The 45647-nt window shown below is 60.3% G+C and carries 43 protein-coding genes and 1 pseudogene; 23 read left to right on the forward strand and 21 right to left on the reverse strand.

What is annotated here, in order from left to right:
- The 7 genes from ACIP66_RS19970 to ACIP66_RS20000 form a co-directional block, all read left to right on the forward strand.
- On the forward strand, window positions 1-132 hold a 132-nt coding region (locus ACIP66_RS19970), incomplete at its 5' end, for a c-type cytochrome (protein ID WP_400650306.1).
- 43 nt (window positions 133-175) lie between these two features.
- A complete protein-coding gene (locus ACIP66_RS19975; RefSeq protein WP_008081240.1) occupies window positions 176-787 on the forward strand; it encodes a cytochrome c in 612 nt (203 codons plus the stop codon).
- Window positions 788-1053: 266 nt separating this feature from the next.
- Entirely contained in the window at window positions 1054-1695 is a 642-nt protein-coding gene (dsbA, locus tag ACIP66_RS19980) for a thiol:disulfide interchange protein DsbA (RefSeq protein ID WP_159813385.1), read from the forward strand.
- Window positions 1696-1709: 14 nt separating this feature from the next.
- Window positions 1710-2588 (forward strand): endonuclease/exonuclease/phosphatase family protein, encoded by an 879-nt coding sequence (locus tag ACIP66_RS19985; RefSeq protein WP_159813387.1) that lies wholly within the window; start codon window positions 1710-1712, stop codon window positions 2586-2588.
- Entirely contained in the window at window positions 2585-4609 is a 2025-nt protein-coding gene (locus ACIP66_RS19990) for a diguanylate cyclase (RefSeq protein WP_400650239.1), read from the forward strand. The genes ACIP66_RS19985 and ACIP66_RS19990 overlap by 4 nt, the downstream gene beginning before the upstream one ends.
- 101 nt (window positions 4610-4710) lie before the next feature.
- Window positions 4711-5493 carry an N-acetylmuramoyl-L-alanine amidase gene (locus ACIP66_RS19995; RefSeq protein ID WP_400650241.1) on the forward strand — a complete coding sequence of 261 codons (783 nt, stop codon included), beginning with the start codon at window positions 4711-4713 and terminating at the stop codon, window positions 5491-5493.
- Window positions 5494-5568: 75 nt separating this feature from the next.
- Window positions 5569-7182 carry an EAL domain-containing protein gene (locus ACIP66_RS20000; protein WP_400650244.1) on the forward strand — a complete coding sequence of 538 codons (1614 nt, stop codon included), beginning with the start codon at window positions 5569-5571 and terminating at the stop codon, window positions 7180-7182.
- On the opposite strand, the gene ACIP66_RS20005 is transcribed toward ACIP66_RS20000, so the two are convergent.
- A complete protein-coding gene (locus ACIP66_RS20005; RefSeq protein WP_053125389.1) occupies window positions 7179-8969 on the reverse strand; it encodes a KinB sensor domain-containing domain in 1791 nt (596 codons plus the stop codon). The two genes, ACIP66_RS20000 and ACIP66_RS20005, sit on opposite strands and share 4 nt — an antisense overlap.
- A 10-nt stretch (window positions 8970-8979) precedes the next feature.
- Window positions 8980-10326 carry a sigma-54-dependent response regulator transcription factor AlgB gene (gene algB, locus ACIP66_RS20010; protein ID WP_053125387.1) on the reverse strand — a complete coding sequence of 449 codons (1347 nt, stop codon included), beginning with the start codon at window positions 10324-10326 and terminating at the stop codon, window positions 8980-8982.
- A 430-nt stretch (window positions 10327-10756) separates the two neighbouring features.
- Between algB and ACIP66_RS20015 the strand changes: the two genes are divergently transcribed.
- The 5 genes from ACIP66_RS20015 to ACIP66_RS20035 all read left to right on the forward strand — a co-directional run bounded on the left by ACIP66_RS20015 (window position 10757) and on the right by ACIP66_RS20035 (window position 15244).
- A complete protein-coding gene (locus ACIP66_RS20015; protein ID WP_053125385.1) occupies window positions 10757-11044 on the forward strand; it encodes a hypothetical protein in 288 nt (95 codons plus the stop codon).
- Window positions 11045-11122: 78 nt separating this feature from the next.
- Window positions 11123-11287: a DUF1328 domain-containing protein gene (locus ACIP66_RS20020; protein WP_003177151.1), complete on the forward strand. Its 165-nt coding sequence runs from the start codon at window positions 11123-11125 to the stop codon at window positions 11285-11287.
- A gap of 2 nt (window positions 11288-11289) precedes the next feature.
- Window positions 11290-11754, forward strand: coding sequence for an inhibitor of vertebrate lysozyme family protein (locus ACIP66_RS20025; RefSeq protein ID WP_053125383.1), 465 nt, complete (start codon window positions 11290-11292; stop codon window positions 11752-11754).
- Window positions 11755-12466: 712 nt separating this feature from the next.
- Complete coding sequence (gene gltP / locus ACIP66_RS20030; RefSeq protein WP_053125381.1) at window positions 12467-13798, forward strand: glutamate/aspartate:proton symporter GltP; 1332 nt, start codon at window positions 12467-12469, stop codon at window positions 13796-13798.
- 216 nt (window positions 13799-14014) lie between these two features.
- Window positions 14015-15244: a nucleoside recognition domain-containing protein gene (locus ACIP66_RS20035; RefSeq protein ID WP_159813394.1), complete on the forward strand. Its 1230-nt coding sequence runs from the start codon at window positions 14015-14017 to the stop codon at window positions 15242-15244.
- A gap of 120 nt (window positions 15245-15364) precedes the next feature.
- On the opposite strand, the gene ACIP66_RS20040 is transcribed toward ACIP66_RS20035, so the two are convergent.
- The 9 genes from ACIP66_RS20040 to ACIP66_RS20080 all read right to left on the reverse strand — a co-directional run bounded on the left by ACIP66_RS20040 (window position 15365) and on the right by ACIP66_RS20080 (window position 25929).
- Entirely contained in the window at window positions 15365-15988 is a 624-nt protein-coding gene (locus ACIP66_RS20040; RefSeq protein WP_400650251.1) for an ABC-type transport auxiliary lipoprotein family protein, read from the reverse strand.
- Complete coding sequence (locus ACIP66_RS20045; protein WP_400650254.1) at window positions 15985-16923, reverse strand: MlaD family protein; 939 nt, start codon at window positions 16921-16923, stop codon at window positions 15985-15987. Before ACIP66_RS20045 ends, ACIP66_RS20040 begins: the two co-directional genes overlap by 4 nt.
- A gap of 1 nt (window position 16924) precedes the next feature.
- Window positions 16925-17728 (reverse strand): ABC transporter ATP-binding protein, encoded by an 804-nt coding sequence (locus ACIP66_RS20050; RefSeq protein ID WP_400650256.1) that lies wholly within the window; start codon window positions 17726-17728, stop codon window positions 16925-16927.
- Window positions 17725-18873 carry an ABC transporter permease gene (locus ACIP66_RS20055; protein ID WP_053125372.1) on the reverse strand — a complete coding sequence of 383 codons (1149 nt, stop codon included), beginning with the start codon at window positions 18871-18873 and terminating at the stop codon, window positions 17725-17727. Before ACIP66_RS20055 ends, ACIP66_RS20050 begins: the two co-directional genes overlap by 4 nt.
- A 54-nt stretch (window positions 18874-18927) precedes the next feature.
- Window positions 18928-19956, reverse strand: coding sequence for a DUF5924 family protein (locus ACIP66_RS20060; protein ID WP_053125370.1), 1029 nt, complete (start codon window positions 19954-19956; stop codon window positions 18928-18930).
- A 190-nt stretch (window positions 19957-20146) separates the two neighbouring features.
- On the reverse strand, window positions 20147-21538 hold the full coding sequence (locus ACIP66_RS20065) for a M16 family metallopeptidase (protein WP_400650260.1): 1392 nt from the start codon (window positions 21536-21538) through the stop codon (window positions 20147-20149).
- A 169-nt stretch (window positions 21539-21707) separates the two neighbouring features.
- Window positions 21708-23366, reverse strand: coding sequence for a Na/Pi cotransporter family protein (locus tag ACIP66_RS20070; protein WP_053125366.1), 1659 nt, complete (start codon window positions 23364-23366; stop codon window positions 21708-21710).
- A 417-nt stretch (window positions 23367-23783) separates the two neighbouring features.
- On the reverse strand, window positions 23784-24551 hold the full coding sequence (locus tag ACIP66_RS20075) for a TerC family protein (RefSeq protein WP_400650262.1): 768 nt from the start codon (window positions 24549-24551) through the stop codon (window positions 23784-23786).
- 70 nt (window positions 24552-24621) lie between these two features.
- On the reverse strand, window positions 24622-25929 hold the full coding sequence (locus ACIP66_RS20080; RefSeq protein ID WP_400650265.1) for a CitMHS family transporter: 1308 nt from the start codon (window positions 25927-25929) through the stop codon (window positions 24622-24624).
- A 323-nt stretch (window positions 25930-26252) separates the two neighbouring features.
- Between ACIP66_RS20080 and ACIP66_RS20085 the strand changes: the two genes are divergently transcribed.
- Window positions 26253-26654 (forward strand): GFA family protein, encoded by a 402-nt coding sequence (locus tag ACIP66_RS20085; RefSeq protein ID WP_400650268.1) that lies wholly within the window; start codon window positions 26253-26255, stop codon window positions 26652-26654.
- Here the strand turns inward: ACIP66_RS20085 and ACIP66_RS20090 are convergent, their stop codons facing one another.
- A complete protein-coding gene (locus ACIP66_RS20090) occupies window positions 26655-26981 on the reverse strand; it encodes a DOPA 4,5-dioxygenase family protein (protein ID WP_400650270.1) in 327 nt (108 codons plus the stop codon).
- A gap of 82 nt (window positions 26982-27063) precedes the next feature.
- Here ACIP66_RS20090 and ACIP66_RS20095 point away from each other — a divergent pair, with 82 nt between their 5' ends.
- Entirely contained in the window at window positions 27064-27729 is a 666-nt protein-coding gene (locus tag ACIP66_RS20095) for an NAD(P)-dependent oxidoreductase (protein ID WP_400650273.1), read from the forward strand.
- A gap of 76 nt (window positions 27730-27805) precedes the next feature.
- Here the strand turns inward: ACIP66_RS20095 and ACIP66_RS20100 are convergent, their stop codons facing one another.
- Complete coding sequence (locus tag ACIP66_RS20100; protein WP_400650276.1) at window positions 27806-28756, reverse strand: choline sulfate utilization transcriptional regulator; 951 nt, start codon at window positions 28754-28756, stop codon at window positions 27806-27808.
- Between the two features lie 114 nt (window positions 28757-28870).
- Between ACIP66_RS20100 and betC the strand changes: the two genes are divergently transcribed.
- From betC to ACIP66_RS20115, 3 genes are all read left to right on the forward strand, one after another.
- Entirely contained in the window at window positions 28871-30385 is a 1515-nt protein-coding gene (betC, locus tag ACIP66_RS20105; RefSeq protein WP_400650277.1) for a choline-sulfatase, read from the forward strand.
- A 16-nt stretch (window positions 30386-30401) separates the two neighbouring features.
- Window positions 30402-31322, forward strand: coding sequence for a choline ABC transporter substrate-binding protein (choX, locus tag ACIP66_RS20110; RefSeq protein WP_400650279.1), 921 nt, complete (start codon window positions 30402-30404; stop codon window positions 31320-31322).
- Between the two features lie 172 nt (window positions 31323-31494).
- A complete protein-coding gene (locus ACIP66_RS20115; RefSeq protein WP_400650281.1) occupies window positions 31495-33063 on the forward strand; it encodes a SulP family inorganic anion transporter in 1569 nt (522 codons plus the stop codon).
- A gap of 114 nt (window positions 33064-33177) precedes the next feature.
- On the opposite strand, the gene aroE is transcribed toward ACIP66_RS20115, so the two are convergent.
- Both aroE and hemF read right to left on the reverse strand, forming a co-directional pair.
- Window positions 33178-33999 carry a shikimate dehydrogenase gene (gene aroE / locus ACIP66_RS20120; RefSeq protein WP_400650284.1) on the reverse strand — a complete coding sequence of 274 codons (822 nt, stop codon included), beginning with the start codon at window positions 33997-33999 and terminating at the stop codon, window positions 33178-33180.
- 9 nt (window positions 34000-34008) lie between these two features.
- Window positions 34009-34923 (reverse strand): oxygen-dependent coproporphyrinogen oxidase, encoded by a 915-nt coding sequence (gene hemF, locus ACIP66_RS20125; protein WP_400650286.1) that lies wholly within the window; start codon window positions 34921-34923, stop codon window positions 34009-34011.
- 149 nt (window positions 34924-35072) lie between these two features.
- Here hemF and ACIP66_RS20130 point away from each other — a divergent pair, with 149 nt between their 5' ends.
- Window positions 35073-36050 carry an NADPH:quinone reductase gene (locus tag ACIP66_RS20130; RefSeq protein ID WP_400650289.1) on the forward strand — a complete coding sequence of 326 codons (978 nt, stop codon included), beginning with the start codon at window positions 35073-35075 and terminating at the stop codon, window positions 36048-36050.
- Between the two features lie 88 nt (window positions 36051-36138).
- Here ACIP66_RS20130 and ACIP66_RS20135 read toward each other — a convergent pair whose 3' ends face one another.
- The 3 genes from ACIP66_RS20135 to ACIP66_RS20145 all read right to left on the reverse strand — a co-directional run bounded on the left by ACIP66_RS20135 (window position 36139) and on the right by ACIP66_RS20145 (window position 38958).
- Window positions 36139-36696 carry an L-threonylcarbamoyladenylate synthase gene (locus ACIP66_RS20135; RefSeq protein WP_053125335.1) on the reverse strand — a complete coding sequence of 186 codons (558 nt, stop codon included), beginning with the start codon at window positions 36694-36696 and terminating at the stop codon, window positions 36139-36141.
- Window positions 36697-36751: 55 nt separating this feature from the next.
- Window positions 36752-37852, reverse strand: coding sequence for a DNA-processing protein DprA (dprA, locus tag ACIP66_RS20140; RefSeq protein ID WP_400650292.1), 1101 nt, complete (start codon window positions 37850-37852; stop codon window positions 36752-36754).
- A gap of 80 nt (window positions 37853-37932) precedes the next feature.
- Window positions 37933-38958 carry a LysM peptidoglycan-binding domain-containing protein gene (locus tag ACIP66_RS20145; RefSeq protein ID WP_400650295.1) on the reverse strand — a complete coding sequence of 342 codons (1026 nt, stop codon included), beginning with the start codon at window positions 38956-38958 and terminating at the stop codon, window positions 37933-37935.
- Window positions 38959-39120: 162 nt separating this feature from the next.
- On the opposite strand from ACIP66_RS20145, the gene def reads away from it, so the two are divergent.
- The 5 genes from def to ACIP66_RS20170 all read left to right on the forward strand — a co-directional run bounded on the left by def (window position 39121) and on the right by ACIP66_RS20170 (window position 43795).
- Window positions 39121-39627: a peptide deformylase gene (def, locus tag ACIP66_RS20150; RefSeq protein WP_053125329.1), complete on the forward strand. Its 507-nt coding sequence runs from the start codon at window positions 39121-39123 to the stop codon at window positions 39625-39627.
- Window positions 39628-39685: 58 nt separating this feature from the next.
- On the forward strand, window positions 39686-40645 hold the full coding sequence (gene fmt / locus ACIP66_RS20155; RefSeq protein ID WP_400650297.1) for a methionyl-tRNA formyltransferase: 960 nt from the start codon (window positions 39686-39688) through the stop codon (window positions 40643-40645).
- The gene (gene rsmB, locus ACIP66_RS20160) at window positions 40642-41952 is read left to right on the forward strand and encodes a 16S rRNA (cytosine(967)-C(5))-methyltransferase RsmB (RefSeq protein ID WP_212545436.1); all 1311 of its coding nucleotides are present in this window, start codon (window positions 40642-40644) and stop codon (window positions 41950-41952) included. The genes fmt and rsmB overlap by 4 nt, the downstream gene beginning before the upstream one ends.
- Before the next feature lie 22 nt (window positions 41953-41974).
- Window positions 41975-43351: a Trk system potassium transporter TrkA gene (trkA, locus tag ACIP66_RS20165; protein WP_400650300.1), complete on the forward strand. Its 1377-nt coding sequence runs from the start codon at window positions 41975-41977 to the stop codon at window positions 43349-43351.
- A gap of 129 nt (window positions 43352-43480) precedes the next feature.
- The gene (locus ACIP66_RS20170; protein ID WP_053125320.1) at window positions 43481-43795 is read left to right on the forward strand and encodes a tetratricopeptide repeat protein; all 315 of its coding nucleotides are present in this window, start codon (window positions 43481-43483) and stop codon (window positions 43793-43795) included.
- A 4-nt stretch (window positions 43796-43799) separates the two neighbouring features.
- Here the strand turns inward: ACIP66_RS20170 and ACIP66_RS20175 are convergent, their stop codons facing one another.
- The 3 genes and pseudogenes from ACIP66_RS20175 to tag form a co-directional block, all read right to left on the reverse strand.
- Window positions 43800-44039, reverse strand: a complete 240-nt coding sequence (locus ACIP66_RS20175) for a PilZ domain-containing protein (RefSeq protein ID WP_053125318.1) — start codon at window positions 44037-44039, stop codon at window positions 43800-43802.
- Between the two features lie 107 nt (window positions 44040-44146).
- Window positions 44147-45034, reverse strand: coding sequence for a lysophospholipid acyltransferase (locus ACIP66_RS20180; protein ID WP_400650304.1), 888 nt, complete (start codon window positions 45032-45034; stop codon window positions 44147-44149).
- A gap of 40 nt (window positions 45035-45074) precedes the next feature.
- Window positions 45075-45584, reverse strand: a pseudogene (tag, locus tag ACIP66_RS20185) (DNA-3-methyladenine glycosylase I); the annotation flags it as partial.
- Window positions 45585-45647: the final 63 nt, after the last annotated feature.

A 45647-nucleotide genomic window follows, 5' to 3' on the forward strand; every position in this document is an offset into this window, starting at 1 on the left:
AGGTTGGCGAAAGGTATGGAGACGCTGGTGCAACACGTGACCCAGGGTTTCAAGGCGATGCCGCCGCGTGGTTTGTGCATGGACTGCAGTGCCGAGGATTACCAAGCCATCATCCTTTGGATGAGCGAGTAAACCCGGTCCATAACTTAACCCTTAGCCGTAGTTGGATTAGCTGATGAACAAATTGATCGTGAGTCTGCTGTTGACCGTGGGAATCTCAGGCTTCGCCCATGCTGCCGGTGATGCCGCAGCGGGCCAGGCAAAAGCCGCCGTTTGCGGAGCCTGCCATGGCCCGGACGGCAATAGCATGGCGCCAAACTTTCCAAAACTGGCCGGTCAAGGTGAACGCTACCTGACCAAGCAACTGCACGACATCAAGTCGGGCAAGCGCACCGTTCTGGAAATGACCGGGCTGCTGACCAACCTGAGCGATCAGGATCTGGCCGACATCGCCGCCTACTTCGCCAGCCAGAAAGGCAGCGTCGGCGCCGCCGATCCGAAGATCGTCGCTCGCGGTGAAGCGCTGTTCCGTGGCGGCAACCTCGCCAAAGGCCTCCCAGCCTGCACCGGTTGCCACTCGCCGAATGGCGCTGGCAACGCCGCTGCCGGCTTCCCGCACCTGGGTGGCCAACACGCTCAATACATCGCCAAGCAGCTGACCGATTTCCGCAAGGAAGAAGGCGGCCGTACCAACGACGGCGACACTATGACCATGCAGACCATCGCCAAGCGCTTGAGCGACGAAGATATCGCTGCGGTCTCCAGCTACATTCAGGGTTTGCACTAAGCGCGCCGGATCGGGCGTTGAGCGAGGCTTAAGATCAAAAGATCGCAGCCTTCGGCAGCTCCTACAGGGGGGTCGCGTGATTCGTTGCAGGCGTTGATATCTCCTGCAATGTTAACGCTCGATTAATCCGTCGCAGCAAGTATAAAAAGGGTGGCTTTGGCCGCCCTTTTTTGTGGCCGCTGCCGTTACACTACAGAACTCATGCCCGCCAGGATCTGTCTGAAAACAGGTCGCGCGAGGCGACCAAAATTGTCCAGGAGTAAAGCATGCGTAATCTGATCATCAGCGCCGCTCTCGTCGCTGCCAGCCTGTTCGGCGTCACCGCCCAAGCCGCCGAAGCCCCAGCCGCCCCTTATGTGGAACTGGCCAACCCGGTACCGGTTGCAGAGCCTGGCAAGATCGAAGTGGTCGAGCTGTTCTGGTACGGCTGCCCGCACTGCTACGCCTTTGAGCCAGTGATCAACCCGTGGGTTGAAAAACTGCCGTCCGACGTCAACTTCGTGCGTATCCCGGCGATGTTCGGCGGCCCGTGGGACGCTCACGGCCAAATGTTCCTGACCCTGGAAGCGATGGGTGTCGAGCACAAGGTTCACGCGGCGGTTTTCGAAGCCATCCAGAAACAACACAAAAAGCTGACCGACAAGAACGAGATGGCTGACTTCCTCGCCACCCAAGGCGTGGACAAGGACAAGTTCCTCGCCACTTTTGACTCGTTCGCCATCAAAGGTCAGATCGTAAAAGCTCGCGAACTGGCCAAGAAGTATGAAATCACTGGCGTTCCAACCATGATCGTCAACGGCAAGTACCGCTTTGACATCGGCTCTGCCGGTGGTGCCGAACAAGCGCTGCAACTGGCTGACCAACTGGTCGCCAAAGAGCGAGCGGCAACCAAGGCTGCAGCCAACTAAGCGCCGCCCCCGCCATGCGCCGCTGGAAGTCTGAACGCATCGTTGGCCTGCATGATCCGCAGGTCAACGAGCATCACCTGGAGTCCACGGGCTTGCCCGCAGACCAGCGTCTGCGCCTGCTCAGTTTCAATATCCAGGTCGGCATCAGCACCGAGCGCTATCGGCATTACCTGACCCGTAGCTGGCAGCACCTGCTGCCGCACAACGGTCGCTCAGGCAATCTGCAAAAGATCGGCGACCTGCTCGGCGACTTCGATCTGGTCGCCCTGCAGGAAGCCGATGGCGGCAGCCTGCGTTCGGGCTACGTCAATCAGGTCGAACACCTCGCCCAGCTCGGCGCCTTCCCTTACTGGTATCAACAACTCAATCGCAATCTCGGCCGACTGGCCCAGCACAGCAATGGCGTGCTCAGTCGTCTGAAACCGTCGGCGATTGAAGATCACCCGCTGCCCGGCCCGAAAGGTCGTGGCGCGATTCTGCTGCGTTTCGGCGAAGGCCCGGAAGCGCTGGTGGTGGTGATGATGCATCTGGCCCTTGGCGCGCGAACCCGCAGCCTGCAACTGGCCTATATTCGTGAACTGATCGGTGGCTACAAACACCAGGTGTTGATGGGCGACATGAACACCCACGCCAGCGATCTGCTGCAACATTCTCCGTTACGCGATCTCGGTTTGCTGGCCCCGCAGGTGGAAGCGACATTCCCCAGCTGGCGTCCTCAGCGTTGCCTGGATCATATTTTGCTCAGCCCGACCCTGACCCTGGAAAAGGTCGAAGTGCTGGCGCATCCCATTTCCGATCACCTGCCGGTCGCGGTAGAGATTCGTCTGCCGGGTTCGCTCACGGCTGATGCATTGCCCGCGTTGAGTCCTGACCCTCGCGGAACCCCTGAATGAGCGACGACGCCCAGCGCTGGAAAGAGAAATACCTCAAAAGCATCGAACAACAGGACAAACTCGAACGCCGCTGGGCCGCCAGGCTCGACCTGCTGCGTCGCGGGCTGGTGCGCAGCACATTGGCTGCCGAAGGCACCGACAAAGTCGTTGATCAGTGCATGAAAGAGATGCGCGACGTGGTGCGCACCGACGACATGGACGCCGGCCTCGCCGCCCTGTTACCGCGCCTGGAAAAAGCCGTGCTCGACTCCGAGCAACGCCGCGAAACCCGCATTGATCAGGTCAGCACCGCGCTGACAGCGCTGGTGACGCAACTGCAAGCCTTGCCATTGCCTCGCGAAGTCGCGCAACCGCTGAAAAAATTCGCCAAGCAACTGGATGGCCGCGTCGGATCGGCGCGGGAAATGCCGCTGCTGCTGAGTGAGCTCAGTGGTTTGCAGGGTAAAGCGTTGAGTCAGTTGGACGCGCCTGCCGAACCTGAGCGACCGGGATTGTTGCAGCGTCTGTTTGGCGGTCGTGACAGCGATGATGCGCCGACAACAGAAGCGCCCGCGCCGGTTCTAGCTGCTCAACCGGTTGCTGCACCCGAGCCTGTAGCGCCTGCCGAAGTCATTGAACCGGTAAAAGCTGCGCCTCCGATCCAGGAAGCCCCTTGCGTTGCGATCACTGAAACACCCGCTACGGCGATTCAGGCAGAACCGGACGTCTTCGCCTTCGTGCCGCCAACCGTCGCCAGCGAAGCCGTCAGCGCTCCAGCAGAAGTCATCGCCGTCGAGCCGGAACCGCAGGTCATTGCCGCCCCTGCCCCCCACGTTGCCTTCAACCCCGACGAACTGATCCACCACAGCGATCCGTCCCCGCTGATCCTCGACAGCCTGCCGCTGCCCGAACCCATCGCCCAGGCACTGGCCGCGATCGACCCGGAACAACCCGAGCAAGACATTCTTTTTTCTCTGCCGGACACCCCGGAGCCTTCCTACAGCTCCGTGGCCAAACACATCGAAGACACCCTGATCGGTCTGCTCGACGACCTGACCCTGCCCGAGCGCCATCGTCCGCAAGCTGAGGCCATGCGCGAGCGGCTGAAACACGGCTTGAACTGGTACGAACTGATCCCGATCCTCGACGATCTGGCGACGTTGATGCTGGCGATCACTGACAGCGGCCAGCACGAATTCGAAGCCTATCTGCAACAACTCAACGAACGCCTCGAAGCGTTTCAAAGCAATCTGCAAGCCGCCAGTGACGGCCATGCCGACAACAGCTCGGCGGCGCGGGCGATGGACACGCAAATTCGCGAGCAAGTCGATGGTTTGCAGACCAGCGTGCAGGAAGCGGCGGATCTGGATGACCTCAAGCAAGTGCTGGAGAACCATTTGGAAGGCCTGCTCGGCACCATGGATCAGCACCAGAAGCAGCGCGACGCCCGCGAGCAGGAAGTGGCGACGCGGCTCAAAGGCCTGTCCGAGCGCGTGGCGCACATGGAACAGGAAGCCCAAGGCTTCCGCGAACACCTTGAGGAACAACGCCAGAAAGCCCTGATCGACCCGCTCACCGGTCTGCCCAACCGCGCCGCGTGGAGCGAACGCCTTGAGCATGAAATCAAGCAGTGGCAGCAGCATGGCAACACCCTGAGCCTGGCGATGCTCGATCTCGATCACTTCAAGCGCATCAACGACAACTACGGCCACTTGGCCGGCGACAAGGTGCTGAAAATCATTGCCACCGTGTTGCGCAAACGCCTGCGCGGTTCCGATTTCATTGCCCGTTTTGGCGGTGAAGAGTTTGTGCTGTTGCTGCCGGCCACGCCGCCAGCGCTCGGCGCGAAACTGTTGGAAACGCTGCGCGCAGCGATCGAGGCCTGCCCCTTCCACTTCAAGGGCGAACGCGTGACCATCACCATTTCCATGGGACTGGCATCGTTCAAGGCCGGAGAACACAGCGATCTGGTGCTGAAAAGAGCCGATCAGGCGCTGTACCGGGCGAAAAATGCAGGACGAAATCGGGTCGAGCTCGGCTGAGCAATTTGTTCCATTTTGTTTAAATCCGCCCGCTGACCGTCGAGACGCAAGGCAGTACGTTACACTGTTGCATTACTGTCTTGCGTGTATTGCCCTCAGCCATGAAATTTTTTACCCTCCTCGCGTCGCTGCTCGTTCTGGCCGGTTGTGCCAGCGCCCCGCGTTACGACATCAGCCACCCTTCGGCCAATTACGACAGCCGCATTCAGTTCGTGATCGTCCATTACACCTCGGCTTCGCTGGAGCGCTCGCTGCAACTGCTGACCCACGGCGAAGTCAGCAGCCATTACCTGATCAGCGATGACAAGAACGCGACCGTCTACAAGCTGATGGATGAAAACCAGCGCGCCTGGCACGCCGGCGAAAGCCAATGGCAGGGCCGCACCTGGCTCAACTCCAGCTCGATCGGCATCGAAATCGTTAACCCGGGCTTCAAAGACACGCCAACCGGCCGCCTCTGGTATCCGTACAGCGAAGCGCAAATCCAAGGGCTGATCGCCCTGCTCAAAGACATCAGTAAACGCAACGGCATCAGCCCGCGCCACATCATCGGCCACAGCGACATCGCGCCGTTGCGCAAACTCGATCCGGGCCCGCTGTTCCCGTGGAAGCGTCTGGCTGACGCAGGCCTGGGCCTGTGGCCCAATGAACAAGCGGTGGCGCGCCAGCAGGCGCTGTTCAACAGCGGCGAACTGCCGAGCATCAGTTGGTTCCAGGGGCAACTCGCGCACGTTGGCTACGACACGCCGCAGACCGGCGAACTCGACGTCGCCACCCGTCACGTCCTCGCCGCGTTCCAGATGCACTACCGCCCTTCGCGCTTCGATGGCACCCCGGATGCGCAAACGGCGGCATTGTTGTTGGTACTTAATCAGACAAAATAATGACGCCCGCCCGACGGTCAGGGCGAAATCGCAATCAGCAGCTATAACTCATTGGTAATTCTTCGGATATTCCATATGGTTGCTACCCGAGAGACGCTGCGGAGCTGGTTTTATCGCCCCTGGTTTTTGGCGACGATCGCGGCTGTCCTCAGTGCCAGCCTGCTGATCGCCGGCGGTATGTTCTTTGCGATGCATCAGGTCGAGCAAAGCGAAAGCCGGGAAATGAACGCGCAAGGTGAGCGTTTCCTAGCCCGCCTCGAACAATTGTTCGGCCAGTTGCGCGAAAGTCTCGACGACCTAGAAGCACAGCCATTGCGCAGTTGCGATGGCGACATGATTGCCACCCTGCAGCAAGTCACCTTCAACTATCGCTTCGTCTACGAAGCCGCCTACAGCGATGGCACGCGAACCTGTTCCAACCGTCCGCGTCAGGAAGGTTTGACGGTTGCTCGCCAACCCGACATCAAAGGCCCGACCTACAGCTATTGGCTGAACACCACCACCGAACCCGATGAAAACCGCGCCGCGCTGATGCTCGGGCGCGGCAATTTTCGCGTGGCCACTTCGCGCGGGCATCTGACCGACATGGTCGACCTGTCGCCCGGCAGCAGCCTGCTGGTGGTGCTCGATCATGGCACTCGGGCGATCCCGGTACTCGGCACGGAGCAGGCTTGGCCGCCAACCGAGCACTGGCCACCGAAAAACCGCGAGGCGCTGCAAGTCACGCAAACTCGCCTTGTCTACCGCATGCCCACCGATAACCCGGAATACCAATTGGTACTGATCTCGCCGCGCAGCGGCATGCATATTCCCGCCGTCTGGTGGTGGATGGTGCCAGCCTGCCTCTTGCTCGGCGCACTGGCCGGGTTCCTCGTGTTTTTGTTGGTGCGCCAGCGTCAGTCAATGGACGCCGAACTGCACGGCGCGATTCGCCGTGGCGAGTTGCAGGTGCTCTATCAGCCGATCTTCGACCTCGACAGCCGCAACTGCGTCGGCGCCGAAGCCCTGCTGCGCTGGCGGCGCCCGGACGGCACGCTGACCAGCCCTGACCTGTTTATCCCGATGGCGGAGAACACCGGGCAGATCAGGCAGATGACCGACTTCGTCCTCCAGCGTTTGCTGGAACAACTCGGTCAGCTCCTGCGCGCCAATCCTCAGCTGTATATCTCGGTGAACCTCGCAGCATGCGACGTGATGGTGCCGCGCATTGGCCAGGTCATGGCGCGTCTGCTGACTCTGCACCGAGTAGCCGCGCGGCAGATTGCCTTTGAAGTGACTGAACGTGGATTGATCGATGTGGTGGTGGCGCGGGAAAACCTGCAAGCCCTGCGCGATGTCGGCCACCAAGTGCTGATCGACGATTTCGGCACCGGCTATTGCAGCCTCGCCTACCTGCAAACCCTGCCGGTGGACTGCCTGAAAATCGACAAAGCCTTTATTGATGCGCTCGGTCACGACGCCGCCAGCAGCGGCGTTGCCCCGCACATCATTCACATGGCGCAGGCGCTGGATCTGAAGGTGATTGCCGAAGGGATCGAACTGGAATCGCAAGCCGAGTTGCTCAGCAGCGAAGGGGTGAAATTCGGTCAGGGCTGGCTGTTCGCCCACGCCTTGAGCGCGGTGCAGTTCATCGAACTGATCACCCGTGGCCGGCGACTCGCTGGCCGCCGAATGGATGACGAAGCCTAGACTGCCAACGCCATGTAGAACTGCGTGCCCTGCCCCGGCCGCGAATACACGCCCATGCGCCCGCCATGCAACTGCACGATTTCCTTGCACAGCGCCAGACCAAGCCCGGCGCCGCCCTTCTTGCGCCCGACCTGCACGAACGGTTCGAAGATCCGCCCCTGCTGGCCGTAGGCAATGCCTTCGCCGTTGTCTTCGACGCTGATAATCACCCGCTCGCCATGTCGACGGGCCTGCAAACGAATCTGGCCGTCGCGGGCGGTATGGCGCAAGGCGTTGTCGATCAGGTTGTCGAGCACCCGATCGAGTTGCGCCTGATCGGCCTGCAATCGCGGCAACGGGCCTTGCAGCTCGACATTGAGGGCGATGCCCTTTGCCGCCGCCGAATCGGCGAACCGCAGCTGCGCCTGCTCGAGCAAATCTTCGATGGAGCACGGTGCCAGCGTGAGTTTCTGCAAACCGTTCTGGTAGCGCGAAAAGTTGAGCAAGTCGTTGATCAACTGCATCAGGCGCTGCATTTCTTCGTTCACGGTGTCGAGCAGATCAGCCTCACGCGACTCCGGCGGAAATTTCGCCCGTTCGCGGAACAAGCCGAACGCCATGTGCATGCCGGTGACCGGCGTGCGCAATTCGTGGGAAGCACGCAAGACGAACTCACTGCGCACACGCTCGAACGCACGCTGCTCGGTGACGTCGTGCAGCACCATCACTGCGCCGAGGATATGCCCTTGGGTGTGGCTGACCGGTGTCAGGCTGTACGTCAGCAGACGCGATTCGCCATCGACCTCGATACTCAAATCTTCCGGTGCGCGCTCCAGCGTGCCGCCACGCAGCACCAGTTGCAATTGCGCGTCCAGCTCAGGCCTTCCGAGCGCGGTGCCGAGGCCTTGGCCGAGACGATCGTCCTCCCAACCCAACTGGCGCTGCGCCACCGGGTTGAGGTGTTCCAGATGGCCTTGACGGTCAATCATCAACAAGCCGTCGTCGATGCTGTCGAGCACGGCCTGTAACCGTTGCTGACCGGCGAGCAACTCGTCGACGTTGGTCGCTTGATGTTCGCGCAATGCTTCGGCCATCAGCCCGAAACGCCGGGACAGCAGGTTCACTTCCATCGCCGAGGAAATCGGCAGGGTCACTTCAAAGTTGCCCTGCCCGATGTTGTCGGCGGCTTTCGCCAACACTTCGATTGGCGCGCCGAAGCGTCTTGCGATGCCGTGAGCGGTGACAAAACCGATGATCAACACCGCCAGCCCGACCAGCCCCAGCAGGCCGGCAACCAGCAGCGCCCGTTCGCGGGCGGCGTGCTGTACGGCATTAATGTTGTCCAGCGCATGCTTGTGCTCGGTGATCAAACCGTTGCGCAGCGCATTGAAGCGTTCTCTGAAGTTGGCATTGCTGCTCAACGCGGTCGCCGGGTCACGGGACAGGTCAAACGCCTGCAGAAAACTTATGTAATCCGCTTTGGCCTGGCTGAAGCCGTACTGGCGATCATCATCACCGCGTTCCTGGGCGATGCCTTCATCGAGCAGCTCGAAGTAATGCTGTTTGGACGCTTCGAACGCGGCGTCATCCGGCTTTTCGGCCAACATGAGGATCAGTTGATCACCCAGCGTTTGCCGCATCTTCAGGCCCAGATCAAGGGTGACGAAGTTGTTGCGCAACAGCGCTTCCTGCGAGCCGGCCATCTGCATCACGCTGACCAGCCCGAGCAGAAGCCCGAGCAACGCCACGGTGATCAAGGCGGAAATGCTCAGGAACAACCGTGTGCGCAACTTCATCGCCAGTTTCATCGCCCGGCACTCACAGGTTGTACTGCTTGCGCTTGCGATACAGGGTCGAGGCGTCGATGCCGAGGGTTTTCGCTGCTTGATCCAAGGTGCCGGCGGTGGCGAGAACCGCGCCGATGTGGGCTTTTTCCAACTCATCCAGACTCAGCGCTGCGCCGACCCGGGGTGCGTTGTTGGCAGGTTGCTCGGCCATGCCGAGGTGGCTGATTTCCACGCGTTCTTGCGGGCAAATGATGCTCGCCCGCTCGACCACGTTGCGCAGCTCACGAATGTTGCCCGGCCAGCGATAACCCAGCAGTGCTTCACGAGCCTCGTCGCTGAAACCGCGTGCAGGACGCGCGTACTCTTTAACGAAGCGCGCCAGAAAGCGATCGGCCAGGGTGAGGATGTCCTCGGCGCGCTCACGCAGCGGCGGCAAATGCAGGGTGATGACGTTGAGGCGATAGAGCAGGTCTTCACGGAAGCGACCGTCGCGCACCATGTCTTCAAGATTGAGGTTGGTCGCCGCGAGAATTCGCACATCGGCGCGACGGGTGACCGGATCCCCTACCCGCTCGTATTCCTTGTCTTGAATAAAACGTAGCAACTTTGGTTGCAACGTCAGTGGAAAATCGCCGATCTCGTCGAGAAACAGCGTACCGCCGTCAGCTTGATTGACGCGACCCAGCGTGCTTTCACTGGCACCGGTAAACGCGCCGCGACTGTGACCGAACAGCTCGCTTTCCATCAATTCCGCGGTCAGCGACGGGCAGTTGATGGTGACGCAGGATTTCTTCTCGCGTTTGCTCCAGCCGTGAATGGCGCGGGCCAGTTCACCTTTACCGGTGCCGGACTCGCCGAGGATAAGAATGTTGGCGTCGGTGCCCGCGACCTGGCGTGCAGTTTCCAGTACGACTTTCATCGCCGGGCTGTGGGAATCGAGCCCGTCCTTCGGCTTGCGGATCTCGCCTTCGAGGGCTTCGAGGCGCGCCGACAGTTGGCGCACTTCCAGTTGTTTGGCAGTGGCCAAACGCAATTGATCAGGGCTGCACGGTTTGACCAGATAGTCGGCGGCACCGGCCTGGATCGCGTCCACAGCGGTATCAACAGCCGAATGCGCGGTGACGATCACCACGCGCATCCACGGCGCCTGAATGCGCATTTGCGCGAGTACATCGAGGCCGTTGTCTTCACCCAGACGCAAATCGAGGAAGCACAAGTCGAAGACCTGGCGTTGCAGCAGTGCGTCGGCCTGAGCGGCGCTGTTGGCCGTGGCCACCGTATAGCCTTCGTCTTCGAGGCAATAACGGAAGGTTCGCAGGATGGCGGATTCATCATCCACCAGCAGAATGCGGCCTTGTTGCTCAGTGGCAGATTCCATTTTTCCTACGCTCCATAAAGATTGGTCTTGGGTTAGTCCCGGAAAAATCGGGCAAGTTGCATGGTTGATTCTGAACGATGCGAGCCATAGGAGGGTAGCTCTCTCCAGCCTTCAGGGCCAATACGTTGATTTTGTTGATTTTTTAAACAAACAGCGATTTGCAGGGGATTCCCTGCGTCCTTTTCTGACATCCAAGACCTCCACTCAATTCCATAAGAATGAATTCTCCTACGAAATAATCGTGCGGTTTGCACGACCGTGGAAGAGCCATCGTGCAGGATGCGTCGCGAAAGATTTTCAGATCGATCGTAACCTATTGTTTTTATTGGTTTTTTAATCAATTAAAAAACTGGCATGCAGTCTGCAATATCTCTATCAGCCCGGGCAGATCAGATCTGCCCTAACCGAATAAGAGAGTGAGGAACCCAGGATGACTCGCCAACGTGCCGCCCAAGTGCGTATCTCGCCACTGCATATCCAGCAAGGTCTGTTTGGCGTACTTGCGCTGCTGATCACCCTGATCGCTTGCCAGCAATACCTGCGCTGGGAAAACGCCCAGCAGCCAGAGGCACCGCTGATCTCGATGCAGCACGCGACACAGAGCCATTTCAGCGCTGTCAGCAGCGCCCAGGAAGACAGCGCGCCGATGCGCATGATGTCGGTCGACCAGGCGGAGCCGCTGGATCAGCTGCCACGCGAAGAGCGCTGGGTTTTCTGATCGATCTGATTTTACAAATTCGGGCGCGCAGCGCCGGAACACGCCACACCCCTAAATAGAGAAGTAAGGAGAATCACCATGTTGAGCTGGGCAATTACATTCTTGATCATTGCCATCATCGCTGCAGTACTGGGCTTCGGTGGTATCGCGGGCACCGCCACGGGTATCGCCAAGATTCTCTTTGTCGTGTTCCTGGTGATGTTCATCGCTTCCTTCTTCTTTGGCCGTCGCGGCCGAGGTTAACGATGAATGCTTTAAAAGCATTGGCAGCCGCCCTGCTTCTGGGCGGTAGTGCCATGGCGATGGCGGCCAACGACGGCCAGACGCGGGTCAACGAACTGCTTAGTTCCGACCCGCAGTATCGGGAAACGTGGGAAGGCGTGGTGAAGAAGGAAGAGCGCCTGCCGGAATGGGTGATGAACCTCTCCGGTACACCTGACCAACAGATGAATGCCGTCACCGAAGACGGCGACAAGTACCTGGTTGGGCCGCTCTGCGAATCGCAGGACAAGTGCCTGAACCACCGCTTGATCGTCGCGTTCAGTTTCGACAAGAAAGATGCATACGCCATGCTCGTCGATGTGCCCGAAGGACTGCCGGCCGACAAGTCGCCCACGCGACATGCCACCTACCGCTTCCTCGGCAAACCCGATCAAGGCATGCAGGATCTGCTGATGGAAACCCTGAAGAAAGATCCGAACTGGTATTGAACATGAAGGCAGCAGCCCTGCTGCCTTCCTTTGCACCGAGCCGAGGAGGCTCGGCGCATGACCAAGGGGCCGGGACGTTCTGACTGTTACAGGGTCGGAGTGACCTACGGGTACAGGGAGTGCCTGCGAGAGGGCCGGGTCAGGGCACGTCAAAGCTGCGACGCAGGTTCGCCAACCCCCAGTGGTTCGACGGACTTGCGCTGAGCTTCATCCTCAGCAAAAAATCATCAAAACATTGATCCAGAGCGACCTGCTCATGCTTTTTAGCGACCAGACTGTGCGCGAAAACATTACGCGGTGTTTCCGGGCGACCGTATATCGAGAAAGAAGACTTCTATTCAAGAGGACTTCTAGTCTCCCTGCGTAGGCTTTTTCCTCAGATTTCTGTCGACTTTTCCTGATTAAAAAACCACCAACCCAGGCTGTGATGGCCGGTTCACGGCAGTTATGCCGGCCGAAATGTCGCAATCGAACCGGTTGGGACGCCAGTTTCATTTAAAAAAGCTCATGCCGATTCGGCATAGGGTAGGCGTTTACGGCATTAGACGGCGCAACCTTGCATCGGAATAGTTGCGCCTTTTTTCGCCTGCCGGAGAGCCGTGAATACTCGCTTCGGGGCACCTTATACGGAGGCAGATGCACAGACTTTTCCGCTAAAAAGCGTTCCAGTTCCTGCATGTGCCTGAGTCAAACGCAAGTAAGGGTAAAGATAATGAAGAAGGCAAAACTCAGCCTCGCCTGGCAGATCCTCATCGGTCTGGTTTTGGGGATTGCAATTGGGGCGTTGCTCAACCACTTCAGTGCCGAAAAGGCCTGGTGGATCAGCAATGTCTTGCAACCGGCAGGCGATATCTTTATCCGTCTGATCAAGATGATCGTGATTCCGATCGTCATCTCTTCCCTGATCGTCGGCATTGCTGGCGTGGGCGACGCCAAGAAACTCGGGCGTATCGGCCTGAAAACCATCATCTACTTCGAAATCGTCACGACCATCGCGATCGTTGTCGGCTTGCTGTTGGCCAACGTGTTCCATCCGGGTGCCGGCATCGACATGAGCACGCTGGGCACAGTGGACATCTCCAAGTACCAGGCGACTGCCGCCGAGGTACAGCATGAACACGCGTTCATCGAGACCATCCTTAACCTGATCCCGTCGAACATCTTCGCGGCTATGGCCCGCGGCGAAATGCTGCCGATCATCTTCTTCTCCGTGCTGTTCGGTCTCGGTCTGTCGAGCCTGCAGTCGGATCTGCGCGAGCCGCTGGTGAAGATGTTCCAGGGCGTCTCGGAAAGCATGTTCAAAGTCACCCACATGATCATGAACTATGCGCCAATCGGCGTATTCGCTCTGATCGCGGTGACCGTCGCCAACTTCGGTTTCGCCTCGCTGGTGCCGCTGGCGAAACTGGTGATCCTGGTTTACTTCGCCATCGCTTTCTTCGCCTTCGTGGTGTTGGGCCTGATCGCCAAGATGTTCGGTTTCTCGGTGTTCAAGCTGATGCGCATCTTCAAGGATGAGCTGGTGCTGGCCTACTCCACCGCCTCTTCGGAAACCGTGCTGCCGCGCGTGATCGAGAAGATGGAAGCCTACGGCGCACCGAAAGCCATCTGCAGCTTCGTGGTACCGACCGGTTACTCGTTCAACCTCGACGGTTCGACTCTGTATCAGTCGATCGCGGCAATCTTCATCGCGCAGCTGTATGGCATCGACTTGTCGATCAGCCAGCAACTGTTGCTGGTGCTGACCCTGATGGTCACCTCCAAAGGCATCGCCGGTGTTCCGGGCGTGTCCTTCGTGGTGCTGCTGGCTACCTTGGGCAGCGTCGGTATTCCGCTGGAAGGCCTGGCGTTCATCGCCGGTGTCGACCGCGTCATGGACATGGCCCGTACCGCACTGAACGTGATCGGTAACGCGCTGGCCGTGCTGGTTATCTCGCGCTGGGAAGGCATGTACGACGACGCCAAGGGCGAGCGCTACTGGAACTCCCTGCCACACTGGCGCACCAAGACCAAACTGCCAGCGGGCGAAATCTCCAAGAACTGACACACCCCTGTAGGAGCTGCCGCAGGCTGCGATCTTTTGATTCTGTTTTTAAAGGCAAGATCAAAAGATCGCAGCCTTCGGCAGCTCCTACAGTAGATTGAGGTCAACCCGTGAAATGGGGTGGCAGCAGGTACATACAAACCCCGGAGAAATCCGGGGTTTGTCGTTTCTGGCCACGCCGTTATCATTCGCGGCATTCTTCGGGGGATTTGACTGATGCTTAATGGCCTGTGGCTTGGCTTCTTCATCGTGGCAGCCGTGTCGGCGCTGGCGCAGTGGCTGATCGGCGGCAACGCCGGGATCTTTGCGGCGATGGTGGAGAGCATTTTCGCCATGGCCAAGCTCTCGGTCGAAGTCATGGTGCTGCTGTTCGGCACCCTCACCCTGTGGCTGGGCTTTCTGCGCATCGCCGAGAAAGCCGGGATCGTCGACTGGTTGGCGAAAGTCCTCGGCCCGCTGTTTCTGCGGCTGATGCCGGAAGTCCCGGCCGGTCACCCTGCCCTTGGCCTGATCACCCTGAACTTCGCTGCCAACGGTCTGGGCCTCGACAACGCCGCCACGCCCATCGGCCTGAAAGCCATGAAGGCGCTGCAGGAGCTCAATCCCAGCGCGACCATCGCCAGTAACGCGCAAATCCTCTTCCTGGTGCTCAACGCCTCCTCCCTGACCCTGCTGCCGGTGACGATCTTCATGTACCGCGCCCAGCAAGGCGCGCCGGATCCGACGCTGGTGTTCCTGCCGATCCTGCTGGCGACCAGTTGCTCGACGATTGTCGGCTTCCTCTCGGTAGCATTCATGCAGCGCCTGCGGATCTGGGATCCGGTGGTGTTGGCTTATCTGATTCCCGGCGCGCTGGTTCTCGGTGGCTTTATGGCGCTGCTGGGCACGCTGTCGGCGACGGCGTTGGCGGGATTGTCGTCGATCCTCGGCAATCTCACGTTGTTCGGATTGATCATGCTGTTTCTGATCATCGGCGCGTTGAGAAAAGTGAAGGTTTACGAAGCGTTCGTTGAAGGCGCCAAAGAAGGTTTCGACGTTGCGAAGAATCTGCTGCCGTATCTGGTGGCGATGCTCTGCGCGGTGGGCGTGCTGCGTGCTTCCGGGGCGCTGGACTTTGGTCTGGACGGTATTCGCCATCTGGTCGAATGGGCCGGTTGGGACACGCGGTTTGTCGATGCGCTGCCGACGGCGATGGTCAAACCGTTCTCCGGCAGTGCGGCACGGGCGATGTTGATCGAGACGATGAAAACCTCGGGCGTCGACAGCTTCCCGGCGTTGGTCGCGGCGACGATTCAGGGCAGTACCGAGACGACGTTCTATGTGCTGGCGGTGTATTTCGGCGCAGTGGGGATCCAGCGCGCAAGGCATGCGGTGGGGTGTGCGTTGTTGGCGGAGTTTGCCGGCGTAGTTGGCGCGATCTTCGTCTGCTACTGGTTCTTCGGCTAACCACTAATCCCATTGTGGGAGCGAGCTTGCTCGCGAATGCGTCCGGTCAGTCAACATCATCGCTGAATGACCCACCGCATTCGCGAGCAAGCTCGCTCCCACAGGGTTTGTGTGTTGGGGTTAGGGTTTTGGCGGGGCCAGTTTTTGGCCTTGGTCTACGGCCCAGGCCACGACTTTCGCGGTCAAGCGATCACTGGCCTGGCCAAAACCGGCGACCACCGCCGGCACCTGCACATCACTCAGCGGCTGGCGCTCTTCAAAGCGGCGACTGGCGAGAATCCGCTGGTCATAACCGCGCACCAACAACGCATCGACCCGCACCACAATGCTGGCCTGCGTGCCCTGATACTCGGTCTGAAACGCCTGCAAACTCCCGCCCAATTCCAGATCTGCAGCAAAGTTGCTGTCATCCGTGCTCAGCAACGTCACCCGTCCATCCCGCTGAAAGCCGTCGAGCAAGCGATTACGCACCAGCACCGGCGCCGGATCGCTCCAGCGTGAAGCTTTGTAACTGCTGATCACATCGCCCTGCGGAATCACCGCGATGTTCGAGCGGTTCAGCGCTTCGCTGGACTGCAATTTATTCAAGCGTAACGACCAGGTCTGAGCCGCCGCCGAACGGGCCGAGGCTGGCGCTTGTGCGGCTGGCAAGCGATACACATCCGACGGTTCGGACTTGGGCAGGATCGAGCACGCACTAATCAAAGTGAAGCCAACGAGGAGGGCGAGGCGAGTCAGCTTCATGGCGTGAATTCCTTGTTCTTGTCACGGCCCAGCAGGTAGCCGCTAGGGTTGGCCTCAAGCCGTTGCGAGATGGCGCGCAGCGAGGTCAGCGTCTCACGCAGTTCGCGGATCGCCGGGGCCAGGCCATTGAGGCCCTGCATGCCGTTGTCGAGGGAGTTTTCGTTTTTGTTGAGCAGGGCGCTGATCGTCGTCGTGCTTTGCTCCAGCGACTTCATCGCCTGCTCGGCGCTGCCCAGCGCTTGTTTGCCCTGATCGTTGAGCAAGCCGTTGGCGTTGCGCATCAGCAACGAGGTCTGTTCGAGCATGCTGCCAGCCTGTTTGCCGACCGTCGCCAGTTGCTGCATCGCCTGTTTGATGTCGCCGCGTTGATCGTTGATGGTGCCGGTGGTTTGCTCCAGATGCGCAAGGGTTTTGCTGACGCGCTCGACGTTCTCTGGGGAGAACATCTGATTGGCGTTCTGTAGCAACGCGCTGATGCCGGTCATCAAATCGTTGCTGTCATTGAGCAAACGCGAAATAGGCGAGGGCGACGCCACGATCAGCGGCAGCTTACCGTCCTGCCCACGCAGTTTCGCGCTCTGCGGCGTGCCACCGCTGAGCTGGATGATCGAGGTGCCGGTGATCCCGGCCAGCGCCAGTTTCGCCTGGGTGTCTTCTTTGACCGGGGTGTCACCGGCCAGACGAATTCGCGCCAGCACCCGGCGTGGATCCTGCGGATCGAGGCGCAGGCTGATCACGTCGCCGACCTTGATCCCGCTGTACTGCACCGAACTGCCTTTGGACAAACCGCTAACCGCCTCGTTGAAGACGATTTCGTAATCCTTGAATTCGGTGTCGACGCTGGACTTGGCCAGAAATAGACCGAAGAGCAGGGCGCCTGCCACCACAATCACCGTGAACAGGCCGATCAACACATGATGCGCTCGGGTTTCCATGTCAGACCTCGTTGAGCAATTTGGCGGCGTCCAGCGCCGAGCGGCCGCGCGGGCCGTGGAAGTATTCGTGAATCCAGGCGTCGTCGGTTTCCGAAACGACGTCGATCGGGCCGGCGACCAGCACTTTCTTCTGCGCCAGCACCGCCACGCGATCGGTGATGGTGTAGAGCGTGTCGAGGTCGTGGGTCACCAGAAACACGCTGAGACCGAGCGCATCGCGCAGGGTCAGGATCAATTGATCGAATTGCGCGGCGCCAATCGGATCGAGGCCGGCGGTGGGTTCATCGAGAAACAGAATGTCCGGATCCAGCGCCAAGGCCCGAGCCAGAGCGGCGCGCTTGATCATGCCGCCGGACAGCGACGAAGGATATTTATCCGCTGCCGACAATGGCAGCCCGGCCAGCGCCAGCTTCACGGCGGCCAAATGTTCGGCGTCGTTGCGACTGAGGCCAGCGTGTTCAATGAGGGGCAGGGCGACGTTCTCGGTCACCGTCAGCGAGGAAAACAGCGCGCCCTTCTGGAACAAGACGCCGAAGCGTCGTTCAACCATCGAACGCTCATGCTCCGACAGGCTCGGCAGGTTCTTGCCGAACACTTTGACCATGCCTTCGCTGGGCCGGCGCAAACCGACAATGCTGCGCAACAGCACCGATTTGCCGCTGCCGGATCCGCCGACCACGGCGAGAATTTCGCCTTTGTACAAATCCAGATCGAGGTTCTCGTGCACGCTCTGGCTGCCGAAGCGATTGCACAGGCCACGGACTTCGATCACCGCCTCCGAGGGCGCGCGGGGTAGACGACTCACCAGCCCATCTCCATGAAGAACAGTGCGGCCACCGCATCGAGCACGATCACCACGAAAATCGACTGCACCACGGCGGACGTGGTGTGGGCGCCGACCGACTCGGCACTGCCGCTGACCTTGAAGCCTTCCAGGCAACCAATCGCGGCAATGATGAAGGCGAAAATCGGCGCCTTCACCAAGCCGACCAGAAAGTGCTGCACGCCGATGTCCGACTGCAACAGCGTCAGGAACATCGCCGGCGAGATATCCAGCGACACCGCGCACACCACGCCGCCGCCGATGATCCCGCAGAGCATCGCCAGAAAGGTCAACATCGGCAGCGCCACCAGCATCGCCAGCACGCGCGGCACCACCAGCAGCTCCATCGGGTCGAGGCCGAGGGTGCGGATCGCGTCGATTTCTTCGTTGGCCTTCATCGAGCCGATCTGCGCGGTGAAGGCACTGGCGGTGCGCCCGGCCATGAGGATCGCGGTGAGCAGCACGCCAAATTCACGCAGGAACGAGAAACCGACCAGATCCACGGTAAAAATCGTCGCGCCGAAACTGGCCAGCACCGTCGCGCCGAGGAACGCCACCACCGCGCCGACCAGAAAGGTCAGCAACGCCACGATCGGTGCGGCGTCGAGGCCGGTCTGTTCGATGTGCGCAATCATTGGCGTGATGCGCCAGCGCTTGGGCCGGAACAGGTTGCGAGCGATGGTTTCCAGAATCAGGCCGACGAAGCCGAGCAGTTGCAGGGTGTCCTGCCAGACCGTATCGACCGCACGACCAATGCGCGTGAGCAATTGCACGCTGACGCTGATTTCCGCTTCCTTGATCGGCACGCAGAAATCGGTCATCGAGCGATACACGGTTTGCAGCAGCGCGCGGTCGGCGGTGGAAATCGTGCAATCAGGGTGCTCAGCAGATTTACCGAGGCGCTCGGAGCCGAGCAGCTCGACCAGCAGCGAAGCGCCAGCGGTATCGAGGGCGCCGAGGCTGTTGAGGTCAATCGGGGTGTTGGCGTCGTATTGGCCGTGGAGCTTTTCGCTGAGGGTCTTGAGCTCGGCGTAATGGGCAAGCGTCCAGTCCCCGGTCACGCGCAGGCGGGCAGGGCTGATCGACGTGTCCAGTTGGGCATTGCCGCTGATCGAACTGCTGGTCATAAGCTCCGTGCTTTTCGGCTGATTACGCTGGGATAGGTAATAGCACGAACCGGACTACTTTTCTTTGATCGCTGTGCTGTCGGTGATTTCGAAGCGCAGCACGCCGATCACTTGGCCATCCTCGGTCAACACGCGCACCTGCCATTTGCCCGCAGGGTTGCCGGGGAAATTCTGCTTGTGCGTCCACGCCCGGTAGCCTTCCTTGCGCCCGCCGTGGATGTCGAGCGGGATGCGATCGACCTCTTTGCCGTTGAACTGCCAGACGTGATAAATCCGCTCATCGAGCCCGCGTGGCGCGTTGATCGCGGTGTAGGCGTAGAGGCCATCGCCACGAATCTGCTCGGCGCTGACCGTGTCGAGGCTGGCGCCGGGGGTGCGATCCTGCAATTGCGTGCTGATCGCCACGTCGGTCATCCACAGCGTCGCCGGCGGCACCCACGAACGCAGCACCCAACCGACGCCACCGATGCCGACGGTGATGCACAGAATCGCCAGCGCGTTGCGCACCGTGCGGATCGGGAAGATCGACGCCAGACTCGGGAACGACAACAGCACGGCAATGCCCAGCGCCCACTTGAAACTCTGCGAGGTGGTCAGGTGCATGATCACCGGCAACGCGGTGAGCAGGGCGGCGAACAGGGTCAGGGTGTGCAACGCGAGGAACGCCCAGCGCCGTGGCGCCAGCCATTTGTAGTAGAGCGGATCGACGATCGAGATCAGTGCCGCGACGCTGAGCAGTCCGGTGAAAACCAACTGACCGCTGTTCCACGTCGTGGTGATGAAGAAGAACGGCAGAACGAAAAACAGGCTTTCCTGGTGGATCATTTGCGTTGCGTAACGCAGCAACGGCTGGGGAATTTCCCGTTTGAAGATGCGGGTGAACAGGCCGGTGAGGGTGTTTTCCAGCATCAGCCAGATCCAGCTGAGCAGCATGATCACCGTGATCCAGCTCGCCAGCCCCTGCTGACGATCGACCATGATGAAACTGCCGACCCCGGAGATAAAACCACCGAGCGCAATGACCCCGGGATAGCGCTTCATCAGTTCGAGAATGCGCTGGATCAGGAGCTGTATTTTCGGCATGTCGGGGTTCACAACGCTGTAGGAAAAATCCTCGACAGAGTAGCGCCCGCCGGGCGCTGTGGCGAGGCTGCCGGTCACTTAAAACCAACGCATTCCCTTGTAGGAGTGAGCCTGCTCGCGATAGCGGTCTTTCAGTCACTGCTTATGCGGCTGATACACCGCTATCGCGAGCAGGCTCACTCCTACAGGATTAGTGTTTGGCCGGCCGGCGGCGGTGGTGCAAACGCCAGCCGATCAGGATCAGTAGCACCAAGCCCAAGCCACCCGCACTCAACCACAACACCTGATCATCACTGATCAACGGCTTTTCAATCCGCAAATACCCCGGCTGCAGCAGCAACTCGCGCATGGCTTTGTTCGCCGCTTCCAGCGTCACCCCTTGCAGCTCGCGCGCCGGGTTGGCGAAGCGGCCGTCCTCGTAGTCGCTCAGGGCACTCCAGTAATAATCCGCCATCGCGCTATTACCTTGCACCGACCACGCCTGATGGGCGATGGATGCCTGTTTGATCCGCGCAAAGGTCGCCGGGTCGAGACCGTTTTTCAGCAGGTCGGCCTTGAGGTCTTCCAGCACCTGGATGGCTTCGTCGACGTCATCGCGATCCAGATCAGCGTTCAGGCTCATGAAGCCGACACCACCAAACACTTCGCGCTCAGCCCACGGCCCGTACGACAAACCGTGGTTGAGGCGGATCTGCCGGTACAGCGCCCAGTCCAGATAATCCTTGAGGATGTCGAACGTCTCATCGTACTGATCGTCAATCACCGGTTCCGGCACCAGCCAGTGCAGCTTGGCGCTGTCGCCGATAAAGCCACGGGTGAGGGTGCGCTCATGCGCGGCGCTGGTGCGGATGTCCGGCAATGGGCGATGTTCGCTCGGCTCAACCGCTTCGAGCGCGCCCCAGGCGCGTTCGAGATAGGCCGGCAGCAGTTTGTCGAGTTCACCGACGACGATCAGGGTCATGTTGTTTGGCGCGTACCAGGCCTTGCGCACCTTCTCCAGCTGCTCTTGGGTCAGGTGGCCGACCTCGGCGCGTTGCGGGCATTTCAGGCCCAGTTCGACGGCGAGCTGATTGCTCGCGGTGTGGCCGAGATCCTGGCGATCGAGGAAGCGTTGCAGACGCGTGTAATGGCCGCCGTCCTCGCGCTCGACCACGCGTTTGGCGGCGTTGATCGCGTTTTCGTCGATGCGTGTTTGCGTGAGCAGATCGAGCAATAGGTCGAGCACCTTGCGCTGGTTCTTCGCCGGGGCTTCGATAACGAACGTGGTGTCGGCGTTGCTGGTAAAAGCGTTCCAGTCACCGCCCAGTGCCTGCATGCGTTCCTCTAAACCACCTTCGCCGGTGGCGTCGATGCCGCTGAACAGCAGATGCTCGAGCAGGTGCGGCAGCTCTTTGTCGTCGCAATCGAAATCGTCGAGGCCAACGCCGACCACCAAGCGGATCGCCACATGTCCGCGTTCAGTGCCGGGCTTGAGCAGCAACTGCAAACCGTTGGGCAGCGCATAGCCTTCGACCTGAAAACGATCCAGGGCGAAGGCGGGCAGGGAACCGAGCAACAGACAGGCGAACAACAGGCAACGCATAACAGGCTTCCATACGGCTGATTTGGAGATCCGTGTCGTCAGTCAGGGCCCCATCGCGAGCAGGCTCACTCCTACATTTGGAATGCGTCCCCCTGTAGGAGTGAGCCTGCTCGCGATAGCGGCCTGAAGGCTGAATCAATGTAACTGACTAAACCCAGCCGTAAAACGTTCAAGGCGAATGCGTGATGTCGGCAATATCATCCGACGCCAGCGCCCCGGTGTCCGCCGTTTCCAGCACCACATACGCACTGCCGCAAAACAGCGAATTCAAACGTTTCATGTCAGCAATCAACTCCAGGTGCAGCGAACTGGTTTCAATACTCTGCACGATCTTGCGTTGCAAACGGCTGACATGCGCGTGGGCCAAACGGCGTTCCTGCGCGCGGAAGCGGCGTTTCTCACGCAGCAATTGCCGGGCGCTTTCACGATCACCGCTGAGAAACACCGACAGCCCCAAACGCAGGTTGGAGATCAATTGCTGCTGCAGCCCGGCCAGATCTTCCAGGCCTTCTTCGGAGAACGAGCGGCGCTGCGAGGTTTTCTGCTGCTGGATCTTGCGCAGCATGCGTTCGATCAGATCACTGGCGAGCTTCAGGTTGATCGCCAGTTCGATGATCTCGGCCCAGCGTCGACTGTCTTGCTCGCCGAGGTCTTCGCGCGGCATCTGCGCCAGATACAACTTGATCGCGCTGTACAGCGATTCGATGTCGTCGGTCTGCCGGCGGATTTCCTGAGTGACCGCGGTTTGCTTGCCGCGCAGCACATCGAGGGTGGCGTCGAGCATGTTTTCCAGCAGATCGCCCATGCGCAGAGTTTCCCGCGCGGCGTTGGCCAGCGCCAGACTCGGTGTGACCAGCGCGGTAGCATCGAGGTGACGCGGTTTGGCGGTGCCGTTGAGCTCCGGTCGCTCCGGCAGCAGCCACGCGCAGAGTCGCGCCATCGGGCCGACGCTCGGCAGCAGAATCAGGCAGCGCGCGGTGTTGTAGAGCAGGTGGAAGCCGATGACCATTTCCTGCGGGCTGAAATCGAGGCTGTCGATCCAGTGCACCAGCGGGTCGAGCACCGGGATGATCAGCAGCAGGCCGATCAGTTTGTACAACAGACTGCCCAACGCCACTTGCCGGCCAGCGGCGTTCTGCATGCTGGTGCTCATGAACGCCAGCACGCCGCTGCCGATGTTGGCGCCGATCACCAGACCGATCGCCACCGGCAGACTGATCACCGCTGCGCCGGCCAGCGTCGCGGTGAGCAGCACGGCGGCGAGGCTGGAGTAGGAAATCATCGCGAACAGCGCGCCGACCAAGGCGTCGAGAAGGATATCGCCGGTCAGCGATGCGAAAATCACCTTCACGCCCTGAGCGTGGGTGATCGGCGCGGCGGCCTCGACGATCAGTTGCAGCGCGAGAATGATCAGCCCAAGACCGATCGACACCCGACCCATTTGCCCGAGCCGCGTCTGTTTGCGCGACAGAAAGAAAATCACCCCGAGAAAAATAAGCAGCGGCGACAGCCACGACAGGTCGAAGGTCAATACCCGCGCCATCAGCGCGGTACCGACGTCGGCGCCGAGCATGGTCGCCAGCGCCGGGGTCAGCGCCATCAGGCCCTGGCCGACGAAAGAGGTGACGAGCATGGCGGTGGCGTTGCTGCTCTGCACCATGGCGGTCACGAGGATGCCGGCCACGAACGCGAGCCAGCGCTTGGACATGTTCTGGCCGATCACATGGCGCAGATTGGTGCCGTACACCCGCAGGATGCCGGTTCGAACGATGTGCGTGCCCCAGATCAGCAGGGCGACGGCGGAAAGCAGATTGAGCAGGGTGAGCATGCAGACCCCCTGTAATAGCAGTGCCCCAAAGGAGCAAGTTGACGGTACCGCGCGGTTTCTACGTTTTTGATACTTAAGCTGTAGTTGGCTAACGGACTGGGCGCCAGCATTGCACAGCTAAAGTGTTGATTGAAACAAAAGTGTCATGAAAAGCGCTTCATGCACCCACCCGAATCCACCACAAAACCTTGTAGGAGCATGGCTTGCCAGCGAAGGCGTCTATTCAGCCAACATTGATATTGCTGACACTCCGCTTTCGCTGGCAAGCCATGCTCCTACAGGGGTTGCGGTGTCTGGATATCGCCCAAAACAAATGTGGGAGCGAGCCTGCTCGCGAATGCGGTGGGTCAGCCAACATTGCTGTCGGCTGACACTCCGTCTTCGCGAGCAGGCTCGCTCCCACAAGGGTGTTGCGTTTTACTGGCCCGGGATGTCCTTGCGCAGTTTCACCGGATCTTGCTGCTTTTTCTTGCGGGCAATCGCGCCGCGCAGTTTGATGTTGATCGCCTCAACCGCCAGCGAGAAGCCCATGGCGAAGTAGACGTAGCCTTTCGGCACATGCACGTCGAACGACTCGGCAATCAGCACGGTACCGACCACCAGCAGGAACGACAGCGCCAGCATCTTCAGCGACGGGTGCTTGTCGATGAACTCGCTGATCTTGCCCGACGCCAGCATCATCACCAGCACCGCCACAACAATCGCCGCGACCATCACCGGTACATGGGAAACCATGCCGACAGCAGTGATCACCGAATCCAGCGAGAAGACGATGTCGATAATCGCAATCTGAATGATGGTGTAGAGGAAGTTGCCGCCCTTGCCGCCGGGGGTGTCGTCGCTTTCGTCTTCACCTTCCAGCGCGTGATACATCTCCTGCGAGCTCTTCCACAGCAGGAACAGACCACCAAAGAACAGGATCAGGTCGCGACCGGAAATGCCCTGGCCGAACACTTCGAACAGGTCGGCGGTGAGGCGCATGACCCAAGTGATCGACAGCAGCAACAGGATCCGCGTGATCATGGCCAGGCCAAGACCGAAGATCCGGGTGCGCTGCTGCATGTGGTTAGGCATGCGGCTGACCAGGATCGAAATCATGATGATGTTATCGATGCCGAGGACGATTTCCAGGGCGGTCAGGGTGAAGAAGGCAACCCAGATTTCGGGGTTGGTCAGCCATTCCATGTGTATTCCTTTGAGCGTGTGTTAAACCAAGACGCCAGCAAGCAGCTGGCGTGTTGGTGAGTTGATGCCGTTACAAAGTGCTGAACAGCGGGAAAGTCCCCAACAGCAATGCCGCCACAAGTATGCACATGCAGACCAGCACTGCCCACTTCAGGGTGAAACGTTGATGGTCACCGAATTCGATACCGGCCAAAGCCACCAGCAGGTACGTCGACGGCACCAGCGGACTGAGCAAGTGGACGGGCTGACCGACGATCGAGGCACGTGCCATTTCCACAGCGGTGATGCCGTAATGGCTGGCCGCTTCGGACAACACCGGCAACACACCGTAGTAGAACGCGTCGTTCGACATGAAGAACGTGAACGGCATGCTCACCAGCGCCGTGATCACCGCCAGGTACGGGCCGAGGAAATCCGGAATCACTGCCAACAGGCTTTTCGACATGGCGTCGACCATGCCGGTTCCGGAGAGGATACCGGTGAAGATACCCGCAGCGAAAATCAGACTGACCACCGACAGCACGCTACCGGCGTGGGCCGCGACACGATCCTTCTGCATTTGCAGGCACGGGTAGTTGACGATCATCGCGATACTGAACGCCACCATGAACAGCACCGGCAGCGGCAACAGGCCGGCGATCAGCGTGCACATCAGCATCAGAGTCAGCAGGCCGTTGAACCAGATCAGCTTCGGACGGCGGGCATCCGGGAATTGCGAGACGCTGATTTCGCTGTGATCCATTTCATCGCCGATCAGATGCAGTTCACCGAGGCGCGCACGCTCACGTTTACCGTAGAAGTAGGCAATGATCAGGATCGCCACCACACCGGCGGCCATGGCCGGGATCATCGGCACGAAAATGTCCGACGGATCGACATGCAGCGCACTCGCCGCACGGGCGGTGGGGCCGCCCCACGGCGTCATGTTCATCACGCCACCGGCAAGAATGATCAAACCGGCCATGATCCGCGGGCTCATGCCGATGCGGCTGTACAGCGGCAGCATGGCGGCCACGCAGATCATGTAAGTGGTCGCGCCGTCACCATCGAGGGAAACCACGAGCGCCAGCACGGCGGTGCCGACCGAGACTTTCAGCGGGTCGCCTTTGACCAGTTTGAGGATCTTGCGCACGGCCGGGTCGAACAGGCCGGAGTCGATCATCAGGGCGAAATACAGAATGGCGAACATCAGCATCACGCCGGTCGGCGCCAGCTTGGTGATGCCTTCGAGCATCATCGGGCCGATCTTCGGTGCAAAACCACCGAATAGAGCGAACAGAATCGGGATCACGATCAGAGCGATCAGCGCGGACAGGCGCTTGGTCATGATCAGGAACATGAACGTGATGACCATGGCGAAGCCAAGGAAAGTCAGCATGGGAATACTCCAAGCGTAGCGCGGCTAGTGAGGTGAGCGGATCGGCGAGGGATCAGCGCAGAACGGCAAGCACGAGACGTACGGGCGGAGTTACAGCGAGGAGGCGGGCTACAGAGGACATCAGAATCACCATTGTTGTTGTTAATTGGGCCGCGCGAGCGAGACATCACACGCATTGGCCAACCGGTCTGTTGCCGGAAGTGGAGGCGATCCTAATCGCGGAAGCTTTCAGCTACCTTTCGCTGGTGAAAGCTTTGAATGAACGGTCAACCGGCCGTCGGATGCGAACTTGAGTCAATAAACACGGGAGGAGGGCGTTCAACATGAGCCAATTGCACAGCGGCGGCTGCCATTGCGGAAACATTCGTTATCAGTTCAGCGGGCCGTTGCATGACATCGCCCACTGCCATTGTTCGATCTGCCGCAAGGTCAGCGGCGGGATTGTCACGACATGGATCAGCGTGCCGGCGGCGAATTTCCAATGGCTCGCCGGGACGCCGTCGCGGTATGACTCGTCGCCAAGTTGCGCGAGGTTCTTCTGCCCGAACTGTGGCGCGCAGCTGGCGTTGGTCACATTGCTCAGCCCCGAGAGCATCGACGTGACCATCGCCACGCTGGATCAGCCGGAGCTGGCGCCGGCCGAGCGGCATATCTGGACGGACAGCCAATTGCCGTGGCTGCGTCTGGACGAACATCTACCGGGTGAAGCCGAAGAAACGCTTTGATTAGAAAACAGACAGATCCAGCGGCCGGATCGCGCCCATCCAGATCGCGTGCTCCGTGTGGTCGAGCAAGTCATTCCCCGTGTCCGGGTGCAGAAACACCACCAGGCCTTTGCGGTTCAGCGCCAGCCACGGCAGCACATCGGCAATCAGCTCGGGGCCGAAGGCCAGTTGGCAGCTCCAGTCCGGGTGCGGGCCGACCGGGCGTTCGTGGACGCGGCCCATTTTCAACGGAAACAACTGCGCGCCCTGCTCGCACAATGTCCGCGCTTGCTCAATGGTGCTGGCGTCGAAATAGATGTGGGCGTGATAACCCTTGATCGCTTGCATCTGAAAGCCTCTGAATCGGTTCGAACCCTCGGCGTTACCCGTATGTCACACGCCATACAAGGGATAACAAAAGGGATCAGCCATGAAAAATGCCGAAACCCCGGCGGTAAAAGTGGTGCTCTATGGTGCCATGAGTAGCCTGGGCGGTGCGTTGATGGCTGAGTTGCTGCGCCGTCAGCACGAAGTCATCGCCATCCTCGACGACCTCACCGCGCTTGCGCCGCGTCCGGGTTTGCGCACCAAAAGCGGTGATCTGTTCGATTCCGAGCGGGTTAATCAAAGTGTGGCAGGCAGTTCGGCGGTCATCTGTTTATTGGATGCGCCGGGGTTGCCGTTCAGTAGCGACCACGTTGAACGCTCAGTGGTGCTCGGGCCGGTTGAGCAAGTATTGGCCGTAGATGCTTTGGTCGACGGTCTGCAAGCGGCGAATGTTTCGCGACTGTTTTTGGTAGGAGAGTTTTCGGTGCTCGACGAACCGGAACTGGACGATCGCCTGCAACGCCACGCCGCCGAGGAAATCCGTGAAGCGCTGCAAAGCAGCCCGCTGCAGTGGACGCTGGTCAATGCGCCGCATGGCGTGGCCGGGCTGACGATTGAGCATTTCAGTCAGGTTGGCGGCAATCTGGAACCGGGATTGGCGGAGCCCCTGGAAAGACTGAATCGCGTAGCGGTGGGGATTGCTGATGAGCTGCGGCTGAATTTGCATGTGGGTCAGCATGTAAATTTTGTGGCGGCTTCAGACTCGTAAAAGATCGCAGCCTTCGGCAGCTCCTATAGGGGACCGCGTTCTTAATGTAGGAGCTGCCGCAGGCTGCTTTTGACTTTCAAACCGCGATCGAAGGCAGTGCGAGTCCATCAAGCGATTCGGCGCTGCTCGCCTGCTCCGCCATCAACCAATCCACAAACTGTTGAATCAACACCCCACGCCGTTTGCGCTGCGGCAACACCACGTAATACCCCAACCGCGACAGCGTCGTTTCAGCAATTGGCCGACACAACAAACCCTGACTCAGCAAGTTATCCACAAGGTGCCGCCAGCCAATCGCCACGCCTTGCCCGCCGATCGCCGCTTGGATCAACAGCGTGTAATTGTCGAAACGCAACTGCCCCGGCGCCGGCGGCGTGGAGATGCCCAACTCGCGGAACAGACCACTCCAGTCAAACCAGTTGCTGCTGTTTTCACCGCGCAAATGCAACAACGGCAACTCAAGCAACGCCTGAGCGGGCAAGGGCAGGGCACGTTCCTTGAGCAATTGCGGGCTGCACACCGGGAATACTTCTTCGCTGAACAACCAATGGCTCTCGCCCTGCTTGAAGCGCCCGTCGCCAAACAGGATCGCCACGTCGATGTCGGTGCGCAGCATGTTGTGGTTGCGTTCGCTGGTGACCAGGCTGACGTCGACGTGGGGATTGGCCTCATGGAAGCGGTGCAGACGCGGCATCAGCCAGTACGCGGCGAAGGCGAAGTCGGTGGCAACTTGCAGTACCTCATGTTGCTGCTGTGCGCTGATCGCGCTCAACCCGGCGTCGATATTCTGCAAACCCAGGCTAACTTGCTCGAAAAGGATTGCACCGACTTCGGTTAACTCGATGCCTCGGTAGATGCGATCAAACAGCCGCGTGCCGAGCTGTTCCTCCAGCCGTTTGATCTGCTGGCTGATCGCCGGTTGCGTGGTGCCCAATTCGACCGCTGCCGCAGTAAAACTGCGATGACGAGCGGCGGCTTCGAAGGCGCGTAGCAGGTCGAGCGACAGATCGCCCAAGGCTTCATACATAAGCTGTGCTTATCCTAGTCATTGCCCGGCGCGGGCTTTACCCGACAGAGCATGGACTCCATGCTCGATCGCAGCAATGTCGCATAAATATTCACTATGGAATGCCGCGATCACATGAAGCGCAAGAATATTCTTTTCATCATGGCCGATCAGATGGCCGCGCCAATGTTGCCGTTCTACGGCCCTTCGCCGATCAAACTGCCGAATCTTTCCCGCCTCGCCGCCCAAGGCGTGGTGTTCGATGCCGCTTACTGCAACAGCCCGTTGTGCGCGCCGTCGCGTTTCACTTTGGTCAGCGGCCAGTTGCCGAGCAAGATCGGCGCCTACGACAACGCTGCCGATTTCCCTGCCGATGTGCCGACCTACGCCCACTACTTGCGCCGTCTCGGCTACCGCACGGCGCTGTCGGGCAAGATGCATTTCTGCGGCCCGGATCAGTTACACGGTTATGAAGAGCGTCTGACCAGCGACATCTACCCGGCCGATTACGGTTGGGCGGTGAATTGGGATGAGCCGGACGTGCGGCCGACCTGGTATCACAACATGTCCTCGGTATTGCAGGCCGGGCCGTGCGTGCGCACCAACCAGCTCGATTTCGACGAAGAGGTGGTGTTCAAAGCGCAGCAGTACCTGTTCGATCACATCCGCGAAGATGGCGATCAGCCGTTCTGCCTGACTGTTTCAATGACTCACCCACACGACCCGTACACAATTCCCAAAGCGTTCTGGGATTTGTACGACGATGCCGATATCCCTTTGCCTACAACCCCGGGTCAACACGAACTAGATCCGCACTCGCAGCGCCTGCTCAAGGTCTATGACCTGTGGGATAAACCGCTGCCTGTGGATAAGATTCGCGATGCGCGTCGGGCGTATTTCGGGGCGTGCAGTTATATCGACGCCAACGTCGGCAAACTTCTGCAAACCCTCGAGGAAACCGGGCTGATCGATGACACCATCATTGTGTTCTCCGGTGACCACGGCGACATGCTCGGCGAGAAAGGCCTCTGGTACAAAATGCACTGGTATGAAATGGCCGCCCGCGTGCCGCTGTTGATCAGTGCGCCGGGCCAATTTGGTGCCGGTCGGGTCAGCGAGGCTGTGTCTACCGCTGACCTGTTGCCGACCTTTGTGGAACTGGCCGGCGGCACCCTGGAGCCGGGCTTGCCACTGGATGGCCGCTCGCTGGTCTCGCATCTGCAAGGGCAGGGCGGCCACGACGAAGTGTTCGGCGAATACATGGCCGAAGGTACTGTCAGCCCGTTGATGATGATCCGTCGCGGCGCCTACAAATTTATCTACAGTGAAAGCGACCCTTGCCTACTCTTCGACGTAAGCAACGACCCGCGCGAACTGGAAGAACTCAGTCAATCGCCGCAACATCGCCAGCTGTTCGACGATTTTCTCGCTGAAGCACGGGCCAAATGGGACATTCCGGCGATTCACCAAGAGGTGCTCGCCAGCCAGCGCCGCCGCCGTTTCGTTGCCCATGCGTTGACCATCGGCAAGCTGAAGAGCTGGGACCACCAGCCGCTGGTGGACGCCAGTCAGCAGTACATGCGCAACCATATCGACCTCGATGATCTGGAACGCAAAGCACGTTATCCACAACCCTGCCAAAACCAATAATGTTAAGGGGAAGTCCATGCGTAAGTTATCCACAGTAGTGACGGTTGGCCTGCTCGCACTGAGCAGCGCTGCGGCCTTCGCCGAGCAAAGTTGCGACACGGTGAAAATGGCCGACCCGGGCTGGAGCGACATTGCCGCGACCAACGCGATCACCGGGTTTCTGCTGGACGGCATGGGCTACAAGGCCAAGGTCGACACCCTCGCGGTGCCGATCACCTTTGGCGGTTTGAAGGATGGCCAGGTGGATGTCTTCCTCGGCAACTGGATGCCGGCGCAGCAGGGCTTCTACGACAAGTTCGTCGCTACCGGCGATGTCACGCAACTGGCGAAAAACCTCGACGGCACCGAGTTCACCCTCGCCGTGCCGGACTACGTGTGGGATGCGGGTGTGCATAACTTTGCCGATCTGAATAAGTACGCCGACAAGTTTGATCGCAAGATTTACGGCATCGGCTCGGGTGCGCCGGCGAATATCTCGTTGCAGGAAATCATCAAAAAGAACGACTTCGACCTGGGCCAGTGGAAGCTGATCGAGTCCAGCGAACAGGCGATGCTGGCGGAAGTGTCGCGAGCGGTGAAGAAACAGAAATTCGTCACCTTCCTTGGCTGGACGCCGCACCCGATGAACGTGCAGTTGAAGATGCATTACCTGAAGGGTGGCGAGAAATACTTTGGCGACACCGGCAGCGTGTTCACGTTGACGCGTAAGGGTTATGCCGAGGCATGTCCGAATGTGGGTAAATTGCTGACCAATCTGTCGTTCACGCAGGAGATGGAGAACAGCATCATGGCTGAGGTGGTGAACAAGAAGGTCACTAATGCCGCGGCGGCGAAGGCGTGGATCAAGGCGAATCCGGCGGTATTGGATAAGTGGCTGGACGGGGTGAAGACGGTAGACGGGAAGGATGCGTTGGCGGCAGTAAAAGCGAAGCTTTGATTTAGCGCGCACCGATCGTTCCCACGCTCCGCGTGGGAATGCCTCAACGGACGCTCCGCGTTCGGCTTTGAATGGGACGCGGAGCGTCCCGGGCTGCATTCCCACGCGGAGCGTGGGAACGATCAGCATAACGGGCTGATACCCTAGCTAAAAATTTCAACCGCGAGGATCCATGGCCTTCCCCAGCCGCCACTCTCTCTTCCCCTTCCTCACCTGGCTCCCGAGGCAATCCCGCGCCAGCGTAGGACGGGATCTGATCGTCGGCCTCAGCGGCGCAATTCTCGCGTTACCCCAGTCGATTGCCTACGCACTGATCGCCGGTCTCCCACCCGAATACGGCTTATACGCTGCAATCATCCCGGTGTTGATCGCCTGCCTGTGGGGCTCATCGTGGCACCTGATCTGCGGACCGACCGCCGCTATTTCCATCGTGCTGTTCGCCAGCGTCAGCCCTTTGGCCGTGCCGGCGTCGCAGGACTACATCACCCTCATTCTTCTACTGACCTTCCTCGCCGGAATTTTCCAGTGGCTGCTCGGCCTGCTGCGCTTCGGCGCGCTGGTGAATTTCGTCTCGCATTCGGTGGTGCTCGGTTTCACCCTCGGTGCGGCGGTGGTGATCGCCATTGGCCAATTGCCGAACCTGTTGGGGCTGGAGTTATCGGCGAAAGCCACGGCGCTGGCGAGTCTGATGGATCTGCTGCAACACCTCAGGGCTGTGGATAAACCTTCACTCGTTCTCGGCGTGGCCACAGTGGTGGTCGGCGTGTTGCTGAAACAATTGCTGCCGCGCTGGCCGACGCTGTTGATCACGCTGGTGCTCGCCAGTCTGTTGGTGTGGCTGTGGCCGGCGATGTTTGGCCATGTGCATCTGGTCAGCGCCTTCGTCGGGCGCTTGCCGCCGTTCAGTGCGTTGCCACTGGATCTGGACTTGATCCTGCGCTTGCTGCCGAGCGCCGTGGCGGTGGGCATGCTCGGGCTGGTTACCAGCCTGTCGATCGCGCGCTCGATTTCGGCCCGCTCGCAGCAGTTGCTCGACGCCAATCAGGAAGTCCGCGCGCAGGGTCTATCGAATATTGTCGGGGCGTTTTTTTCCGGGTCGTTATCGGCCGGATCGTTTACCCGCTCGGGATTGAGTTATGAGGCCGGCGCCTGTTCGCCACTGGCCGGGGTGTTTTCGGCGATCTGGGTGGCGCTGTTTGCGATTTTCGGTGCGGGGCTGATTTCACACATTCCGATTCCCGCCATGGCCGGCAGCATTCTGTTGATTGCCTGGGGACTGGTCGATCATCGCGGCATCCGCGCATTGCTGCGGGTCAGCCGTGCCGAGTTCGTGGTCATGGCGCTGACCTGCCTCGCGACATTGTTACTGGAATTGCAGACGGCGATTTATGCCGGGGTGCTGGCGTCGCTGTTCTTCTATCTCAAGCGCACCTCGCAGCCGCGCGTGCAGCATTGGCGTGACGGTGAGGATGATGTGTTGCGGGTCGGCGGCTCGATCTTTTTCGGCGCTAGCCATTATCTGCAAGTACGCCTGCAACGGATGCACGGCGCGCGGGTGGTGATCGAGGCGCAGCAGATCAACTTCATCGATTATTCGGGGGTGGAGATGCTGCATCAGGAGGCCCGGCGGCTGTTGAGCCAGAATCGTAGCCTGACCTTGCGTCGGGCGCGGCCGCAAGTGGTGGAGGAATTGAGGAAGCTTGAAGGGCCGGAGAAATGTCCGATCCGGTTTGAGGATTGATCTGATAGCACCGCATAACCCTGTAGGAGTGAGCCTGCTCGCGATAGCGGAGTGTCAGTTGATAGGGTTTTATCTGACACTCCGCTATCGCGAGCAGGCTCACTCCTACAAGGATTATTGCGCTAGTTGGCGGCGCAGTTCGGCCAATACTGGCGCCGTATCGGGCCGCACACCCCGCCACAGGAAGAACGCCTCGGCGGCTTGCTCGGCGAGCATCCCCAACCCATCCATCGACACCGCCGCGCCATGCTCGCTGGCCCAGCGGCAGAACGCCGTCGGTTCCTTGCCGTACATCATGTCGTAGCACAGGGTTTTGCCCGGTTCGATCAGGCTCGGCGCAATCGGCGGTACATCACCGGTCAGGCTCGCCGACGTGGCATTGATGATCACGTCCACCGGCTCACGCAACCAGTCAAAACCACTGGCGGATACCGGCCCGAGGTCGCAGAACAACTCGGCCAGCAACTCAGCCTTGTCCACCGTGCGATTGGCGATGATCACCGAGGCCGGTTTCTCCGCCAGCAACGGCTCCAGCGCGCCACGTACTGCGCCGCCCGCACCGAGCAGCAAAATGCGTTTACCGGTCAGGCTGAACCCGGCATTCACCGTCAGATCCCGCACCAGTCCGGCGCCGTCAGTGTTGTCGCCGAGCAATGAACCGTCGGCGAGTTTGCTCAAGGTGTTCACCGCGCCAGCACGTTCTGCTCGGGCGGTCAGGCTGTTGGCCAAGCGATAAGCGTCTTCCTTGAACGGCACGGTCACATTGGCGCCGCGACCTTGTACGAAAAAGGCGTCAGCACAGCCGGAAAAATCGTCGAGCGGCGCCAGCAGGGTGCTGTAGTCGAGGCTCTGACCGGTCTGCTCAGCGAACAACTTGTGAATCATCGGCGATTTGCTGTGGCCGATCGGGTTACCGAAAACGACGTAACGATCCATCAGAAATCCTCAGGCTTCGGCCAACCAGTCGCGGTCTTGCAGGAAGTACTCGGTCAGGCGCGCTTCTTCGCTGCCCGGTTCAGCCTTCCAGTCATAGCCCCAGCGCACTTGCGGTGGCAGCGACATCAGGATCGACTCGGTACGTCCGCCCGATTGCAGGCCGAACAACGTGCCGCGGTCATAAACCAGGTTGAACTCGACGTAGCGCCCACGGCGGAATTCCTGGAACTCACGCTGCTGCGCGGTGAACACATCATTTTTGCGGCGCTGCACAATCGGCAGATAAGCATCGATGTAGGCGTCGCCGATGGCGCGCATGAAAGCGAAACTGGTGTCGAAGTCCCACTCGTTCAAGTCATCGAAGAACAGCCCGCCGATGCCGCGCGGTTCGTGGCGGTGCTTGATGTGGAAGTAGGTGTCGCACCAGGCCTTGTAGCGCGGATAAACGTCGGTGCCGAATGGCGCGCAGGCTTGCTCGGCGATGCGATGCCAGTGGATGCAGTCTTCTTCGTTGCCGTAATACGGGGTCAGGTCGAAGCCGCCACCGAACCACCAGACCGGCTCTTCGCCTTCTTTCTCGGCGATGAAAAAACGCACATTGGCGTGAGACGTCGGCACATGCGGGTTGTGCGGGTGGATCACCAGCGACACGCCGAGGGCCTCGAAACCGCGACCGGCCAATTCCGGGCGATGGGCGCTGGCGGACGGCGGCAGACCGCTGCCGAAAACGTGGGAAAAGTTGACGCCGCCCTTTTCGATCAGCGTGCCGTTCTCGATCACGCGGGTGCGACCGCCACCGCCGGCAGGCCGGGTCCAGGCGTCTTCGACGAAGCGCGTGCCGCCGTCTTCGCTTTCGAGTGCGGCGCAGATGCGGTCTTGCAGGTCGAGCAGATAGGCCTTTACGGCGTCGGTGCGGGTCGTCATGGCTTCACCTTGAATCGGGCGGCGCCCCGCAGGCGGGCGACGCAAATGGGCGCGTAGCATACCACCGCAGAACAGCGCGCCGCAGTTGACGAAGATCAAGCATGGGAGTTGGATAGGGGGTTCACGAAAGACCCAAGGAGAGCAGGCAGATGGCAAAGCGTATCCAGTTCCGCGCCCACGGCGGCCCCGAAGTGCTCGAATTTGTTGATTACGAACCCGCCGCACCCGGCCCGAATCAAGTGCGCGTGGCGAACAAGGCGATTGGCCTGAATTTCATCGACACCTATTACCGCAGCGGTCTGTATGCGCCGCCAGCCTTGCCATCCGGCCTAGGCGCCGAAGGTGCAGGCGTGGTTGACGCGGTCGGCAGCGGCGTCACCCGTTTCAAGGTCGGTGATCGCGTGGCCTACGGCAGCGGCCCGTTGGGCGCCTACAGTGAGTTGCACGTTTTGCCTGAAGCCAATCTGGTGAAACTGCCGGATGAAATCAGTTTCGAAACCGCCGCCGGCGTGATGCTCAAGGGCCTGACCGTGCAGTACCTGCTGCGCCAGACCTATGAATTGAAGGGTGGCGAAACCATTTTGTTCCACGCCGCTGCCGGTGGTGTCGGTTCGCTGGCCTGCCAATGGGCCAAGGCGCTGGGCGTGAAGTTGATCGGCACCGTCAGCTCGAAAGAGAAGGCTGAGCTGGCAAAGGCCAATGGCGCTTGGGCGACCATCGATTACAGCCACGAAAACGTTGCCGAACGCGTGCTGGCGTTGACCGATGGCAAGAAAGTCCCGGTGGTTTACGACGGTGTGGGCAAGGACACGTGGCTGACGTCGCTGGACAGCGTTGCACCGCGTGGTTTGCTGGTGAGTTTCGGTAATGCGTCGGGCGCGGTGGACGGCGTGAATCTGGGGATTCTTGCGGCGAAGGGTTCGCTGTACGTGACCCGGCCGACGTTGGCGACTTACGCCAATAACGCGGAGAACTTGCAGCGGATGGCGGATGAGCTGTTTGAGATGATCATCAGCGGCAAGATCAAGGTGGATATCAGCCAGCGTTATTCGTTGGCTGAGGCGGCTAAGGCGCAGACTGAGTTGTCGGCGCGACGCACCACAGGTTCGACAATTCTGTTGCCTTGATTGGCCCCATCGCGAGCAGGCTCACTCCTACAGGGGAACGCATTCCAAATGTAGGAGTGAGCCTGCTCGCGATGGAAGCGACGCGGTCTTAAGCCGGGCGCACAATGTTGCCCGTGGCCAAATCACGAATCAGGCTCGGGTTCTTGCGCCCACCCAATTCCCCGCCCAACACCAGATCAATCTGCCCACGGAAATACTGTTCAACACGCAACCGCGTGCGCGCTGCCGGGCGCCCTTGCGGGTTGGCCGAGGTCGAAATCAACGGCCCGACCATCGAGCACAGATCACGCACCTGCGGATGATCGCTAACGCGCAGCGCCACCGTGTCGTGCACACCCGTCACCCATTCCGGCAACAAGCCCTGATGCGGCACCAGCCAGGTGTTCGGTCCCGGCCAGGTGCTAGCCATGCGGTCGAGCCACTCTTGCGGGAAGTCTTCGAACAGGAAATCGAACTGGCGAATGTTGTCGGCGACCAGAATCAGGCCCTTATTGACCGAGCGATTCTTGATCGCCAGCAGCCGATCCACCGCTTCTTCATTCCACGGGTCGCAACCCAGGCCCCAGACGGCTTCGGTTGGATAGGCAATCACCGCCCCGGCGCGAATCTCTCGTGCGGCTTGTTGCACACGCCAACTGTTGACCATGAAAAAACTCTCCACAAACAGGTTTCGCGCAGTTTACCGATCTTCCTTGTAAAACCTAGCTCACCCGCGCAAACCAGCGGCCGTTTTCACTCACCGCGCGGCCATCCATTTCCAGTTCGGTCAGCGCTGCCAGCACTTTCGGTAACGCCCAGCCGCTGCTGTCGGCCAGACCTTCGCTGGTATGCGGCGCGGCGTGCAGCAACATCAGCAGTGGATGATCGACTTGCGGCGTGTTTGTGGACAGCGGCAAACGCTGCCAGCCGCGCAGGGCTTCGAGGATGTGCTCGATGGTTTCCACCAGCACCGCGCCATCGCGAATCAATTGGTGACAACCGCGCGCGCCGGGGTGATGAATCGAGCCGGGAATCGCGTAAACCTCGCGCCCCTGTTCTGCCGCCAGCCGCGCCGTGATCAAGGATCCGCTAGCAACGCTGGCCTCGACCACCAGAACGCCAAGGGACAAACCGCTGATGATCCGGTTGCGCCGGGGGAAGTTGCTCGCGGTCGGCCCGGCGTCCAGCGGAAACTCCGAAAGCACCGCGCTGCCGGACGCAATCATCGCGTCGCAGAGGCGTCGATTGCGCTGTGGATAAAAGTTTTCCAGCCCGGTGCCGAGCACCCCGACGGTCAGCCCGCCGACATCCAGCGCAGCTTGATGCGCAGCGGCATCAATGCCCAGCGCCAGACCGCTGGTGATGACAAAACCGGCCCCGGCGAGGCTGCGGGAAAACGCCGCCGCCGTGTCCATTCCCGGACGCGAAGCGCGGCGGCTGCCGACCATCGCCAACTGCGGTTTCTCCAAAATCAGTGGATCACCGGCGACAAACAGCAGCGGCGGTGGATCCGGAATCTGTGCCAGCAGTGCCGGGTAATCCGGCTGATCCCACATCAGCAAATGATGCTCCGGCCGCTCTAGCCAGCGCATTGCGTGGCTGGCGCCATCGCGCACTTGCGGGCAACGCCGCGCTTCGGCACTCGCCGCCGGCATTCCCAGCGAACGCCAGGCACTCGCGGGCGCGCTGATGGCTTTTGAGGCCGAGCCAAAGGCTTCGAGCAATTTGCTAAAACGCTTCGGACCGATTTCCGGCAAGCGGTGCAGGCGCAGGCGCGCTTCCAGTTCTGCCGGGGAAACCGGCGTGGAGGCAGACATCATCATGGATCATCCTTGATCGTTATAAGCTCCGAACCATTCGGAACAAGCTGTGGATAACTCTGTTGGTAACTTGTGAAGCAAGCTTACGGATTTCGCACCTTGTCGAGCACCGCCAGCGAGCGCGATGCGTTAAGGACGAGGCCGTAACTGAGTTTGTCGTAGGTGCGGAACACCATCAGCAACCCGGCGCGTTCGTCGGGAATTTTCAGCGGTTGACCAGTGATGCGGTCGCGCACGGTTTCGCCGGTTTTCATGACCTCCAGCACGTTGCCTTCGACCAATCCGTCGCGTTTACCCTTGTTCAGGGTGACCACGTCCATCACGCCGATCTGAGTGACGCCGCGTGGCACGTCGATGATCACGCCGTTGATTTGGGTGGCGGGCGCGCTGGGCATGAACGTCGAGTTGATTGAACGCTCTTCGCCGCTGAACAAGCGGTCGCCGAGGCGCACTTCCTGCGTGGTGCGTTGCAGGGCCAGGGTGGCGACGTCACCTTCGGTCGCGACGATTTCACCGCCGCCGATGTCGTCGGCGTTAATGCCGAGGAACTCCTGGGTCTGCGGATCGGTGTAGACCTTGCCTTGGCGGAAGATGCCGTAGACCGGTTGATTCGGGTCGAAATGGCCGCGCGCGTAGATGCGGTCGCCGGTGCCGCTGAGCACACGCTCGGCATCGCCGGCGACGATATACGGCGCCTTGTCGAAATCTTCGGCCTTGTCGACGATGCGGTTGCTCAGCAGAAAACTGTTGATCGATTTCAGTGGAATGCTCGGAATCGCTTCGGCCACCGGGCTGGTGCGAATCCGTGGTGAGAGTTTGATGGTGCCGCGCGACTCGCCGCGATTGAGCGTCAGACGCGGCTGGCCATTGACGTAGCTGAGCGTCAGCGTGTCGCCGGGATAGATCAGGTTGGGGTTCTCAATTTGCGGATTGGCCCGCCACAACTGCGGCCATTGCCAAGGCTCGCGCAGGTATTTGCCGGAAATGTCCCAGAGTGTGTCACCCGTAACCACCGTGTATTGCTGTGGAAAACCATCCCTGAGTTGCACTTGCCCTTGCGCTACGCCGGCCGAAGCCAGCAACAGCAGGGCGAGTAGTGTTTTCCTCATGCAGTGAATCCCTTTATCATGTGCGTTCGCGTGAACCGTCAGAGCCCCCGTGGCTCGCTTGAGCAAAATGCACAAGCTACGCTTCACAAACGGTAGCCTGCATCTTCGGACCTGCCAGGCCATCGACCCGACTTTACTCAACACGTGCAGCAATCAAAGCCTATGGCCATTTTAGACATCCTCGAATTTCCGGACCCGCGTCTGCGCACTATCGCCAAACCTGTGGCTGTAGTGGACGACGAAGTGCGTCAGTTGGTCGACGACATGTTTGAAACAATGTATGAAGCGCCGGGCATCGGCCTCGCCGCGACCCAGGTCAACGTGCACAAACGTATCGTCGTGATGGACCTTTCCGAAGACCGTACCGAGCCCCGGGTGTTCATCAACCCCGAGTTCGAATCGCTGACCGAAGAAATGGAGCAATACCAGGAAGGCTGCCTCTCGGTACCGGGTTTCTACGAAAACGTCGACCGCCCGCAGAAGGTCAAGATCAAGGCGCTGGATCGCGACGGCAAGCCCTATGAACTGATCGCCGAAGGCCTGCTCGCGGTGTGCATCCAGCACGAATGCGACCACCTCAACGGCAAATTGTTCGTCGATTACCTGTCCACGCTCAAACGCGACCGGATCAAGAAGAAACTGGAAAAGCTCCACCGCCAGAACGCTTGATGCCCCTCCTTCAAAGGCTTGCTGCGGCAAGCCTTTTTCTTTTCAAGAGACGCCTTCCATGACTGAGCCACTGTGCATCGTTTTTGCCGGTACCCCGGAATTTGCCGCCGAACACCTCAAGGCCCTGCTGAGCAGCCCTTACGAGATCGTTGCGGTCTACACCCAACCGGATCGTCCGGCCGGTCGCGGGCAAAAACTGATGCCGAGCCCGGTCAAACAGCTCGCGCTGGAAAATAATATCCAGGTGTTGCAGCCGCCGACGTTGCGCAACGCTGACGCTCAAGCCGAGCTGGCCGCGCTGAAGCCGGATTTGCTGGTGGTGGTCGCCTACGGCCTGATCCTGCCGCAAGCGGTGCTGGATATTCCGCGCCTGGGTTGCATCAACAGTCACGCCTCGTTGCTGCCACGCTGGCGCGGTGCGGCGCCGATTCAGCGCGCCGTCGAACACGGTGATGCCGAAAGCGGCGTGACCGTGATGCGCATGGAAGCTGGCCTCGACACCGGGCCGATGCTGCTCAAGGTCGTCACGCCGATCACGGGCGAAGACACTGGCGGCTCCTTGCATGATCGCCTCGCCGAGATGGGCCCGCCGGCCGTGGTGCAAGCGATTGCCGGTCTGGCCGCAGGCACGCTGGAAGGCGAAGTGCAGAACGATGAGCTCGCCACTTACGCGCACAAATTGAACAAAGACGAAGCACGCATCGACTGGAGCCGTCCGGCGGTTGAACTGGAGCGACTGGTGCGCGCCTTCAACCCATGGCCGATCACCCACAGCACCCTCAACGGTGAAGCGCTGAAAGTGCTGGCGGCGACCATTGCCGAAGGCAACGGCGCGCCGGGTGAAATCCTCAGCGCCAGCAAGGACGGCCTGGTCGTCGCGTGCGGCGAACAGGCGCTGTGCCTGACCCGCCTGCAGTTGCCCGGTGGCAAAGCGCTGAACTTCAGCGATCTGTTCAACAGCCGTCGCGAGAAATTCGCTGTCGGCACGGTGCTCGGCGCAGCGGTGGACGCGCAATGAACCCGCGTCTGGCCGCCGCCAAGGCACTCGCCGCCGTGCTCAGCGGCAAAGCTTCGCTGAACAGTTCGCTGCCGACACAACTGGACAAGGTTGAAGATCGCGATCGCGGTTTCACTCAGGATCTGGCGTTCGGCACCGCGCGCTGGCAGCCGCGCCTGTCGGCACTGGCGGAAAAACTTCTGCAGAAGCCGTTCAAAACCGCCGATGCCGATGTCGAGGCGTTGCTGCTGGTCGGCCTCTACCAATTGCTCTACACCCGCGTGCCGGCCCACGCCGCCATCGGCGAAACCGTCGGTTGCGCCGACAAGCTGAAAAAGCCTTGGGCCAAAGGCCTGCTCAACGCGGTGTTGCGTAACGCTCAGCGCGAAAGCGAAACGATTTTTGCCGAACTGGAGCGTGATCCGGTGGTGCGTACCGCCCATCCGCGCTGGCTGCAGAAATCCCTCAAGGCTTTCTGGCCGGAACAGTGGGAAGCCATCTGCGAAGCGAACAACGCGCATCCGCCGATGATCCTCCGGGTCAACCGCCGCCATCACAGCCGCGACGCCTACCTCGGCTTGCTGACTGAAGCCGGGATTGCCGCGACGCCCTGCGTTTACAGCCGCGACGGCATCATTCTCGAAGCCGCCGCCGATGTGCGCAGCCTGCCGGGTTTCGCCGAAGGCTGGATCAGCGTGCAGGATGAAGCCGCGCAACTGGCCGCCGACCTGCTCGACCTGGCGCCAGGCCAACGCGTGCTCGACGCCTGCTGCGCGCCGGGTGGCAAGACTTGTCACATCCTCGAAGCCGAAGCGGCGCTGGCCGGCGTGGTCGCGGTGGATCTGGAAGCCAAGCGTCTGGTGCGCGTGAAGGAAAACCTTGAGCGCCTCGGCCTCAACGCCGAACTGATCGCCGCTGACGGTCGCGACACCGAAAAATGGTGGGACGGCAAACCGTTCCAGCGCATCCTGCTCGACGCGCCGTGCTCGGCCACCGGCGTGATCCGTCGCCATCCGGACATCAAGCTGACCCGTCAGCCGGACGACATCGTCGCCCTCGCGCAACTGCAAGGCGAGCTGCTCGACGCCATGTGGAAAACCCTCGAAGTCGGCGGCATTCTGCTTTACGCCACCTGCTCGACGCTGCCGACCGAGAACACCGAAGTCATCGCCGCGTTTCTTGAGCGCACACCGGGCGCCCGCGAACTGGATCTGGCCACCACGGCCGGAATCAAACAGCCGCATGGTCGCCAATTACTGGCCCAGCAGGGCGGGCATGACGGGTTCTACTACGCCAAGCTGATCAAGATCGCTGCCGCGCGCGGCTAAACGGATTCAATGGAGTGACTGGATGAAAATCATCATCCTCGGTGCGGGACAGGTCGGCGGTTCGCTGGCCGAGCATTTGGCCAGCGAGGCCAACGACATTACCGTCGTCGACACCGACGGCGAACGCCTGCGCGACCTCGGCGACCGCCTCGACATCCGCACCATCCAGGGCCGTGGCTCGTTGCCGTCGGTATTGCGCCAGGCCGGCGCGGATGATGCCGACATGCTGGTGGCCGTGACCAACAGCGACGAAACCAACATGGTCGCCTGCCAGGTCGCTCACACGCTGTTCCACACCCCGACGAAAATCGCCCGGGTGCGCGAAGCGTCCTACCTGAACCGCGAAGAGCAACTGTTCCAGAACGAAGCGATTCCGGTCGACGTGCTGATCAGCCCCGAGCAAGTGGTGACCAATTACATCAAGCGCCTGATTGAATATCCGGGCGCGTTGCAAGTGATCGACTTCGCCGGAGGTCAGGCGCAACTGGTCGCGGTGCGCGCCTATTACGGCGGGCCGCTGGTCGGTCAACAACTGCGCCAGTTGCGCGAACACATGCCGAATGTCGAAACCCGCGTCGCAGCGATTTTCCGTCGTGACCGGCCGATCTTGCCGCAGGGCGACACGGTGATCGAGGCCGACGACGAAGTCTTCTTCATCGCCGCGCGTGAGAATATTCGCGCGGTGATGAGCGAAATGCGCCGCCTCGACGAAACCTACAAACGCATCGTCATTGCTGGCGGCGGACAGATCGGTGAGCGCCTGGCCGAGGCCATCGAAAGCCGTTATCAGGTGAAAATCATCGAGATGAACCCGGCGCGCTGCCGCTACCTCTCCGACACCCTCGACAGCACCGTGGTGTTGCAGGGCAGCGCGTCCGACCGCGATTTGCTGCTGGAAGAGAACATCGCCGACGCCGATATCTTCCTCGCGCTGACTAACGATGACGAAGCCAACATCATGTCGTCGCTGCTGGCCAAACGGCTGGGGGCGAAGAAGGTCATGACGATCATCAACAACCCGGCCTACGTCGACCTGATTCAGGGCGGCGACATCGACATCGCCATCAGCCCGCAACTGGCGACCATCGGCACGTTATTGGCGCACGTACGCCGTGGCGATATCGTCAGCGTGCACTCACTGCGTCGCGGCGCGGCGGAAGCGATCGAGGCGATTGCCCACGGTGATGCGAAATCGAGCAAGGTCATCGGCAAACCGATCGAGAAGATCGGCCTGCCGCCGGGCACCACGATTGGCGCGGTGATCCGCAACGAACAAGTGATCATCGCCCACGACGACACGGTGATCGAGGCGGGCGACCATGTGATTCTGTTCCTTGTGGATAAAAAGCATATTCGCGATGTGGAGAAGCTGTTTCATGTGGGGTTGAGCTTCTTCTGAGGTTGATCGTTCCCACGCTCCGCGTGGAAATGCAGCCCGGGACGCTCTGTCCCAAGAGCGGACGCAGAGCGTCCATTGAGGCATTCCCACGCGGAGCGTGGGAACGATCACTGAAGCGAGGGTGCAAAAATGCTCGAATCCCTGGAAAAAATGCTCGCCAAGGGTGTGGATAACTCTCTGCTGCGCTTCGGCCTGGGCAAGGGCTATCTGGATCTGGGCGAAAACGGCAAAGCCGCCGAACATTTCCAGCGCTGCGTCGGCTTCGATCCGAAGTATTCCGCCGCGTGGAAACTGTTGGGCAAGGCGCAACTGGCGCTGGGCGACACTGCCGCCGCGCGTCAGGCATGGGAACAAGGTCTGGAAGCCGCTCGCGCCCATGGCGACAAGCAGGCCGAGAAGGAAATGACGGTGTTTTTGAAGAAACTCGATCGTCAGGCGCAGTGACGTTCTACAAGTAGCGCAAGCCGATGCCTTCGGCGTCGACCGTTACCACTTCCATTCGCACCCGTGGCGCGCCTGTGGGTAAATCCTGCACCTGGCCATAGACGACCGCGCCTTTGGGCAACGACGCCAGGCTCGGATGCTGCACATAGACCCCGGTTGGCGATAGATTGCGGGTTTGCCCGAGGCATTCGCCGAAGCTGTCGTGGGTGATTTTGATGCGGAAGGATTTGCGGTGTTCGGACATCTTGGTGCGCCCTTTTTGAACGGGTTGTGGATAACTGAAAGAGAAAGATCAAAAGATCGCAGCCTGCGGCAGCTCCTACAAGTTATCCACAGAGTGTGCCAACTTTTTCAGTACCAGCGTTCTTCGCCGGGTGGGCGCTTTTTGAAGCGCTTCATGCTCCACATGTACTGGCTTGGGTACGCAGCGACGTAGCGCTCGACGACTTTGCTCATTGCTGCGCAGGATTCGGCGGTATCGTTGCTGTACATGGCTTCGGGCGCGGCTTCGAGGATCACTTTGTAGCCAGAACCGTCGGGCAGGCGCAGCGCATGCAGGAACACGCCGACCGCTTTGCCACCGGCCAACATGTTCGGCACGAATTTGCTGGTCAGCGCTTGTGTGGCGAAGAACGGCACGAAGATCCCGGCGGATTCGGCCGGTTCCGGGTCAGCGGGGATGCCCACTGCACCACCTTTGCGCACTTCCTTGATCACGCTGAGGATGCCTTCCTTGGTGGAGGCGGCGACCTTGTTGCCCAGTTGCACGCGCTGTTTGCGCAGCAATTCGTCCACAGCCTTGAGCTTTGGCGGACGGTAGAAAATGATTGGTTTGCACTGGCTGCAATAGAAGTGGTTGAGCACTTCCCAGTTGCCGAGGTGGCTGGTGATGCCGACCACGCCTTTGCCCGAGGCCAAAGCGTCTTTGAGCACGTCGAGGCCTTCGACTTCGCGCACCAGATCGATCGAACGCTGCGCCGGCCAGATCCACGCGCAGGCGCTTTCGGTCAGCGACTTGCCGATGTCTTTCAGGCTCTGCCCGACCAGACGCTCACGTTCGGCCGGATCCATCTGTGGAAAACATTTGGCGAGGTTGATCCGCACCACGTCGCGGGAGCGGTTGGGGGTTTTCCACATGATCCAGCCGATCGCCGAACCCACGGCCTGCACGGCCCGCCATGGCAGCAGGGCAAACAGCCGCAGAGCGCCTACCAGCAAGGCGCCTTTAAACTTTTCCACAGGTCACTCCTGATCTTGTGCGGTGCGCGAGGCGGCCATTCTAACCGCCGTTGACGAGCTGCGCGTAGCGGTCGCAGTCGCGGGTGTGATCCATGACCATGCCCGAGGCCTGCATCAGCGCGTAGCAAATGGTCGGGCCGACGAACGTGAAACCGGCCTTTTTCAGGGCTTTGCTCATCGCCAGTGCTTCGGGGGTGATCGCCGGGACTTCGCTGCGATCCTTGAAATGATTGATGATCGGTTGGTCGTTGACGAACGACCAGAGGAAGGTCACCGGATCCTCCAGCGCCAGCCAGGCCTGGGCATTGCGGCGGGCGGCGTTGAGTTTGAGGCGGTTGCGGATGATCCCCGGATCGAGCATCAATTCGTCGATTTCGGCGTCGCTCATCTGCGCCACGCGCTGCACGTCGAAGCCGAACAGCACCTCGCGATAACGCTCGCGTTTGCGCAGCACGGTGATCCACGACAGGCCAGCCTGGAACCCTTCGAGCAAAAGCAACTCGAACAAACCCTGCGCATCGCGTAGCGGCGTGCCCCACTCCTGATCGTGTTTATCGTTTTACATCTGTTCTTATGTACAGTAAATGTTGTTTTTCTTTTTTGTCGTGTGTTT

It is taken from the genome of Pseudomonas sp. NPDC088429 (assembly GCF_044753305.1).
Classification (GTDB): Bacteria; Pseudomonadota; Gammaproteobacteria; order Pseudomonadales; family Pseudomonadaceae; genus Aquipseudomonas; species Aquipseudomonas rustica.

Excerpts from the sequence above, each read along its gene's own strand:
- ACIP66_RS19975 (WP_008081240.1), top strand. The coding sequence starts at position 176 with ATGAACAAATTGATCGTGAGTCTGCTGTTGACCGTGGGAATCTCAGGC.
- dsbA (WP_159813385.1), top strand. The coding sequence starts at position 1,054 with ATGCGTAATCTGATCATCAGCGCCGCTCTCGTCGCTGCCAGCCTGTTC.
- ACIP66_RS19985 (WP_159813387.1), top strand. The coding sequence starts at position 1,710 with ATGCGCCGCTGGAAGTCTGAACGCATCGTTGGCCTGCATGATCCGCAG.
- ACIP66_RS19990 (WP_400650239.1), top strand. The coding sequence starts at position 2,585 with ATGAGCGACGACGCCCAGCGCTGGAAAGAGAAATACCTCAAAAGCATC.
- ACIP66_RS19995 (WP_400650241.1), top strand. The coding sequence starts at position 4,711 with ATGAAATTTTTTACCCTCCTCGCGTCGCTGCTCGTTCTGGCCGGTTGT.
- ACIP66_RS20000 (WP_400650244.1), top strand. The coding sequence starts at position 5,569 with ATGGTTGCTACCCGAGAGACGCTGCGGAGCTGGTTTTATCGCCCCTGG.
- ACIP66_RS20005 (WP_053125389.1), bottom strand. The coding sequence starts at position 8,969 with ATGAAACTGGCGATGAAGTTGCGCACACGGTTGTTCCTGAGCATTTCC.
- algB (WP_053125387.1), bottom strand. The coding sequence starts at position 10,326 with ATGGAATCTGCCACTGAGCAACAAGGCCGCATTCTGCTGGTGGATGAT.
- ACIP66_RS20015 (WP_053125385.1), top strand. The coding sequence starts at position 10,757 with ATGACTCGCCAACGTGCCGCCCAAGTGCGTATCTCGCCACTGCATATC.
- ACIP66_RS20020 (WP_003177151.1), top strand. The coding sequence starts at position 11,123 with ATGTTGAGCTGGGCAATTACATTCTTGATCATTGCCATCATCGCTGCA.
- ACIP66_RS20025 (WP_053125383.1), top strand. The coding sequence starts at position 11,290 with ATGAATGCTTTAAAAGCATTGGCAGCCGCCCTGCTTCTGGGCGGTAGT.
- gltP (WP_053125381.1), top strand. The coding sequence starts at position 12,467 with ATGAAGAAGGCAAAACTCAGCCTCGCCTGGCAGATCCTCATCGGTCTG.
- ACIP66_RS20035 (WP_159813394.1), top strand. The coding sequence starts at position 14,015 with ATGCTTAATGGCCTGTGGCTTGGCTTCTTCATCGTGGCAGCCGTGTCG.
- ACIP66_RS20040 (WP_400650251.1), bottom strand. The coding sequence starts at position 15,988 with ATGAAGCTGACTCGCCTCGCCCTCCTCGTTGGCTTCACTTTGATTAGT.
- ACIP66_RS20045 (WP_400650254.1), bottom strand. The coding sequence starts at position 16,923 with ATGGAAACCCGAGCGCATCATGTGTTGATCGGCCTGTTCACGGTGATT.
- ACIP66_RS20055 (WP_053125372.1), bottom strand. The coding sequence starts at position 18,873 with ATGACCAGCAGTTCGATCAGCGGCAATGCCCAACTGGACACGTCGATC.
- ACIP66_RS20060 (WP_053125370.1), bottom strand. The coding sequence starts at position 19,956 with ATGCCGAAAATACAGCTCCTGATCCAGCGCATTCTCGAACTGATGAAG.
- ACIP66_RS20065 (WP_400650260.1), bottom strand. The coding sequence starts at position 21,538 with ATGCGTTGCCTGTTGTTCGCCTGTCTGTTGCTCGGTTCCCTGCCCGCC.
- ACIP66_RS20070 (WP_053125366.1), bottom strand. The coding sequence starts at position 23,366 with ATGCTCACCCTGCTCAATCTGCTTTCCGCCGTCGCCCTGCTGATCTGG.
- ACIP66_RS20075 (WP_400650262.1), bottom strand. The coding sequence starts at position 24,551 with ATGGAATGGCTGACCAACCCCGAAATCTGGGTTGCCTTCTTCACCCTG.
- ACIP66_RS20080 (WP_400650265.1), bottom strand. The coding sequence starts at position 25,929 with ATGCTGACTTTCCTTGGCTTCGCCATGGTCATCACGTTCATGTTCCTG.
- ACIP66_RS20085 (WP_400650268.1), top strand. The coding sequence starts at position 26,253 with ATGAGCCAATTGCACAGCGGCGGCTGCCATTGCGGAAACATTCGTTAT.
- ACIP66_RS20090 (WP_400650270.1), bottom strand. The coding sequence starts at position 26,981 with ATGCAAGCGATCAAGGGTTATCACGCCCACATCTATTTCGACGCCAGC.
- ACIP66_RS20095 (WP_400650273.1), top strand. The coding sequence starts at position 27,064 with ATGAAAAATGCCGAAACCCCGGCGGTAAAAGTGGTGCTCTATGGTGCC.
- ACIP66_RS20100 (WP_400650276.1), bottom strand. The coding sequence starts at position 28,756 with ATGTATGAAGCCTTGGGCGATCTGTCGCTCGACCTGCTACGCGCCTTC.
- betC (WP_400650277.1), top strand. The coding sequence starts at position 28,871 with ATGAAGCGCAAGAATATTCTTTTCATCATGGCCGATCAGATGGCCGCG.
- choX (WP_400650279.1), top strand. The coding sequence starts at position 30,402 with ATGCGTAAGTTATCCACAGTAGTGACGGTTGGCCTGCTCGCACTGAGC.
- ACIP66_RS20115 (WP_400650281.1), top strand. The coding sequence starts at position 31,495 with ATGGCCTTCCCCAGCCGCCACTCTCTCTTCCCCTTCCTCACCTGGCTC.
- aroE (WP_400650284.1), bottom strand. The coding sequence starts at position 33,999 with ATGGATCGTTACGTCGTTTTCGGTAACCCGATCGGCCACAGCAAATCG.
- hemF (WP_400650286.1), bottom strand. The coding sequence starts at position 34,923 with ATGACGACCCGCACCGACGCCGTAAAGGCCTATCTGCTCGACCTGCAA.
- ACIP66_RS20130 (WP_400650289.1), top strand. The coding sequence starts at position 35,073 with ATGGCAAAGCGTATCCAGTTCCGCGCCCACGGCGGCCCCGAAGTGCTC.
- ACIP66_RS20135 (WP_053125335.1), bottom strand. The coding sequence starts at position 36,696 with ATGGTCAACAGTTGGCGTGTGCAACAAGCCGCACGAGAGATTCGCGCC.
- dprA (WP_400650292.1), bottom strand. The coding sequence starts at position 37,852 with ATGATGATGTCTGCCTCCACGCCGGTTTCCCCGGCAGAACTGGAAGCG.
- ACIP66_RS20145 (WP_400650295.1), bottom strand. The coding sequence starts at position 38,958 with ATGAGGAAAACACTACTCGCCCTGCTGTTGCTGGCTTCGGCCGGCGTA.
- def (WP_053125329.1), top strand. The coding sequence starts at position 39,121 with ATGGCCATTTTAGACATCCTCGAATTTCCGGACCCGCGTCTGCGCACT.
- fmt (WP_400650297.1), top strand. The coding sequence starts at position 39,686 with ATGACTGAGCCACTGTGCATCGTTTTTGCCGGTACCCCGGAATTTGCC.
- rsmB (WP_212545436.1), top strand. The coding sequence starts at position 40,642 with ATGAACCCGCGTCTGGCCGCCGCCAAGGCACTCGCCGCCGTGCTCAGC.
- trkA (WP_400650300.1), top strand. The coding sequence starts at position 41,975 with ATGAAAATCATCATCCTCGGTGCGGGACAGGTCGGCGGTTCGCTGGCC.
- ACIP66_RS20170 (WP_053125320.1), top strand. The coding sequence starts at position 43,481 with ATGCTCGAATCCCTGGAAAAAATGCTCGCCAAGGGTGTGGATAACTCT.
- ACIP66_RS20175 (WP_053125318.1), bottom strand. The coding sequence starts at position 44,039 with ATGTCCGAACACCGCAAATCCTTCCGCATCAAAATCACCCACGACAGC.